Annotated in this window: 44 protein-coding genes and 7 pseudogenes (2 of these 51 cut by a window edge); 18 read left to right on the top strand and 33 right to left on the bottom strand. The window is 70.4% G+C overall.

Annotated elements, in window-relative coordinates:
- Positions 1 to 118 carry the 5' portion of a hypothetical protein gene (locus tag OG514_RS32595; protein ID WP_266901074.1) on the bottom strand. It extends 101 nt beyond the left edge of the window, so 118 of the gene's 219 nt are visible here — the first part of the coding sequence; its start codon is at positions 116 to 118; its stop codon lies off the left edge, out of view.
- A gap of 145 nt (positions 119 to 263) precedes the next feature.
- Here OG514_RS32595 and OG514_RS32600 point away from each other — a divergent pair, with 145 nt between their 5' ends.
- Positions 264 to 863 carry a hypothetical protein gene (locus OG514_RS32600; RefSeq protein WP_266901075.1) on the top strand — a complete coding sequence of 200 codons (600 nt, stop codon included), beginning with the start codon at positions 264 to 266 and terminating at the stop codon, positions 861 to 863.
- A gap of 71 nt (positions 864 to 934) precedes the next feature.
- Here the strand turns inward: OG514_RS32600 and OG514_RS32605 are convergent, their stop codons facing one another.
- The 14 genes from OG514_RS32605 to OG514_RS32670 form a co-directional block, all read right to left on the bottom strand.
- A complete protein-coding gene (locus tag OG514_RS32605; RefSeq protein WP_266901076.1) occupies positions 935 to 1,381 on the bottom strand; it encodes an immunity 26/phosphotriesterase HocA family protein in 447 nt (148 codons plus the stop codon).
- Entirely contained in the window at positions 1,378 to 9,744 is an 8,367-nt protein-coding gene (locus tag OG514_RS32610; RefSeq protein WP_266901077.1) for a SpvB/TcaC N-terminal domain-containing protein, read from the bottom strand. Before OG514_RS32610 ends, OG514_RS32605 begins: the two co-directional genes overlap by 4 nt.
- Positions 9,745 to 9,859: 115 nt before the next feature.
- Positions 9,860 to 11,026, bottom strand: coding sequence for a kelch motif-containing protein (locus OG514_RS32615; RefSeq protein WP_266901078.1), 1,167 nt, complete (start codon positions 11,024 to 11,026; stop codon positions 9,860 to 9,862).
- Positions 11,023 to 12,087 carry a kelch repeat-containing protein gene (locus OG514_RS32620; protein ID WP_266901079.1) on the bottom strand — a complete coding sequence of 355 codons (1,065 nt, stop codon included), beginning with the start codon at positions 12,085 to 12,087 and terminating at the stop codon, positions 11,023 to 11,025. The genes OG514_RS32615 and OG514_RS32620 overlap by 4 nt, the downstream gene beginning before the upstream one ends.
- Positions 12,088 to 12,566: 479 nt before the next feature.
- Positions 12,567 to 13,754 carry a kelch repeat-containing protein gene (locus tag OG514_RS32625; RefSeq protein ID WP_266901080.1) on the bottom strand — a complete coding sequence of 396 codons (1,188 nt, stop codon included), beginning with the start codon at positions 13,752 to 13,754 and terminating at the stop codon, positions 12,567 to 12,569.
- Between the two features lie 23 nt (positions 13,755 to 13,777).
- Positions 13,778 to 23,275 carry a neuraminidase-like domain-containing protein gene (locus OG514_RS32630; protein ID WP_266901081.1) on the bottom strand — a complete coding sequence of 3,166 codons (9,498 nt, stop codon included), beginning with the start codon at positions 23,273 to 23,275 and terminating at the stop codon, positions 13,778 to 13,780.
- A gap of 178 nt (positions 23,276 to 23,453) precedes the next feature.
- A complete protein-coding gene (locus tag OG514_RS32635) occupies positions 23,454 to 23,654 on the bottom strand; it encodes a hypothetical protein (RefSeq protein WP_266901082.1) in 201 nt (66 codons plus the stop codon).
- Positions 23,655 to 23,762: 108 nt separating this feature from the next.
- Positions 23,763 to 24,548 carry a hypothetical protein gene (locus OG514_RS32640; RefSeq protein WP_266901083.1) on the bottom strand — a complete coding sequence of 262 codons (786 nt, stop codon included), beginning with the start codon at positions 24,546 to 24,548 and terminating at the stop codon, positions 23,763 to 23,765.
- Positions 24,549 to 25,102: 554 nt separating this feature from the next.
- A complete protein-coding gene (locus tag OG514_RS32645) occupies positions 25,103 to 26,230 on the bottom strand; it encodes a hypothetical protein (RefSeq protein ID WP_266901084.1) in 1,128 nt (375 codons plus the stop codon).
- Between the two features lie 214 nt (positions 26,231 to 26,444).
- Positions 26,445 to 26,858: a hypothetical protein gene (locus tag OG514_RS32650; RefSeq protein ID WP_266901085.1), complete on the bottom strand. Its 414-nt coding sequence runs from the start codon at positions 26,856 to 26,858 to the stop codon at positions 26,445 to 26,447.
- 160 nt (positions 26,859 to 27,018) lie between these two features.
- Complete coding sequence (locus OG514_RS32655) at positions 27,019 to 27,231, bottom strand: hypothetical protein (protein WP_266901086.1); 213 nt, start codon at positions 27,229 to 27,231, stop codon at positions 27,019 to 27,021.
- Positions 27,215 to 27,634 carry a hypothetical protein gene (locus tag OG514_RS32660; RefSeq protein WP_266901087.1) on the bottom strand — a complete coding sequence of 140 codons (420 nt, stop codon included), beginning with the start codon at positions 27,632 to 27,634 and terminating at the stop codon, positions 27,215 to 27,217. Before OG514_RS32660 ends, OG514_RS32655 begins: the two co-directional genes overlap by 17 nt.
- A gap of 517 nt (positions 27,635 to 28,151) precedes the next feature.
- Positions 28,152 to 28,562, bottom strand: a complete 411-nt coding sequence (locus OG514_RS32665) for a hypothetical protein (protein WP_266901088.1) — start codon at positions 28,560 to 28,562, stop codon at positions 28,152 to 28,154.
- A gap of 229 nt (positions 28,563 to 28,791) precedes the next feature.
- Complete coding sequence (locus OG514_RS32670; protein WP_266901089.1) at positions 28,792 to 30,351, bottom strand: alkaline phosphatase family protein; 1,560 nt, start codon at positions 30,349 to 30,351, stop codon at positions 28,792 to 28,794.
- Between the two features lie 689 nt (positions 30,352 to 31,040).
- On the opposite strand from OG514_RS32670, the gene OG514_RS32675 reads away from it, so the two are divergent.
- Complete coding sequence (locus OG514_RS32675) at positions 31,041 to 31,172, top strand: hypothetical protein (protein WP_266901090.1); 132 nt, start codon at positions 31,041 to 31,043, stop codon at positions 31,170 to 31,172.
- Positions 31,173 to 31,415: 243 nt separating this feature from the next.
- On the opposite strand, the gene OG514_RS32680 is transcribed toward OG514_RS32675, so the two are convergent.
- Positions 31,416 to 32,087: a GntR family transcriptional regulator gene (locus OG514_RS32680; RefSeq protein ID WP_266901091.1), complete on the bottom strand. Its 672-nt coding sequence runs from the start codon at positions 32,085 to 32,087 to the stop codon at positions 31,416 to 31,418.
- Positions 32,088 to 32,401: 314 nt separating this feature from the next.
- On the opposite strand from OG514_RS32680, the gene OG514_RS32685 reads away from it, so the two are divergent.
- From OG514_RS32685 to OG514_RS39520, 3 genes are all read left to right on the top strand, one after another.
- Positions 32,402 to 32,824: a VOC family protein gene (locus tag OG514_RS32685; RefSeq protein WP_266901092.1), complete on the top strand. Its 423-nt coding sequence runs from the start codon at positions 32,402 to 32,404 to the stop codon at positions 32,822 to 32,824.
- Positions 32,821 to 33,582 carry an SDR family NAD(P)-dependent oxidoreductase gene (locus OG514_RS32690; RefSeq protein ID WP_266901093.1) on the top strand — a complete coding sequence of 254 codons (762 nt, stop codon included), beginning with the start codon at positions 32,821 to 32,823 and terminating at the stop codon, positions 33,580 to 33,582. The genes OG514_RS32685 and OG514_RS32690 overlap by 4 nt, the downstream gene beginning before the upstream one ends.
- Before the next feature lie 162 nt (positions 33,583 to 33,744).
- A complete protein-coding gene (locus tag OG514_RS39520) occupies positions 33,745 to 33,951 on the top strand; it encodes a hypothetical protein (protein ID WP_353962713.1) in 207 nt (68 codons plus the stop codon).
- Here OG514_RS39520 and OG514_RS32695 read toward each other — a convergent pair.
- Complete coding sequence (locus tag OG514_RS32695; RefSeq protein ID WP_266901094.1) at positions 33,920 to 34,600, bottom strand: response regulator transcription factor; 681 nt, start codon at positions 34,598 to 34,600, stop codon at positions 33,920 to 33,922. The genes OG514_RS39520 and OG514_RS32695 overlap by 32 nt on opposite strands.
- Entirely contained in the window at positions 34,597 to 35,793 is a 1,197-nt protein-coding gene (locus tag OG514_RS32700) for a sensor histidine kinase (RefSeq protein ID WP_266901095.1), read from the bottom strand. Before OG514_RS32700 ends, OG514_RS32695 begins: the two co-directional genes overlap by 4 nt.
- 155 nt (positions 35,794 to 35,948) lie before the next feature.
- Here OG514_RS32700 and OG514_RS32705 point away from each other — a divergent pair, with 155 nt between their 5' ends.
- From OG514_RS32705 to OG514_RS32720, 4 genes and pseudogenes are all read left to right on the top strand, one after another.
- A complete protein-coding gene (locus OG514_RS32705; RefSeq protein ID WP_266901096.1) occupies positions 35,949 to 36,899 on the top strand; it encodes an SDR family NAD(P)-dependent oxidoreductase in 951 nt (316 codons plus the stop codon).
- A gap of 28 nt (positions 36,900 to 36,927) precedes the next feature.
- Positions 36,928 to 37,011: pseudogene (locus OG514_RS32710) on the top strand (GntR family transcriptional regulator); the annotation flags it as partial.
- A gap of 347 nt (positions 37,012 to 37,358) precedes the next feature.
- Positions 37,359 to 37,760 carry a DUF5958 family protein gene (locus tag OG514_RS32715; RefSeq protein ID WP_266901097.1) on the top strand — a complete coding sequence of 134 codons (402 nt, stop codon included), beginning with the start codon at positions 37,359 to 37,361 and terminating at the stop codon, positions 37,758 to 37,760.
- Between the two features lie 196 nt (positions 37,761 to 37,956).
- Positions 37,957 to 38,119, top strand: a pseudogene (locus OG514_RS32720) (transposase); the annotation flags it as partial.
- Positions 38,120 to 38,221: 102 nt separating this feature from the next.
- Here the strand turns inward: OG514_RS32720 and OG514_RS32725 are convergent.
- The 5 genes and pseudogenes from OG514_RS32725 to OG514_RS32745 all read right to left on the bottom strand — a co-directional run.
- Positions 38,222 to 39,013 (bottom strand): class I SAM-dependent methyltransferase, encoded by a 792-nt coding sequence (locus OG514_RS32725; RefSeq protein ID WP_266901098.1) that lies wholly within the window; start codon positions 39,011 to 39,013, stop codon positions 38,222 to 38,224.
- A gap of 334 nt (positions 39,014 to 39,347) precedes the next feature.
- Positions 39,348 to 39,536, bottom strand: coding sequence for a ferredoxin (locus OG514_RS32730; protein ID WP_266901099.1), 189 nt, complete (start codon positions 39,534 to 39,536; stop codon positions 39,348 to 39,350).
- A 13-nt stretch (positions 39,537 to 39,549) separates the two neighbouring features.
- Positions 39,550 to 40,740: a cytochrome P450 gene (locus OG514_RS32735; protein WP_266901100.1), complete on the bottom strand. Its 1,191-nt coding sequence runs from the start codon at positions 40,738 to 40,740 to the stop codon at positions 39,550 to 39,552.
- A gap of 288 nt (positions 40,741 to 41,028) precedes the next feature.
- Entirely contained in the window at positions 41,029 to 41,457 is a 429-nt protein-coding gene (locus tag OG514_RS32740) for a VOC family protein (RefSeq protein ID WP_266901101.1), read from the bottom strand.
- A 57-nt stretch (positions 41,458 to 41,514) separates the two neighbouring features.
- A pseudogene (locus tag OG514_RS32745) lies at positions 41,515 to 41,658 on the bottom strand (IS5/IS1182 family transposase); the annotation flags it as partial.
- Positions 41,659 to 41,937: 279 nt separating this feature from the next.
- Between OG514_RS32745 and OG514_RS32750 the strand changes: the two are divergent.
- On the top strand, positions 41,938 to 43,899 hold the full coding sequence (locus OG514_RS32750) for an acyl-CoA dehydrogenase (RefSeq protein ID WP_266901102.1): 1,962 nt from the start codon (positions 41,938 to 41,940) through the stop codon (positions 43,897 to 43,899).
- A 170-nt stretch (positions 43,900 to 44,069) separates the two neighbouring features.
- On the opposite strand, the gene OG514_RS32755 is transcribed toward OG514_RS32750, so the two are convergent.
- A complete protein-coding gene (locus tag OG514_RS32755; RefSeq protein WP_266901103.1) occupies positions 44,070 to 45,014 on the bottom strand; it encodes a nucleoside hydrolase in 945 nt (314 codons plus the stop codon).
- Positions 45,015 to 45,262: 248 nt separating this feature from the next.
- On the opposite strand from OG514_RS32755, the gene OG514_RS32760 reads away from it, so the two are divergent.
- Positions 45,263 to 45,568 carry a hypothetical protein gene (locus OG514_RS32760; RefSeq protein WP_266901104.1) on the top strand — a complete coding sequence of 102 codons (306 nt, stop codon included), beginning with the start codon at positions 45,263 to 45,265 and terminating at the stop codon, positions 45,566 to 45,568.
- Here OG514_RS32760 and OG514_RS32765 read toward each other — a convergent pair.
- On the bottom strand, positions 45,530 to 46,462 hold the full coding sequence (locus OG514_RS32765; protein ID WP_266901105.1) for an NADP-dependent oxidoreductase: 933 nt from the start codon (positions 46,460 to 46,462) through the stop codon (positions 45,530 to 45,532). The genes OG514_RS32760 and OG514_RS32765 overlap by 39 nt on opposite strands.
- A gap of 90 nt (positions 46,463 to 46,552) precedes the next feature.
- Here OG514_RS32765 and OG514_RS32770 point away from each other — a divergent pair, with 90 nt between their 5' ends.
- The 3 genes and pseudogenes from OG514_RS32770 (at position 46,553) to OG514_RS32775 (ending at position 48,187) form a co-directional block, all read left to right on the top strand.
- A complete protein-coding gene (locus tag OG514_RS32770) occupies positions 46,553 to 47,506 on the top strand; it encodes an AraC family transcriptional regulator (protein WP_266901106.1) in 954 nt (317 codons plus the stop codon).
- A 178-nt stretch (positions 47,507 to 47,684) separates the two neighbouring features.
- Positions 47,685 to 47,804 (top strand): annotated as a pseudogene (locus tag OG514_RS39525) (transposase family protein); the annotation flags it as partial.
- A 230-nt stretch (positions 47,805 to 48,034) separates the two neighbouring features.
- On the top strand, positions 48,035 to 48,187 hold the full coding sequence (locus OG514_RS32775; protein ID WP_266901107.1) for a transposase: 153 nt from the start codon (positions 48,035 to 48,037) through the stop codon (positions 48,185 to 48,187).
- Between the two features lie 70 nt (positions 48,188 to 48,257).
- Here the strand turns inward: OG514_RS32775 and OG514_RS32780 are convergent, their stop codons facing one another.
- Positions 48,258 to 48,581 (bottom strand): hypothetical protein, encoded by a 324-nt coding sequence (locus OG514_RS32780; RefSeq protein ID WP_266901108.1) that lies wholly within the window; start codon positions 48,579 to 48,581, stop codon positions 48,258 to 48,260.
- 273 nt (positions 48,582 to 48,854) lie between these two features.
- Between OG514_RS32780 and OG514_RS32785 the strand changes: the two genes are divergently transcribed.
- Both OG514_RS32785 and OG514_RS32790 read left to right on the top strand, forming a co-directional pair.
- Positions 48,855 to 49,478 carry a hypothetical protein gene (locus OG514_RS32785; protein WP_266901109.1) on the top strand — a complete coding sequence of 208 codons (624 nt, stop codon included), beginning with the start codon at positions 48,855 to 48,857 and terminating at the stop codon, positions 49,476 to 49,478.
- A gap of 43 nt (positions 49,479 to 49,521) precedes the next feature.
- Positions 49,522 to 49,821 (top strand): annotated as a pseudogene (locus OG514_RS32790) (transposase family protein); the annotation flags it as partial.
- A gap of 13 nt (positions 49,822 to 49,834) precedes the next feature.
- Here OG514_RS32790 and OG514_RS32795 read toward each other — a convergent pair.
- The 4 genes from OG514_RS32795 to OG514_RS32810 form a co-directional block, all read right to left on the bottom strand.
- Positions 49,835 to 50,296: a DoxX family protein gene (locus tag OG514_RS32795; RefSeq protein ID WP_266901110.1), complete on the bottom strand. Its 462-nt coding sequence runs from the start codon at positions 50,294 to 50,296 to the stop codon at positions 49,835 to 49,837.
- Positions 50,297 to 50,378: 82 nt separating this feature from the next.
- Positions 50,379 to 50,813, bottom strand: coding sequence for a YdeI/OmpD-associated family protein (locus tag OG514_RS32800; protein ID WP_323181669.1), 435 nt, complete (start codon positions 50,811 to 50,813; stop codon positions 50,379 to 50,381).
- Between the two features lie 126 nt (positions 50,814 to 50,939).
- A complete protein-coding gene (locus OG514_RS32805; protein WP_266901111.1) occupies positions 50,940 to 51,353 on the bottom strand; it encodes a VOC family protein in 414 nt (137 codons plus the stop codon).
- A gap of 107 nt (positions 51,354 to 51,460) precedes the next feature.
- A complete protein-coding gene (locus OG514_RS32810; RefSeq protein WP_266901112.1) occupies positions 51,461 to 52,126 on the bottom strand; it encodes a glyoxalase in 666 nt (221 codons plus the stop codon).
- Between OG514_RS32810 and OG514_RS39530 the strand changes: the two genes are divergently transcribed.
- Positions 52,119 to 52,331, top strand: a complete 213-nt coding sequence (locus OG514_RS39530; protein WP_353962714.1) for a 2OG-Fe dioxygenase family protein — start codon at positions 52,119 to 52,121, stop codon at positions 52,329 to 52,331. The genes OG514_RS32810 and OG514_RS39530 overlap by 8 nt on opposite strands.
- Before the next feature lie 46 nt (positions 52,332 to 52,377).
- Here OG514_RS39530 and OG514_RS32815 read toward each other — a convergent pair whose 3' ends face one another.
- The 3 genes and pseudogenes from OG514_RS32815 to OG514_RS32825 all read right to left on the bottom strand — a co-directional run.
- Positions 52,378 to 54,291 (bottom strand): NAD-binding lipoprotein, encoded by a 1,914-nt coding sequence (locus OG514_RS32815; RefSeq protein ID WP_266901113.1) that lies wholly within the window; start codon positions 54,289 to 54,291, stop codon positions 52,378 to 52,380.
- A gap of 464 nt (positions 54,292 to 54,755) precedes the next feature.
- Positions 54,756 to 55,850 (bottom strand): annotated as a pseudogene (locus OG514_RS32820) (SpoIIE family protein phosphatase); the annotation flags it as partial.
- Between the two features lie 228 nt (positions 55,851 to 56,078).
- Positions 56,079 to 56,795 (bottom strand): annotated as a pseudogene (locus OG514_RS32825) (ATP-binding cassette domain-containing protein); the annotation flags it as partial.
- A gap of 546 nt (positions 56,796 to 57,341) precedes the next feature.
- Here OG514_RS32825 and OG514_RS32830 point away from each other — a divergent pair.
- On the top strand, positions 57,342 to 57,671 hold the 5' end (the start) of the coding sequence (locus tag OG514_RS32830) for an RICIN domain-containing protein (RefSeq protein ID WP_266901114.1). 1,743 nt of this gene lie beyond the right edge of the window; 330 of the gene's 2,073 nt are visible here — the first part of the coding sequence; it begins with the start codon at positions 57,342 to 57,344; its stop codon lies off the right edge, out of view.

The raw sequence follows: 57,671 nt of genomic DNA on the forward strand, positions 1-57,671 counted from the left end.
CCCTCGCCGCGGCCTTCTCCCGCTCGATGTGCCGCCTCAGCTCCTGGACACGAGCTTCTCTCTCCGCGCCGGTCAGGCCCGTCAGGCCCAGTCTGGCGTCACGTTCCTCCTGGGACACGACGTCCCTCCTTCCCGGAGTCGACCAGCAGGCCCTCAACGGGCCACTGATGACCGGTCGTTGCGTCATCATCACACCACAGGCGAGAAGCAGCGCACCTCCGTCTCTGAGCGACTGTCGTCCACCAGACGGGCAAGATGGGACCGTGATCGGCTACTGGAATCCGCTCCCTACAGCGCGACGGGTGATGGAGGACCTCGGGGAGTGTGCGGAGCAACTCTTCACGGGCGCGTGGGAACAACGGAACTGGCGCAACGTTCCGGGCCCCTTCTACGCCGGTGAAACCGACAGCATGGCTGTCGGGCGTCTGGCTGCTCCGGATCACATCGCCTATGACGATGATCTGGGCGGCGGTTTCGGCTCCGAGTTCGTCTATCGCCAGCCGGTCGGCGAGCACGAGACCACGGCGCTGATCCACGGTTGCCGGATGGAGTCGTACCGAGGCTACAACGGGGACGGTGACGACCATTGGACGGTGGAAGCCGTCCGCGACTGGTGGCGAGACCGAGCCCGCGTTCGGGAATGGGCTGTCGCCATCGCCGCCGACTGGGGCGCGGACGCCCACCCCCACTGGAGCTTCAACGCCGACCCGCGCTACCTCGGCCACTACCACGATGCAGCTCAGGGGCATCGGGATTTCGTCGCCTACATCGATGACGGACTGGAGAACTACCTGCGCGGCTACCTCTTCTGGCTCGAACAGCGCCGCGAGGCGCGCGATGACGAAGCCCTTCCCCACCTCTAGAAAGTCCGTCAGGACAATCTTGACAGGTGGATCAGGACTCCCGATGTGGGCGTGACACCTCGGCGGCATGCCTAGGACAGCCGCACCCGCGCCTCCCTCTCGTCCTGGTTGGGGAGGCCCAGGAAGGTGTCCAGGAGGCGGCGCTCGATGTGGTGCGCGTCCCAGACCTCGGCGCGTTCCAGGCCGACGCACTCCTCGGGGGTGGCCGGGTGCATTCCGCCCTCCGAGTCGAAGATCACGCACTTCCGGAAGTCGGCGAGGTCCTGGGTGAAGCGGACGACCGGGCGGGCCGCTTCACCTTCGAGCGGGCGGCTGCCGATCGGCTGCCACCTGTCGTCGTCCGGCAGCCGGACGGCCTGGGCGAACAGAAACGGTCCGGCGTCGAGGTCGGCCAGGTCGGCCGACGGCTGTGCCGTGCGGTAGTCGTAGAAACCCGTGTACTCCTCCGAGAGCACCCTTCCGTAGCCGTACGAGCCGTCGGGCAGTGGAATCCGTACGTACGTTCCCGGTTGTGTCACCGCTGCCTCACCGCGTCCTTGACCAGCTCCTGGAAGGGCGTCCCCGTGAAAGGTGCCAGTTCACCGAACTCGACGTCCGCCGCCAAATGGAAGATCTCTCCGAAGACGTTGTCCTTGCGGACCCCTCGCTCGTCGTTCTCCGTCAGCCGAGGACCCGGGTCCGTGTCCGACCACGCTCCGCCGCTGAAGCCCGTGATCCCCAGCTCGGACGCGCGCTCCGACCCGTGGTGGTCCATCAACTGCTGCTCCCTTCCCCTGATGGCGAGGTACCCCAGGTCGCGGTAGCGCTCCCGGTAGTTCACCGCGAAACCGACCGCGAACTTGTCCAGCCGCGCCGGGGTGAACTCCGCGCCGTCCGGCTCGTCGCGCTCGTCCACGTGGTGGTTCCGGTCACGCAGCTTCATCGCCGCCTCCGCCTGCGGATACCAGGGGCGGTTGAGATCGATGACCGCGCTCGTGCGGCCGGAGTAGACGCGCCCGGTCTTCGTGTTCGTCTTGGTGTACGTGACGTACACGCGTCCCATCCTCGGCTCACCCTGCTTCCGGTTCGGGGCCGACTCCGGAATCGGGAAAGGCGCGTGCACCAGTTTCTGGGCCTGGGTCAGAGCGGGGAACGCCGCACCTTGGGCCGGTACACCATAGGGATTGCCGAACCGCGCGATCGAGCCCGCGCGCTGCATGTGCATGCGCACCGCGAGCGCCATCGCCAGGCCCGCGACCGCCTGCGCGGCCGCCAGGACCCCCGCCGCCGGGGCGGGTGCTGCGGCGGCGGCCGGTGCCGCGGCCGGTGCGGCGGACGCACCGGCGCCTCCGCTCAGCAGGGCCGCACTCCCCCACCGCGCGGCCGCCCGTTCCAGCGCCGAGGCCGCCTGCCCGAGGACCTCGGCAGTGAGTGCCTCGGCCGGCTCGTGTCCGTCGCGGTCGGTCAGGGTGATCGGGTTGCCCCGGGCGTACCGGTAGAGGTTCGGACCGTCGACCAGGCCGGACGGGTCGGCTCCTGTCCATCTGCCGAGCCAGCAGGCGTAGTAGCGGGCGCCGTGCTGGGCGAGTCCCGTCTCCTCGTCCCGCTCCATGCCCGTGGAGCGGTAGCGCTTAGGCGCCTCCGTACGGCTGCGTACCGCTTGGTACGTCGTGCTGCCGTACGGTGCGTACTCCTCGTACGAGATGATCTGCGCCCGCTCGTCCAGTTCCACGCAGGCCGAGCCGAGGTGGTTTCCCCCCTGGTAGCGGATCAGCCGGGGCGGTGCCGGGTCCGAGCCCTCGGTGTCGCGGGTGCGCAGTTCGGTGAGGACGAAGCGCTCCTCGCCGGCGCCGGAACCCGCCCCCGACTCCGCCCCGGTGTGCACGGTCTCCCGCTCGAACACCGCGGTGTCCGTGCCGATCGGGCCCCGGTGCCGCCGGAAGACCTCGAAGTCCCCGAGGTAGATCCGTTCCTCGATCAGGCCCGGCGCCTTCTCCCACACCTTGCGGACCCGCCGGCCCTCGGCGTCGTACACACAGAAGACCGTGCCGCCTCCGCCCAGGTCCGAGCGCCGCAGCCGGTCCGTATGGTCCCAGTGCAGGTTGGGGCCGGGGTCGCCGCCGCCCAGGTGCGGCATCCGGGTCATGTTGCCGTGCCGGTCGTGGGCGTACGGCTCGACGAGCGGCGGGTTGGCGCCGCCGGGGTTCAGCGTCGTGTTGCTGAGCCGGTTGCCGGTCTTCGCGGCCGTCCCCGCCGTGCCGTCCTCCAGGAGGCTGGTCTCGGCGTACGTGTAGCCGCGCGTCCAGCCCGCCTGCGCCGGGTCGCTGCCGCGGTGCTGCATCCGCGTGATGTTGCCGACGAGGTCGTGAACGTAGCGCTCGACGTATGTCCCCATCGTCTGTTGCGTGTTGGGGTGGTCGAGCCGGGTGTGGAAGGCGTTGGACGCGTCGGGTGCGGTGGGCGCCCGACGGGTGCCGTCGGCCTGCTGACCGAGGTGTTCGCGGCCGGTGGCCTGGATCAGGCGGTAGAGAGCGTCGTGCACGTAGTCGTTGCTCGGCTCCACGCGCTGGTTGCGGAAGAACACCGTCTGCTGGGCGTCGTCGTGAATGTGGGTGACGTTCCCGGCCGGGTCGTAGGTGTAGTGCAGGTTCTGCAGGCCACAGTTTCCCGCGGGCGGTTGGGGGTTGTCCGGATTGTCGCAGTCCTCGGGGAACGACGGGCCGCGGCCCGTGACGAGGTGGACCAGCCGGAAGGTCAGCGGGTCGTGCCGGTAGCGGGTGGTGGCGCCGTTCTTGTACGCGACGCGGATCCGCCTACCGTGGGCGTCGTAGTCGATGTCCGCGACGCCGACCGGGGAGGGCGGTTCGCTGCTCGGGTCCAGCAGTCCGGCGGGTTCCGTGGCGTGTTCCAGCCAGACGTCGACGCGGTCGAGCAGGCCCGCCTCGTTGAAGACCGGCTGGACGATGTGGAGTCGGCCGGGACCCGGTGCGGAGGCGGCGGCGAGGTCGCTGTGCGGCAGGGTCGCCTGGACGGTCCGGTTCAGCGCGTCGTAACGGACGCTGTTCTCGAAGGACTCCGCCGCCATCAGTGGGGCCGCCGCCCAGTCGGGCAGGGCTTGGTAGTCGGCGGTCAGCGTACGGGTGTGGTGGAGCGCGTTGCCCTTGAAGTCGTACGCCTCCAGCGGTGCGCCGGTCGCGTCGAGGCGTGCGTTGACCGCGGCACCCGCGCCGTCGTAGTGCCGCAGGACGCGGGTGCGCAGGTTGAGCCGCTGCGCGCGTGCCTCGTCGGCGGGTGACGCGTCCGCGGCGGGCTCGCCGTACTCGATCCGTTCGATCCGCACCTCGTGGTCGAGGGTGCGCGGGTCGGAGGCGGCAGCCCCGTCCGCGACGGTGCCGCGCACGGTCCTGGCGACGCGACGCCGCAGCGCGTCGTAGGTGGTGGTGAAGGTGTGGCCCCTGCTGTCCCAGTCCCGGACCGGGTTGCCGAGGACGTCCGGCAGGGTCCAGCGTGCCCCGGCTTCCATGCCGCTCTGGTGGATCCGGTTGCCGAGCATGTCGTGGGCGTAGCGGACGACGACACGACCCAGCTGATCGCCCGCCTGGGTCACGGCGTCGCGCACCAGGCGCTGGTTGCCCTCGATGTCGAGCTCGGTGCGGGTGGCGACGGTGTCCTGGGTGCCGTCGAGCTCGTGGCCGGGGCAGACGACGCGGTTGCGTTCGACTGTGAGGAAGGGTCTGCCCAGCGCGTCGAGGTGGGTCGTGGTGGGGGTGTCCGCGTGCGCGGCGGCACGGACGGCCGCCGTCTGCTCGTACGGGCCGAGCGCGCCGTCGATCCGCTGGGCGTGCCAGGTCTCCCAGGCGGGCGGCGTGACCGATGGGGACGCGACGGCCGGGGACCTGACAGAGGTCGACGTGACGGCCGGGGACGAACCGACCTCGGACGGTACGGCCACGCTCTGTGCCGCGAAGTAGCGTGCGAGCAGGCCGCGGACGTCGACGTCGGTGCGCGGGTCGCCCGTCTCGGCCCCGCGGGGCGCGCACGTGTCATTGGCGTCGTAGGTCGCCCGTCCCCAGGGGCCGAACACAACCTTTTCGTACGTGTGGTGGGGATGCAGGGTGGCCACGACCCGTCCGACGGGGTCGTGGAACAGCACCGGGCTCACGCCGACCGCCACACCGAACTCGAACTCGGGCGTGGCGCCGAAGAACGGCTCGTACTGGCGGACCGGCTTGCCCTTGTTGTTGTGGACGACCCAGCCGCTGCACACCCATCGCGGGCTGACTGTCGGGCCGCCGTCTGTCAGGGGGACGGACTCGGCCAGCGTCTTGCGCTGGATCTCTCGGCCGAAGCCGTCCGAGTAGCCGTACGCGGTCTGGATCCTGAGGCCCTGCGGCGGGAGGGGGTCGTGGTGGTGCGTCTCGCGGGTCAGCGTCACCACCACGGCGGGACGGCGCAGTCGGCGGAACCGGTCGAGGTCGTACACGACGCGGCTGGTGGCGTCGGCGAGCAGGTCCGCCGCCGCGTCGGGATCGACCGCCGTCAGGAGGGCCTCGACGCGCTCCGGTACGGGGTCGGCGGTGAATCCGTCCAGGGTGTCGCCCTCGGCGGGCGCGGGCGCGGCCTTCCCCATGACGGCCGTGCCGGTGACCATGCCGAGGGCGTCGAAGGCCACCTCGGTCCGGTTGCGGTTGGCGTCGGCGACGAGGCGTGGCTGCAGGACCCGGTAGTCGTTGGACTCCACCGTGGTGCGGTTGCCGAACGGGTCGCGTACCTCGACGGTCAGCAGGTCGTCGCCGTCGAGGTCGACCACGGTGTCCTGGCCGAACGGGTCGCGCTGCCGCCGGACGACGAAGTGGTGCTGAACGGCCTCCGCCAGCTCGATGGCCGACGGGTCCGCGGGGACGGCGGAGAAGTACGACCGGCCCGACGGCAGCCACCAGTGGTCGTCGGGGTCGGTACCGGGGAACCGTCCGTCCGCCTTGAGGGTATGGCCGGCCAGGTAGCCGCCCCCGTCCCCCGCCGCCCCGGCGAGGACGCCCGCCGGGTCCGGCAGCAGCTCCTCCATGGAGCCGTCGGGGCGCGGTCTGCGGAGGACGGCGGCGAGGAGGCCCGGGGTGAGGGCGAGCGTGTACCTCTCGCCCGTGGTGGCTCGGGGCTCCAGCTGTCCCAGGGGGAGGATCCGCGTGAGGTCGTCGCTCCGGTGGTGGGTGCGGACGTGCTCGATCGGCCGGCGACAGGGTTCGGGCGTGGGCTGCTCCTCGTACGCCACCTCCCGCGCGTACCGGTGCCGCAGCCGTCCGACGGTGTCGGGGTCGCGCTCCACGAGGTCCTCCGCGAGGAAGCGGCCACGCGGCCCTGTGGGGGCGTACCCGGTCAGCTCGAAGGTGCGCGTCTCGCACGTCACGGGGTGGCGCCACGCGGCGGCGATGTCGATCGCGTTGGTGACGCGGCGCTCCGTGTACGTGACGAGGGACGTGGTCTGCCGTGCCTGGTCCGCCGGGTGAAGGGCGTCCAGGGCCGGGTTCGGGACGCTGGTGACGCTGCCGTCCGGGTCCACCGTCACCAGGTGGGTGCGCCGGCCGTAGCCGACGGTTGCCTCCTTGAGAACGGTGCCGTACGGGTCGACCTCAAGGGCGATCGTGTGCTGGGTGCGCGGGTCCGCGGCCTCCCGCTCGTACTGGTGGGTGAGCGTCTCGCGCGGCTGGACGTCGAACACGGCGTCCGCGTGCGCGCCGCGCCCCTGGAGGCGCCGGACGGTGAAGTTCTGCTCGGTGACCGTGTACGGGGTCCGGGCCCGCGTCAGCTCGGCCGGTGTGGACTCCGGTACGGCGTCGTCGGAGTAGATCTCACGCCGCAGCAGCGATCCCTTCAGAGCGTGGCAGGCCTGTCGTTCCTCCTCGTCGGCCAGGCCGGGGGGCAGCGGGGTGTCGTCGAGCAGCAGTTCCCGGGCGGCGGCCGGGGTCAGTCCGGGCTCGCGGTAGTACTCCCCCTCGTGGTGCCGCGAGACGCGCTCCCGGCCCAGCCGGTCCCCGGTGTGGAACCACGACTTGGTGTGCGCCGGCGGCACGTACGAAGCGGGGGCTTCATCGGTCGCTCCGCCACCCGTACCCGCGCCGCCGACGGCTTCGAGTTCCTCGGTGTCCCACTGCTCGACCATGCCGAATCCGCAGAACTCGCGCTCCACACCGTCGTAGCGGCCGTGGTGGTACCGGTAGCGCGTGGTGAAACGGTTGCGGCTCACGTGGTCGTACGTCTCCACGCGTTCGACCACGTGGACGGGGAAGGCAAGGCGGGCGATCCACGGCCTGCCCTCGTGCTTGTCCTGGAGGTAGAACTTCGTCGACGGCGCGTAGCTCAGCCGCGTCTCCGCGCCGAGGTTGTTCACCAGGCCGACCAGCAGATGCGGCTTGGCGCCTCCCATGAGGTTGACGAACCGCATGGGCCGGCCGGCGTCCGAGGCGAGCGGGGAGGACCAGACGAGGCAGGTCGTCCCGTCGCCCAGGAGGTCGGCCGTGGCGACGCTCGTGGCACTGTCGATCCGCGGGAAGGCAGCCAGCGCGCGGGGCGAACTCCAGGCGTTTCCCGACTGATTGAAGTAGAGCCGCACGCCGTCGCGGTGGAGGTAGAGGAGGTCGGTGGTGCCGGAGCCGTCGATGTCGGCGAGCCGGACGCGCTGCTGGTCGAAGGCGTCCGGGTGGTCGAACCACGGCGCGTTCTCCATCGTCACCTTCGCGCCGAAGCGCCCGTGGCCGAGGTTGGGCCAGTAGGAGACCTCGCCGTTGCGGACGCGGACGAGGTCGGGGAGACCGTCTCCGGACAGGTCGGCGAGATGGAGGGCGTGGGTGCCGTCGGAGAAGACGGCCCGGGGGCCTTGCTCCTCGTCGGCGGCGACGGCGAGTTGCCGGGCTGCCTCGAATCCCTCCTCCGCGAGCGACCGGTACCAGACGAGGGAGGTGTCCTCGGTGACCAGGACGTCGGCGTGGCCGTCTCCGTCCAGGTCGACGACGCGGGCGTTCGAGGCGTTCAGCGGCGCGCTCGGAAGGGAGGTGAACGGCCGGAACGGCTGCCAGCCCTCGGCCTCGTCGTGCTCGTAGAGGCCGGGAGCGGACCCGCTCGTGACGACGACGTCCACGAGTCCGTCCCCGGCGAGGTCCACGAACTCGGCGCCGCTGCCGGGCGGGAGCACCGGCATGGTGCCGACGTGCTCGACCGGAGCGAACCGGACACGGGGGGCCGTGCCGTCGCCGGAGGCGGCGCGCGAACCGCTGCCGTCCGCCGGCGCGGACCCCAGGGCAGATCCCGGGGCGGATCCCGAGGTAAACCCCGAGGGAAACCCCGGGGCGGATCCCGGGGCAGCCTCCGGCAGCGGGCTGATGTTGCGCTTGTAGAACCAGGCGCCCGACTGTTCGACGAGCGCGCCGGGGATGCCCTCGCCGTGCAGGTCGGTCCAGCGGTACGTCGTCCCGTCCATGCCGGCCGGAAGGTTCTCCATGGACCGGGCCTCGACGGTCTCGGCGATGTCCCGGATCGTCGGCACGGAGTAGGTGAACTCCACCGGCGGCATGCTCCGGCGGGCGTACCCTGTGCCGTCGCGGCGGTGGCCGTGCTGCGTCACGGCGCGCAGGAACGCGTACACGGGCCCGTCGGTCGCCACCGGGTCGCCCTCGCCTCCGTGGACGAGTTCGGTCGACCGCACGAGGCAGTCGACGCCGACTCCGGCCGCCTCCGTACCGGGGAAGTGGTGGAACATCAGCACCCGGCGGCAGAGCCGGCCGGTCCGCACCTCGAAGCCGGACCGGTACGACGAGAAGGCGTCCGGGCGGAGCGGCCACGGGAACCGCAGGGCACCGGTGGCGTCGACGGCCTCGTCGTCCCGGGGCCCGGGGGTGTCCGGATCGTGATCGCCGTAGTCGAGGACGGCCTCGAACATCCAGCCGCCCTCGACGACCCGGTCATCGAGGAAGTGGGGGCGCCCGCCCGACTCGTCCAGGGCGGGCCGCCGGTTGCCGTAGAGGACACGCTTCAGATAGCGGTTGGCGGTCCTGCGGACGTCGTCGCGGTCTCCCCTGTTCCGTTCCTGCGGCTTGCCGAGGTCGACGCCGGTGCCGTCCTCGGACTTGTAGCGGTAGAGGACGACCTCGCCCTTGTCGTCGCGGGTCTCGGAGATCAGCCAGCTGAAGACACGGCCCGGGTCGCTCGGGTCGGCGATGCGGTGTTCCGGGGCGAGCCCGTACACGGTGAGGACGTTGTCCTTCGACACCGAGCGCCAGTGCACGTCACCGACAAGCGACCCACCCGGCCCCGCGGGCACTCCCCCGGGTCCGGCAGGAGCTCCCCCGGGTGCGCCGACCGCCGTCCAGCGCTCGATCCGGGCGAAGGCGCCCTCGACGCGCGGCCGGTAGCGGCGGATCCGGTAGCCGTCGATCTCGTCCTCGTGTACGACGAGCTCACCCGCGGGGTCGCGAACCCAGTCGCCTTCGAGGTCCCGGGTGTGGCCGGGGTGGGCGGCGATCCAGTCGCCGGCGTGGTCCTGCCGGTGCGCGGGGACGAGGTCCTCCTCGCCGGAGAGGACGAACACGTCGGAGTCGACGGCGTCCAGGTAGTGCGGCAGCCCCTTGTCCGTCTTCCGCGTGACCGACGGGCCCGACATGCTCCAGCCGAAGCCGAAGGGGCCGTTGCCCGCTCCGGAGTCGTACGTCAGGGCCAGGCGCGGGCCGAATCCCGACCGGCCGGGGCTTGTGGCGACGGGCACGGAGACCGAGCCGGTGCCGGTCGCGGGGTGGGCGGTGAACGTCTCCCCGATGCCACGGATCGCTCCGCCGCCCTTCGGGAGCGTCACCTGCGGTGCGGCGACGACGAACTGCCGTGCACCGGAACCGGATCCGTCTCGTTGGTCAGTCACCACGCCCGGTCGCCTCCGCATCGAACCCGCTTGCTCACGGGCCTCTTGGTCATCCGACCGGAATGGTCCGGTCCGCTGATCGTCCGCCGCATCACCCGAACGGTGCCGTGCCCCGTCACAGAACGAACAGTTCGCTCGTGGCGGTCAGCAGATGCGGCGCGCCCGTGGGCGTGGCGGGTCCGGAGCGGACCGTGCCGCCGGCCACCAGGACCCTCCCGTCGGACAGGGCGATCGCCGCGAAGTCGGTGCGGCCGACCGTCATTCCGGGCACCTGCGTCCAGTGGCGCGTCTCGGGGTCGTACCGCGCGGCGCTGCGGTAACCCGCGTCGGCCAGCAGGTCGTTACCGCCGCCCATCACCAGGACCTCTCCCGTGCGCAGCCGTACGGCACGGTGCTGGGTCCGGCCGCAGGGCATGTCGTGCTCCCGGCTCCATCGGCCGCCCCCGTCCTCCGGGTACCAGCGCTCGGCCGTCGCCTTGCTGTACGGGTCGAGCCTGCCGTCGGCACCGCCTTCGCCGTCGCTGCCTCCCGTGGCCAGGACGGACCCGTCGGCGAGTACGGTCAGCTCGTGACCGGCGCGCGGAGCGGTGAGGCTGCCCGTGGGCGTCCAGGTGTCCGTCGCCGGGTCGTAGCACTCGCCGTACGCCAGCGCCGAACCGGCGCGCCCGTCGCGGCGGGTGGCCACCCAGCCTCCCGCGACCAGGACACGGCCGTCCGGGAGCGCCGCCGCGGGGTGGAAGGACCGGCCGTCGGTCATGTCCCAGGCCTTCGACCATCCCGGCAGCAGCGGGTCGAACAGCTCCGCCGAGTACAACGACCGCTCCGAGTCGGCCGAGCGCCGGCCGGTACCGCCGGCCACCAGCACCCGGCCGTCCGGCAGCAGGGTCGCCGAGTGTCCGCAGCGCGCCTCGCGGAGCTCACCCGCCGAGGCCCAGTCGCCGGAGGCCGGATCGTAGACCTCGGCGGTGGCCAGCGGCCGGACGGGATAGGCGTTGGGGCCGGTGAAGCCGCCGGTCACCAGGACCCGGCCGTCGGCCAGCATCGTGGTGGAGTGCATCCGTCGTGGGGTGGCCAGCGGCCGTCCCTGCGACCAGGAGCCGTCGCGGGGATCGAAGAACGCGGTTCCGTCCTGGGCGGTGAGCGCCGCGTCCGCCCCTCCGGCGAGCATGACGCGCCCGTCGGCCAGGCGTACGGCGCCGCTCGCCGCCCCGGAGAGGATGCGCTCCCAGGGAAGTGGCCCGGCGGGCGACCAGCGGCCCGTGCTGCGTCGGTCGTCCGTCACGGGGAGAACACCTCCGTCGTGGTCGCGGGGACGTGGGTGCCGAGGATCGGGGCCGCGGCACCGCTGCGGGCGAGTCCCCCGACCGCGAGGACCCTGCCGTCGTCGAGGAGGACCGCCCCGAAGGCCCAGCGGCCGGTGCCCATCGGCCCGGCCACGGACCAGTCCCGCGTGCGCGGGTCGTAGCGCAGCGCGGCAGCGTGGCCGACGTCCTGACAGGCTTGGTCGGCGCCGCCGCAGACGAGCACCTCGCCCGTGCCGAGGAGCAGGGCGCGGTGGTGGCCGCGGCCCCACGGCAGTGGTGGCTCCGGGCTCCACTCCTCGGCCACGGGGTCGTAGCGCTCGACCCCGGCCAGGCTGTACGGGTCGTAGCGCCCGTCGTCGGACGCGCGGGGCCCGAAGCCTCCGAGGGTCAGCACCGTGCCGTCGGCGAGGAGCACGGCCTGGTGGGCGTATCGGGGGTCGCGGAGGACTCCGGTGGGTGTCCAGGTGCCGGTCGTCGGGTCGTAGAGCTCGCACAGGCCGAGGGGCGCGGACGTGCTGCGGCCGGTGTCGGTGAGGCCGCCCACGACGAGGACCCGGCCGTCGTGGAGCAGGACGGCCTGGTGGTGCCAGCGGGCGTCGCCCATCTCCCCGGTCGGGGTCCAGGTGCCGGTGTCCGGGTCGAAGAGCTCGGCGGAGGCGAGGGTGCGTGGTGTGCGGGCGTCGCGGGGCCGCTGACCGCCCGCGACGAGCACCCGCCCGTCGGGCAGCCGGGTCGCCGTGTGGCTGTGCCGTGCTTCGTGGAGCGCGCCGGTGAGGGTCCAGGTCTCGGCGGCGGGGTCGTAGAGCTCCGCTGTGGACAGGGACGGGGGCGGATAGGCCTGCGGTCCGGTGATGCCGCCGGCCGCGAGGACCCGGCCGTCGGCGAGCGGGGTGAGACTGAGCATGCGCCGGGCCTTGCGGAGCGGGTCCGTGACGGTCCAGCGGGCTTCGACCGGGTCGAAGAGGGCGGCGCCGTCCAGGGTGAGCAGGTTCGGCCCGGCGCCGCCGGCGAACAGGACGCGCCCGTCCGGCAGTCGCACCGGTCCGTCTTCCTGGCCGTGCAGCATCACGAACCGGAAGGGCAGTTCGCCGGCCGGCGTCCACCGGCCGGACGGTGTTCCCCGGCGGGACAGCGTTCCTCGGCCGGTCGGTGCATCGAGTGCGAACCGTGACTCGTGGCCGGACCGTGACTCGTGGTCCCACCATGGCTCGTGCGCGGACGGTGTCCACGCGGCCGAGGACGTCCCTTGACCCGACGACGCCCGCCCACCCGACGCGGTCTCTCGGTTCTGCAACGTCTCTCGGCCCGACGCCGTCTGTCTGCTTGACGCCGTCTCCGTGGCCGACGACGTCTCCGTGTCCGACGACGTGTCTCGGTCCGAAGGCGTCTCTCGGTCCGAAGGCGCCCGCTCGCCCGAGGGCGTCGTTCGGGCGACGGACGAGGAGCCCGGCCGGGTGGTGAGTTCGCCGCCGTCGGCGAGCAGCGTGCGCATCGGTGTCCTTCCCTCCCTACGGCCTCTTACGGCGCGTAGATCTCCGCGGTGGCGGTGACCCGGTCCTCGCCGGGCAGCGGGGCCGCCGGGCCGGACTCGTCCAGGCCTCCCATGACGAGCACCCGGCCGTCGGCGAGGCCGATCGCGGCGGGGGCCCAGCGGCCCCGCACCATGGGGAGCTCCGCGGACCATGTGCGGGTGGCGGCGTCGTAGAGCGTGGCGTTCGGGTAGCCGACGGCCATCGAGGCGTCGTCGGTGCCCCCGAGGGCGAGGACGTCGCCGGTGGCGAGCCGGACGGCCCGGTGGTGGCTGCGGCCCCAGGGCAGCTGCCCGTCGGCGGTCCAGCGGTCCGTCGCGGGGTCGTAGCGTTCCGTGGCCCACTGGCTGTACGGGTCGTAGGTCCAGTCGTCGTTGTCGAACCCCGGCATGTCACCGCCGGTGACCAGGACCGCGTTCCCCGGGAGCAGGGTCGCCTGGTGGCTCTTGCGGGCGGTGCCGAGGCCGGCGGTGGGCGTCCAGGCGTCCGCCGCCGGGTCGTACAGCTCGCAGTGGGCGAGGGCGGTGTGGCTGCCGCGGCCCACGGAGAGGATCCCGCCGACCATGAGGATCCGGCCGTCGTCGAAGCGGACGGCGGGGTGTCCGAAGCGGGCGTCGGTCATCGGCCGGGCCAGGGTCCAGGTGCCGGCGACCGGGTCGTACGCCTCGGCCGACCGCAGGGTGCGGTGGGAGTCGGCCGAGCGGACGGCGGCGCCGCCGGCGACCAGCACCCGGCCGTCGGGCAGGAGGGTCGCGGAGTGGGAGAAGCGCGGCTCGCGCAGCGTCCCCGTGGTGGTCCAGGTGCCGGCGACCGGGTCGTACACCTCGCACGAGCCGAGGCCGGTGGCCGGGACGGGTCCCGGCGGCTCGCCGATTCCGCCGGCCACCAGGACCCGGCCGTCGGCCAGCAGGGTGGTGCTGTGCAGCCGGCGGCCGGTCCACAGGGCCCCGGAGGAGGACCAGGTGCCCTCGGTCGGGTCGAAGAGCGCGGTCACGTCGGTGGGGACCCGGCGCCCGTCCTCCCCGCCCGCGAGGAGGACGCGTCCGTCGGTCAGCTGGACGGCGGCGTCCGCCGGTTGGGCCCAGAAGCCGGCGAAGGGCATCTCCCCCGCCGCCGACCAGTGGCCGGGCGCCGCCGCCCGTCGCTCGCTGTCCGCGGCCAGGGTCGTGACGGGCACCGCTCGGCGGTGCGGCTTCCCGATCACGGGGTGACCGCCGGATCCGCGGCGGGCTCCACCCCGTACTGCCACACGAGGAGCAGATCCTCGTAGGCGTCCGGGTTGAGCCGGCCTTCGTGGAGCAGTTCGGGGGCGAGCGCCGCGATCCCGGCGGCGGGTACGGTGACCCGCCACTCCTGGTCGGTCTCCGTCACCGTGCCGTGCACTCCGTCCACGCCGGCCCGGGGCTGCCCGGCCAAGGCCGGATCCGCCGCCAGTGTCAGGTCGCCGTGTGCACCACCGGGCCCGCTCAGGGTGACGGTCAGCGGGCCACCGCTCGGGTAGCAGTCCCGGTAGCGCTTGGCGCCGGGCGCGAGGTCCGTGGAGAGGATCAGGACAAGTTCGGGCCGCTTGAGTGTAGTGGTCCGGTCGTGGAAGAGGTACGGGAAGTGCCTCTTGGAGAGAGAGAAGGAGAGCATGGCCGGGGAGCCGGCGGGGGTGGCGAGGAACCGGCTCCACTGGTCGGGGAACTCCCGGCGGGCGCTGAAGTGCCGGTACAAGCCCGTCCCGCCGCCCGTGTGCAGCCATGATCCGAGCGCCTTGTGGAGCTCCGAGACGGCGGCCGCGGCCAGGGTGGCCCCGCCGTCCCGCGCGGTGTAGCGGAGCTGCATGACGACGTCGCTGATGGTCTCGTAGTCGAACCGGCGGAAGGAGTCCGGCAGCGAGAGCTGCCACTCCCCGATGGCTCCCGCGCCTTCGAACGGCAGGAACCGCTCGTCGCGCAGCGTGCCGTCGAAGAGTCCGGCGTCGTCCTGTCCGGTGCTGGTCACCACCGACTCCACGGGGCCGATGTGGTCCCGGAAGCGGATGTCCCCGGGCTGGCGGCCGTGCTTGCCCCCGTTCAGCCTGGACACGAGCCGCACACTGCTCTTGAGCAGCGTGGCGGTGAGGTTCACCCCCGTGTACGGGCCCACGACACAGGGCACAGTGAAGCTGACCTGCTTCAGGCGGCGCATGTAGTGGCCCGGCGTGTCGAGGTCGAACAGCGCCTCGGGGAGGGAGACGTACGCCCTGCCGGTCTCCTTCAGGCTCCGCAGCGCACCGGGGTCGAGCTGGGCGAGCGAGATCCGCTTGGTCAGTTCCAGTTCACGGGCGTTGGCCTCGTAGTAGGCCGCGTCCATCCGGTGCAGGTCGGTGAGCAGGCGCTCACCGGCGAGCAGTCCCCTGTGCAGGCTGTCCCAGTGCCCGAAGGAGACGAAGTCGGTCTCCTCGGTGCCCAGTTCGTGGCGCAGGGCTCGTTCGGCACGCTTGGCCACGTCGTAGGCGAGCTGGTACGCCTGGAAGTAGCTGGTGCCGAGCTGGCCGGCCATCCAGTCGTAGAGCTCCTGGTTGGTGTACTTGCCGCGCAGCAGCACGTCGGCGTCGTGGGAGTTGGTCATCAGGCGTACGTGGCTGTCCACCTCCTTCTGCGCGGCGCTCCGGTGGGACTTGGCGGCCTTGATCTGGGCGGCGAACTGCTTGGCCTCCTTGTCGGCCTGCTTCTTCTGGAACTGCCATTCCTCCAGGCGGTGGTCGTATCCGCCGACGGTGGCGGACTGCTGGGCCTGCGAGGCATCGGCGCTGAGGTAGCCGATGATGCCGTGGGCCATGCCGATCATCGCGTCGGAGAGGTTGTTGCCGCCGAAGGTGGCGCCCACCGAGGTCGGGGCGCCGATCTTGAGCTCCGGGATCAGCGACAGGTAGCTCGCCAGGGTGTTGATGGTGGCGGAGACCTTCTGGAGCTCGACGGACTGCGCGCTCAGGTCGGCGGCCGTCTGCTCCTTGGGGTTCATCCGGTTCTTGGCCTTGCCGGCGTAGTAGAGCTCCTTGTCCTTGGCGATGGCCTGGGACGCCTCCAGCGCCTTGATGGCTCGCCTGGCTTCCTCCAGCTGCTTCTTGCGGACCTCGAGCGCCGCGTCGAGGGCGGTGTACTCGTGGGTGGACCGGAGCCGCGCGAGCTCCTCGGCGTCGCGCTTCTCCAGGGCCGAGAGCAGTGCCCCGCCGAAGCTCTGCACCTGCTGGGCGAACTCCTTGGCCTTGGCGAGCATGGTGGCGAACCGGTAATGCGGTACGGGGGCGTTCAGGTCCGCCAGGACGGTCGACAGGTCGAGTCCGGACGAGGCCGCGCGGGCGAGCAGCCCGGGGTCGATCTCCGCCCCGAACAGGGACGCGGGCCGGGCGACGCCGTCGATGTTCTGGCCGTGGCGGATCTTGTACAGCCGGTCGTCGACCGTGTCCCAGTACCCGAGGAGCTTCTCGTTGCGCGGGATGCCGAAGTAGTCGAGCCAGCGGATGCCGACTCCGGGCACGATGGACTGCGGCGCGTGCCGCGGTGCGGGGATCAGGCTCTCGGTGGCGGAGACCTCGGGGGCGGGAGGCTGCTTGTCCAGCTCCCGGAAGCTGAGCACGGGCACGGGCTGCTGCCGCGTGACCTCCTCCGGCCGTCGGCCGAGGAGTTCGGCGGCGAGGATGTACAGCTGGGTGGCCTCGTTGACCGACTCCAGGGTGTCCTGACGGAACAGCTGGTCGCCCCAGGCGATGAGGTTGTCCAGGTACTTCATCACCACGGCCTTCTGGTACGCGGTGGTCCGCAGCCGCGCGACGACGTCCGGCTGGAAGGGGTGCCGCAGCCAGGCGTCCACCTTGGCTGCCTCCTTGGCATTGCCTTCGGCGAGCCGCCGCAGGATCTCCTCGATGCGCTGGCTCTGGTAGCTGTCCGGGTCTGCGGGGTCCGTGGAGGTCTCGAAGAAGGGCTTGGTACGCCAGTAGCGCGCGGGGCTCGTCTCGGTGGAGCGGTCGGTCGGGTCGAAGATCCGGTGGAACCACCGCTGTGCCTCGGCGAAGCGCTGGTTGGTGGAGAGGCGTCCGGCCATGAGCAGGGGGGCGTGGAAGAAGAGCTCCCAGTTGTAGACGGCGTAGGGCTTGTCGGCCGCGAACTCGACGTTCTCGGTGGGGTAGTCCGGCCCGAGCGCACGCTCCGGGTCGGGTGAGTAGCGCTCCTCGAAGCTCTGGGTCGTGCCGGTCGGCGTGAACCGTTCGGGATGGAGCTGGAGGTCACGGTCGAAGAGTCCGTCGATGCCGAAGAGGCCCAACTGCGCCTTGAAGACGTCGGTGAACGGGTGGTAGAAGGTCGAGAACTGCTGGCAGTAGTAGTTGCCGTGCTGCCAGTCCGGGGTCACCAGATAGGACCGTTCACTGTCCGTGAAGAACAGGACGTCTCGCTGCCACAGGCGAGGGAAGGCCTGGTGGGGCGTCACCACGCGGAAGGGAAGCGACAGCGGGGTCTGCGTCAGGATCGCGCGGGCGTCGTGCAGGCAGAACTGCCGGCCGAACTCCCCGCCGATCTGGTCCTCGACCCAGGAGTTGTTGAGGACCTTCTGCCCGGGCGGCGGGATGAAGTACTGGTACTGGGCGGCCCCTTCGACGCCGGTCTGGCCGTCGGGGTCGGTCGGGGGGCGCTGGTCGACGCGGACGGCGGAGAAGCCCATCGGCTCGGCGAGCATCGTGCCACGGCGCCTGCTCAGCCTGAACCGGCCCCACACCGTGGAGGAGTGGGAGTTGTGGGTTTCCGTGTTCGTCACGTTGAAGAGGCGGCCGTAGTTGCACCAGACCACCGGTTCGCGGCTGTAGAAGTCCGACCCCGGCACGAACAGGTACGGATCCTTCTCGGCCGGGTCGAAGTAGGTCCAGTAGCGCTTGTCGGGCTCCCATCCCGACGGAAGTACGGGGTTGGTGTGCAGGGACTCGCCCGACACCCGCTTCGTGGTCCACTGCCCGTGGCGGTATTCGCTCCAGTTGAGCTGGATCTGCCAGTACTTCGGGCTGGGTACGAGCTTGTGCGCTTCTGTGTCGTCGGGCAGGGCCCTGATCTCCTGTGCCTCACCGGCCGGGATGAAGGTCGGCCAGAACGCGTACAGCTGCCTGTCCCACATCCCGAGCGACAGGGCCTCGCCGTCGATGTCGAGGTTGACCTTCTGCCACGGGGTCCAGTAGAGCCGGTTCACCCACGTACGGAAGTAGTGCGTCCGAGGCGCTGACTCGGTGCGGGCGAGCACGTAGACCGTCTCACCGCTGAAGTCGGTGGGCGGGCTGTTCAGGTCGTAGTCGACGTACACGCCGCTCGGCTGGAGCCGTGCGACGGCCGACAGTCCTTCGAGGTAGTTCTGCAGAGCTCCCCGCGCCGTCTCGTCGACCAGGTCCTTCTGCGTGAGGTCCGTCTCCAACTGTCCGAAGAACGACGACTTGTCGGCCCGCAGCTCCGGCTCGAAGTAGTTCTCCGGGTACAGGAAGATCTTCTGGTTGGCCTCCCACAGGCGGTAGCGCTTCATCCACTCCCACTGCTCCCACAGGTCGGAGTCGGAGGTGCTGACCTGCGGTTCGAGGTTCAGGAGGCAGCGCTGGACGAAGAGCTGGATGCTGTACGCCGCCTGCGCGACGCGGGTGGTCTGCTGGCCGGCGCCCATCTCCACGTCGAGCAGGAAGTGGTCGTGCAGCCCGTTCGCGTCCCGCCACAGCGGGGTGGTGCCGACGTGGGCCGGGTGCGCCACGAGGTACGCCACCAGGGCGGCGCGCCCGCGCTCGCGCAGGGCGTCCTGCATGGGGCCGGCGACCGCGAGCCAGTCGGTGGCGGTGTGGCGGGCCCTGGCCGCTCCCCAGGCCGCCTGCGCGGCCTCGGGGGTGAATTCGGCACGCAGCCACAGGTTGGCGCGCTCGGCGGAGACGCCGAGCCGGCGGTACATCGCGACGCCGCGCCGGAGCCGGTCGAGGTTGGTCAGGCTGAGGAACCGCTCGGCGATGTTGATCTGGTAGTTGCGGGCGACCATGTTGACGTCGAGGAAGGCCCAGCCGGTGAGGCGGCTCAGCTCCCGGATGATCTGGCTGTCGGAGGTTCCTGGGGTGGTGGCGAGCCGGAAGACCGCCGTCAGGGTGGCGATTCCACCGGGCACTGCGGTGCGGAGCCGGGCCAGGGCGATCAGCGCGGAGAGCCGCAGCACGGGCACGTGCGAGGGCGGGGTGGGCGGGGCGGCGGGCAGTGAGCCGAGGTCGAGCCACTGGCCGACGGCCGCGTACCGGAAGACGAAGGGCAGTTCGTCGGCGCTGAAGCGGAGGGTCTTCAGGACGAGGGCGATCCGGTGGACGAGTTCGAGTGCGATGAACTGGGGGCCGAATCCGGCGCGGCTGATCACGACGGCGGGATCGCTGCCGGTGAACGCCGTGTCGAGGAACTCCTCGAACACCGGCTTTCCGCCCGCGCCCGGCAGCCAGGTGCCGAGGAGCGCGTCGGAGAGAGCGGGGTCGAGGCCGGCTGCCCGGCCGATCTGCTGGACGACGGCGTCCTTGCTGAGCGTGCGGCGCAGATGCGGGGTCAGCCGCTCCAGTACGAGGCGGAACCGGTCTGCGGGGAGGGTGTCCTTCGCGTTGAACAGGGCGTCGGCGTCGGCCGCGCCGAGGAAGGCGTTGCCCTCCTCCGGAGCGGCCTTCTGGGCGGTGACGAGATTCTCGACCGCCGTCGCGAGGAAGGAGTCCGCTCCCGGCGCCTGCTTCAGCAGGCGCACCTCGGCCTCGCTGAGATAGCCACGCGACCGCAGGGCCTGGGCGGTCACGTCGTGGAAGACCTTCCCGGCCAGCGCCTGAGGGACGGCGTACCCGGGAGGCAGGGCGGCGAGCGTCGCCGCGAACACGGGGATACGCAGGGCCTTCATCCGGGCGGTGACGAACCGGCGCGGCCCCTGGTACAGCGCCTCGACGGCAGTCCGGAAGGCGTCACCCTCGGGGCCTGCGGGGGCCAGGGCGAGCAGGATGCGGTGCTGGTCGTCGTTCATCGGGCCGGTGAACGACAGCCGCCGGTCCTGGGCCGCCTCACTCGGCGGGGCAGATGGCGCGGGCCGCACCGGTTCTCCCTCGGCCGGCTCGGCCGGCTCGAAGCGCACCGGCAGATCGGTGGGCAGGGACACTCCGGCGGGCAGGGCCGCCAGAGGGGCCGTGTACACGACCGTGCCCAGAAGAGTCGCCACCGTCTCCTGCACCAGGGTGGCGTCCCAGCCCATGAGGGCCAGGTTCCTGCGGGTGAGTTCGCCCCGGTCGTCGGTCGTTCCCCGGGTCTGCTGCTGGATGGTCTGGAGCGCGGCACGGAGGGAGGTGAGCGCGGAGACGAGAGCCGCGTCGTCGGGGAGGGGCCCGTCGAGCGGGGGCCTGCGTGCGTCGAGGACGGCCTCGATGGCGTCCGCGTGGAAGCCGACTCGGACGAAGGTCTCCATGAGATCGACGAAGCGCCCGAGCACATCCATCTCGGAGGCGGCGGGCAGCAGCGGCGGTCCGGCCGCGGCCTCCGTCCCCGGTTGCCGCATCCGGTCGCCGCCGGCCGGCTCCGTCTCGGCGAACGGGGACGTGGATGCGGAAGGCGCTGAAAGGGCCGAAGGGGTTGGAGCGACGGCTGTGGAGGCGGCCGCGGAGGCCGAAGCGACCAGATGGGACCAAGGGTTGGCACTGCTGCGTGGCGCCAGCCTCAGCAGGTCGACGACGGGCAGCGAGAGGGTGCGGGCCAGCGTCACCACGCAGCTGAGGACCGTCAGGTTGACCAGGTTGAGGGACTTGTTCCGCAAGGGCGTGTTCGGCCCGGTCACCAGCTCGGCCAGCTCGGCGTCGCTGACCTGGAGGGCGGCGAGCAGGGCGGCCGATACGGCGGGGGTCTCCAGGCTGCCGATGACCTTCAGCTCGCTGCGGTCCGCGTTGAGCTCGAAGGGACTCGGGGTGCCGGGCTGTGGGCTGACCGCCGCCGGGTCCAGGAACAGCCGGTCGTACAGCGGCGGCTGGTCGTCGGAGGGGTACCGGTGGGTGTCCAGCGGCCGGCAGAAGCCGAGGACGCGCTCCGCCGGCAGGTCCAGCCTGGCGCACATTGCACGGACGGCGGCGATGGACCGCAGGGTGAGCACGTCCAGACGGCCGTCGTTGTTGGATCCCTGGATCAGACGGTCGAGCTCCCGCGGCTCCACGCCCAGGACGTGCTGGAGGCGGACGAAACGGTGGAGCCGTTCCAGTACGGAGGCGTCGAGCCCGGAGAGGGTCATCTTGTCGGTGTCGTTCGGGAACCGCGCGTCGGGGACGAACCGCACGACCCCGCCGGGGTCGACGAAGCGGGTCTCCAGGACGGCCGCGAGCTCCGTGAAACGCAGTCCGGCGGTGTCCAGGAGCGGGCGGACGTGGGTCATGGCCTCCGTCAGCGCCGCGTCGGTGGTCGCGGCGGGCCGTCCGTAGAACTCCGCGAGGGTACGCGGCGGGGTGAGCGTCTCCCCGGCGATGATCTGCTGCGACACCTTGGAGAGGCCGAGCCGGGCCGCCGTCAGCAGCCGGTCGAAGTCGGTGGGGTGCGTGGCGTCGTAACAGAGGTCGAGGACGAGGGCCTCGCGGGTGACTCCCAGCCGGCCGAGGTAGGTGGTGGTCTGCTCGCCCCAGAGGTCGAAGGGCAGCTGCCAGGGGTGGACGGCGGTGCGCAGCTTGTCGTACGCCCCGGTGTTGACGTGCTGGGGCTGCACGCGCAGTTCGTCCGAGCTCCCTCGGCTCTGGCGCTCGGCGGCCGGGACCGCGGTCTCCGGGGAGACGGCGGATTCGAGCAGCTCGTTGACGAGGTCGACATACGGGATGCTGAACTCGGTGTTCTCCTTGCTGAGTTCGATGTCCCACAGGTCGCGCCTGCGGCCGTGGAGCACTTCGGCCACCGGGCCGCAGCGGGACTCTCCGGTCTGCTCGCCCCCGCCGAGCCGGCGCAGGTAGTACAGCAGGTCCACGAGGTAGGCCGCCTGGCTGTACACCGAGCGGCTCTCCTCGACCGGCGCGTAGTCCGCCGAGCCGAACAGGTCCTCCCAGTCGGGAATCTGCGTGGTCTGCGGCTGGATCGCGGGGAGCCAGGGCACGTCGAACTGGCCCGCGGTCCGCAGGTCGGCGACGAGGTTGACCGCCTCGGCGTGCACCTGGGTGGCCCGGGCGTGGATGGCGCGGGCCTCGGCCTCGTCGACATCGCCGGACACCTTGCGGGCGAAGTCCGAGACTCCGATTCCCGCGACGGCGTACGACGAGTGGAAGCCGTTGTCCCGTAGCGCCTGCATCGCCTCGAAGCGGGGGGCGATCTTGAAGGTCCGCTGCACCACGGCCAGTTCGCGACGCTCCTCCGCGTCCGGGACCGTGGTGGCGTCGACGCGGGTGGCCGTGAGGTCGAAGTCGGGGTTGGCGGCCAGGAACCGGGTGGCGGGGGCCTCGGCGTGCTCGGGGTGCCCGGCGAGCCGGAAGGCGAGGTGGGCGGTGGGGTACGCCTCGGCCACCCGGGTGCGGATGCCGTCGGCGTACTCCCGTACGGTGTCGGGGGTTCGTACGGAGCGGGGGCCGGTCTCCGGCGCCGACCCGGGCCCGGTCTCCGGCGCCGACCCCGGCCCGGGCCTCGGCCCTGCCCCCGGCCCCGGCCCCGGCCCCGGCGAGGACTCCGGAACGCCACCCGCTTCCGTGACCAGTTCGGCCCAACGGCCGTCCAGGCGGACGAGGTCTCGGCGGTGGGTGAACTCCCCCGTGTCGAATCGCGCCAGAAGAGCCTTGACCAGCGGCGCGTTGTCACCGGTGAGCCGCCCGAGCTCCAGCGCCAGCTCCAGCCGCTCGGCGTGACCGTCGACCTCGCCGGCCAGGCTCGCGGACATGCCGGTGCGGTCCAGGTGGGCGGTGTACAGCCGGGCGCGAACGTCCGGTTCGGGTACCGCCACGGCGAAGATCCGCGCCAGCGGGGAAGGCACCACGCCGTCCGGCGCCGACCGTGTCACACCGTCCGGTGTGACACGGTCGGCCGCCTCGGCGGCCTGGAGTTCCCGGACGCGCAGAGCCGTCAAGAACTCCGCCGCCCCGTCGGCCGAGGAGATCACCCCTTCCGCAGCAGCGGCGGCCAGGGCGGCCGAGGCTTCCACGACGCTTCGCTGGGCAAGGGCGGCCAGGTCGGCGGGGAGTCCACGGGCGAGCAGCCCGAAGTACCGCTCGGCCGAGAGACCGGTGCTCCGCTCGTGCCTCGCGGCCTGCGCGGCATGTCCGATCTCCTGCGCGCTGTGGCCGGTGGCGCGGGAGAGGTAGGCCAGCTCGTGTCCGTCCGCTTCCTCGCCGACCTCCGCGAGGCCCACTCCGTCGAGGTGCGCGCCGACCGCGCTGAGCAGGGCCTCGTAACGGCTCGGACCGCTGCCCGGCAGCCGTAGATCGACCGTCTCTCCGGCCGCGGCGAAGGCCCGTACGGTCCGGGTGGTCCGGGTCGTCCGTCCGTCCGTGGTCGCCGCGATCACCAGCTCCGCGGCGGTGTCCGGTAGCTCACACTCCAACCGGTACGCACCCTCGTCGCCGGTACGGGTCTCTCCCACCGGCTCCGTGGAACGCAGCCGTCTCGCCGACACCAGGACTTCGGCCCCCACCACAGGCGTGCCGTCCTCGCGGAGCACTCGGCCCTGAACGGTCACGGAACGGGGGGCGGCTGCACTGGTCATGGCCTCACCTGATGACGGGGTTCGTCGCCTTCTGAGCTGGCGTTCTCCGCTCGGGAGCCTAGCGACGAACCATCGCAGATCACCTTGATCCAGATGTAAACCGCTCATCCAGCCGAATCAGGCGCACACCCTCCTTCGCCACCACCCCGAGTGCGCGCCCGCAGCCCGAACGAGCCGGTCAGAACGCGATCGAGCCGCTGATCACGCAGCGGTCTTCGGCGTCGATGGTGTCGAGGTCGTTGCCGTGGGCGGCGATCGGGTCGGGGAAGTGCCGCAGGGCGGAGCGGGTTCGGCGCAGGGCGTCGCGTACAGCGGGTGGGTAGATGCCCTGTCCGCAGGGGTGGACGGTCCAGCCGCGTGCGCGCAGAGCGGCTGCCACCCGCCGTTCGTGCGCATCGCCTACCGCCTTGCGGTCCTGCCAATGCCTCGCTGCGGTGCCCCCTCGACCCATCGCCGGGAATCAGCGTCGCCGGAACGAAGGGGCTGTCTACTTGCCCGCCCGTTCGGTGCAGACCGACCAGATCTCCTCCAGCAAGTCTGGGTAGTGCTCTCCGTACGTGTGCAGCGCATGCCACACCGCGTCCAGAGCCGCATGAAGCGGGGTGGGCTCGGCGGCGGCGAGGACGGCGGGCAGTGCGAAGTGCGGCTGCGAGATCTCGCCGGGGACGTACGGTGTGCTGGCGGGGTACGTCAGCAGCGCGGCGGCGACGCGGACGTGCCCGATGTCTGTGGGTGCTGCCGACAACTTGCCGTCGGACACGGCCGGTGGGGGGCTGCCCGGTAGCCGGCCGAGTTCGTACTGCTTCGACCCGTCGTCATCCTGCTGTGCGGCCGGGACCCATGCCCACCCGGCGGGCGTCGGGGGAAAATACGGCGATCGCTCGGGGGGCATCGCCCCTCGTACCGACGGCCCCGGCGCGAGCGGGGTGGAGCGAAGGGTCTCCCACATCCGGGCCTCGTCGTCGAAGGGTGGCGGCAGCGGATGCCCCTCCGCCAGCGCGGTGAGCGCCCTGGCGACCCACGGCACAGCGGTCAGGCCGGCCGTCTCGCATGCCCGGCGCACGGCCAGCAGCGCCACTGAACGCTGGACCTCCGCCCCCACGGCGTCGAGAGCGTGCACCAGGTCGCCGTCGAAGGTGAGCAGACCGAGGACGTTGCTCCCCCGGATACCGCGTAGCCTCGCGCTCGGCAGCCTTCCGCCCCACTGCCATTTCTCGTAGTGCCGTCGCCGTTCCTCGGCGGCCCTTTCCTCGTCCGTGACCGGATCGTGCACAGAGCGCCCCCCTTGTTTGGCCGGCCTCGCAAGTCCCCGTCGGACAGGCCGTCGCATGCGTCGCATCATGCCGCAGGGCACTGACATGACGGGGCCGAGGCCGCTGCGGGAGCGACGGTGACATCGGTGATACGGCGCTCGGCGAAAGCCGGACGGTGTACAGGTCAACGCACGTCCGCTTGGGGAATCCAGCTGAGCAGCTCCATCAACGCCTGGTCACGCCAGTTCTGACCACGAGGCTCCCGGCTCTCCGCATCCGGCTCCGCAGCTCCGGGTACGGCTCCGCCCCCGACGACACTCGTCGGGGGCGGAGCCGGTCGCATCCAGAGCCTCGCGACTCCTCGCCGAGGACCGTGCGACGTCGTCCGCCGTACAGGGTCACCGTCGGTCCCGGTCGTCGGGCCGCTCGCCCCGAGGACCGTGTTCCGCGGCGTCGCCGACGGCCCCGGTCAGGAGCCGTTCGGCCCCAGGACAGTCAGCACACGGCACCTCCGCACGCCGTCGCTGCCGTCCACGAGGCCGGAGCGGCTCCCCCGGCTCCCTGGTGTGTGGGGTCAGCGGCGGATGCCCGCGTACGCCGACGGGGAGATTCCGCCCTCCGCGCCCTGGGCGCCGCCGACCGTCCAGACCCGGCCCGCCTCGTCGGTCGCGGCGCCGTAGAGGTACCCGGCTCCGCGCGGGTTCTCCGTGCGCTTGAGCAGGCCGTCGGGTCCGAGCGTCAGGACGTAGTTCCCGGCCGGGTTGACGTCGGGGTTCATGGTCTCCCCCACGATCACCGGGCGGCCGGAGCCGTCGAAGGCGATGTCGAACAGCTGGCCCGTCTCCGCGGGCGTGCGGACGGTGGACCAGGCGCGGCCGTCGAAACGCACGACGACGGGACGGCGCCACAGGTTCTCGTCCCGCATGTGACCGACGGCCCAGATGTCGTTCGCCGACCGCCGCTCGATGCCGTCGTACATGGCGCCGTCGAGCTCGCTCGGCAGCTGCTGCTTCGTCCACGACGTGCCGTCGAACCGCGAGACGCCGTCGCCGATGGCGAAGACGACGCCGCCGGGTCCCACCTCCAGCTGGGAGACCCAGGCGAGCCCGGTGTCGGCCGGCAGCCGGGTCCAGCCGCCGCTGCCGTCCGCCTTGCCACGGAACAGGGCCGGCCGGTACTCGCCGGTCGCGTCGGTGTATCCGCCGTGCACCCAGACCGCACCGCGCGCGTCCACGTCGACGGCCGACAGCGACGTGCCGTCCGCCCCCTTCGGGAAGGGCAGCTCGACCGCGCTCCAGACCTTGCCGTTCCAGCGCTGGAGCAGCGCGCGCCCCTGGTCCCAGTCGTCCTCGCCGACGGCTTCGTGGCGGGTGCCCACGGCCCACACCTGATCGGGCGCGCCGACAGCGAGGTCCTCCAGGCGGCCGTGCTCGGCCGGCTGCGGGGGCGCCTGCCAGCGGGTGCCGGTCCAGCGCAGAGCGACCGGCGCGAAGGGCCGGGTGGTCGCGTCGTCGTGTTTGCCGACGGCCCAGGTCGCGCCGCCCGCGCTCTCGACGTCGAACAGCACGGTGCCGGTGCTGCCCGGCGGGCTGACGTTCCGCCAGTTCTGGGTCTCCGCGGCGGCGGGGGCCGCGGCGACGGCGACGAACGAGGCGAGGCCGGCGGCGACGGCGGTGGCCGCACGGGGCAGGGAAAGTTTCATGACGGGATTCCTCGCAAGGAGTCGGGTGTCGTACGTGCTCTCACCCCATTGACGCGCCGACCCACGGGAGACGTTTCAACATTCTTCGAAACAGCTCAGGGCAGGGCGCGAGCACGATGACCGCAAGTCCGTTTCACACCACCGCCCTGAGGGGGCGTCACCAAGGCGTACGCACTCCGCCCAGAGGGGTCCGGGCGCCCTGCGCTGCTTCGCTTCAGCGGCCGTACACACTGCGGCAGAGACCGGCGGCGCCCACGGGGCGTTCACGCGCCGGCTTCGTGGCAGAGCCGGCGCATGTCCGGTGTCGGCCCCCGCTCACGATCCCGGTCCATCGCTCCGCGCGGTCGCCCGAGCCGGACCTGGGGCCTCGGGTCCGGAGCCCGGACCAGCAAAGGACCTTGCGGGTGTGTCCCACGGCGGCGAGGGCCGTGGCGACAGCCGCCGCGCCCGGAGCGGCCCACCACCAGTCGTCCGTCATCCCGGCCAGCGTGAGGCTGACCACCGCGAACGCGCCTGTGGCCGGCACGGTGACGGCCAGGTGGGGCACGGCCTCACCCTGCGGGCGCGCCAGGTCCGCGTCGACCCGTTCGGTCGCCCGCGCCCGCGCCTCCCGGCGCATCGCATCCATCGCCCGGAGGGCCTCGGACTCGGGGCGCCTCTCGTCACGACGGACCTCGGCATCGTGGCCGCCGTCCTCCCGTGGCTCGTCACCCGACGGTGAGTGCCGTCTCCCTGTCGTCTGCTCCGCCTCCTCGTATGCGGCCGGACTCCCCCGGCCACGGCCCTGATCAGGGCGTGATCAGGGCGTGATCAGGAGCGGAGGTCGGTCGCAGGTGGCTGATCCTGCTCGCCGTCCCGTCCACCACCCCTACCTGGCCGACGTCCAGGATCTCCGTCCTGATGTGGGTGCCCCCGGTGCCGCCCCCGGGGATCGAGGAGCGCGGCGACGGGGCCTGCGGTGGGTAGAAGCCGGTGAGTCGGAGGTCACCGGCGGCGTCCAACTCGTCGTACGCGCTCCTCGCCAGCGCTGGGGACAGAGGCGTGAGGGGCGGCACCGTCAGGTTCACCGCGGCTTCCCAGCACCGAAGCAACCGGGACGGCGAACCCCGCCGCCCATGCCGGGTCCGAGGACGTGCCGGCGGGTGTCGGGTTCAGTTCCATCCGCCGGGAGGCCTGTGTCCGGAGGCTCTTGGCGATCGCCGGGAGCACCGTGGTACGCAGCAGGGCCAGTTCGGTCTCGGCCCTGATCGCCCGTTCTCGTGCCCGTACGCGGGCTCGCTCGGCCAGGTGGTTCTCCACGAAGGTCCCGAGCGCCGCCACCGCGGCCAGCGACATGCCGACCACTTGGATCGCGCTCTTGTCGTCTGTCCTGCCGAAGCCCTCTCCGTAGGTGCCTACGGCCATCAGCCCCGCACCGGCGAGCGCGGATATGGAGACGAAGAAGATGACCTTGCGCCAGTGCGTCCACCCCCGCGCCGAACTTCCCCGTGCTCGCCCCGCCCGTCCCCAGCGGGCCGAGCACTGTCCCAACACAACGGCCGCCGACAGCCGCACAGTTCCAGTGCGGGGCGATGCGGGTACTTGTCGGCCTCACCGGCGTACGGTCGGCTCCCCAGATCTCTGTCCGCTCCCTGCCCTGGACCGCGGGTGGGCGTGGGGATCGGCGCCTCAGGGGCCGATGTCCACGTGGTTCCCCAGAGCAGCGGGTTCATGGGGTGGGCCTCCCGCTTCCATGGGGGCGCCCGGAACTCTGCGTGTGGTTTGCCGCCGAGCTGGCAGCCCTCAAGTCGCCACCCGATCCCCATGGCGCACTCCGCCTGGCCGCCCGGCACCGCGCCCGCTCCACATACATGTGGGTCGACGGCAGACGGGATGGGAGTTGAGGGCGGGTGGTGGGTTGGTGAAGTAGGTCAGCTAACCGTCACTCGGGTCGAACACCGCCCGGCTCTCCTGGCGGTGCAACAACGATCTGGTTCTCGTCCTCGTAGATGATTCTGCCCGGGTTCGAAGACTCCAGGCGACAGCACTCCACACCATGCGCGGCAAGAAGGCCCAAGTACCCGTCAACACGTCTGATGAGGTCGACGGCGGACGATTTGAACCAGGCCACGGCCCCCGGATGCACCTGAGGGCTGTATACATCTGGGTCAACGTCAGTTGGATTGGTGTAATGGGTGTCGTACCAGTCGTTATTGGACCTCCAGAACCGGTACTGGTCCTCAGTCAGCTTGCCCCGTGCTGCAAGTTCGTTTGCAAGCACGAAGACGCCAGGAAAGTGTCCTCGCGGATGCCTCACTGTCCCCTGAAACCGGACGTACAACGCTTGGTCCACGAGTGCCCCTTCACACAGATCTGCACTGCCAACGGCGAATCCTAGTGACCGCCCCCAGTGCCCCTCACGCGTCCGAGCCATCGGGAAGCCTCAGGGAAGGGTGAGTGATGGCGTGCCCCAGGGCGAGTGTCTAACTGCGTGACAACGGCGACGAACAGCGGCGGACGAGCGCGGACGATCAGCACAGGTGAGGGGCATCCCGGCTCAGCGCCAGGGTCCCAGTAGTGGGTCAGCCCGACGCTGATCGGAGGCCCGGGAAGAGGGTGTGTGCGCTCTCGTGGACGATTGACATGGCTTCCCGGCCATTGAGCGGCGTCTTCTCGTCGATTGCGGGCACTATGGCGCCCAGTTGTCCGACGAGGGCGAGGTAGCCGTGGAACAAGGCGGTGGCCAGTGGGTTGAGTGGCGCGTCGGGCGGCACCAGGTCTTGGTCGAAAGCGGGGACCTGCTGGGCGGTAACGTCGGGCCAATCGTGCGGGTCACGCGGCTGGTCGAGACTCAGGAGAGCGGCCAGATCGGGGGCGTCTGCGTCTCGGGCCGTGAGGGGCGGGCCCAGGTTCCAGCGTTCACGGAGAGTGCGGACGACCGACGTGTGGTGGTGGACACCGGTGACGACGGTGCGGGCGGGCAGCCAGGCCGAGATGGCGATCGCGGGCAGCCGGACGCCGAGCCGGTCGAAGGCGAAGCCCATCTGCCCGGGCGGCGCGCCGGGGTCCGGGGCGACGGTGGCGGGCGGGGGCACGTGGTCGTACGTTCCGCCATGCTCGTCGAAGACGACCATCAGCAGCGTGTTGAGCGCGTTCGACCCTTCCGTCGAGGTCGACGAGCGGACGGCGTCGTAGATCTTCGCCAGCAATGCCTCGCCGCCCAGCAGGGACGAAGGGGCGTCGAAGGGAATCCCCTGGAGCAACGCCGATTCGGGCGGGTGCATGTCATTGTGGCCGTGCCACAGGTTGGGCTCGATGAAGGAGTAGGTGGGCAGCTCGCCGGCGGCGGCGTCCTCCAGGAAGCGGTCGGTGGTGACGAAGTGGGTGGCGAACCGATGACGCAGCCGCGGGCCGTGAATCAGCCCGGTGAACGGGATCGAGCTCGGCGCGTCCACGTAGACCCGCCAGGTCAGACCAGCGGCATCCAAACGCTCGAAGATCGTCTCGGCGTTGTTCTCCAGCGGAAAGGTGGGGTACGGAGCGTTGACGACGAAGCCTGACGCGCTCGCGGCGTGGAAGAAGGAACGGTTCGTGAATGTCTGAGACGGCACCTCGGCGAACCAGTGGTCGAAGGTGCCGAAGCCGCGTGCCAGCGCGGACATCACCGGCAGCTGGTCCGGGGTGTACCCCGCCATGATCTGCGCGTACTCGTGGTACTTGGGCTGTCGGCCCATCTCGGCCCAGAACGCACTGATGTAGTCGGTGACGAACCCGTCCATCGTCGGGGCTCGCCCGGCCGGCGGAGTGTTGAAGGGGGCGGCCATCTTCTCGGCCAGCACTCCGCGATTCCCCTCAGGGTCGATCACTCCGAAGAGCTGGGTGTTGACATGCTGGTACTCCTCGCCCGGATCCGGGTTCGGCGTGTCCATCGTCTCGGCGATCCCGTACGGCACGGTCTGCCCGCCCAAGCGGTCCTCGGCCCAGTCCGGGATCGGGTTCGACAGCTCCTTACCGAGCACACCCTCGAAGGCCGCGACCTCACCCGGCTCGTACAGTCGTCCGAGCAAGTTGTCGAACGATCGGTTCTCGAACATCACCACGACTACGTGGTCCAGTGCGCGACTACGGTCAGGGGTGGGCATCGGTGACCTCCGATCCGGGTCCGTCCCCCGCCCGCACACTCTCGACTCTTCTCCACACCCGCAGTGCTGTCAAAGCGGGGCACCGAACCGGCGCCCGGCGGGGCCCAGCCGCACCACGAAGCGTCCTCCCCGGCTACAGGTCCCCGTGCCACATCGATGCCAGATCGCATGGGGACTCACGAGGAACCAGGGGCGTCGAGAGACGCCTGCGCGGTGGATCAGCCAGCTCAACAACTGTGCAGGTCAAGCCCGGGGGCGCCCTCCCGCTCTCGCAAAGCGGAGGTCATCGGTTCGAACCAGACAGGGGCTCAACTCAATAGGCCGGCGCAGGGGCATGGATCCCCGACTCCGCCACCCGTGCCGTCACGCGCATCTTCACCCGGGCCGGGGTCCCGCTCGCCTGGACCGGGCACTCCCTGCGCGTCAGTCTGGCCTCCGTCGCCCACCGCCTTGCGTAGATCGTTCGGCGAGGGGTACGGCGAGGCCTTCGCTCGCCACCTCGACCCGGTGTATCCCGGGTGGCCCGACCTGGTGTACGCCTATCAGACTCATCAGATCTGCCTGGATCAGATGTACAACATTCTGCTCCTGGGCACGGGCGCGGTTCTCAAGCTGATCGCGCACGCCGATACCGTGAACGAGGCAAGCGGGAACGCCCCCTTCTGGCGGGCTACTCCGACCATCCGGCGGTGAGTGAACCCTCCGGCCCGAGCTGGGAGCCGATCCGCAGGGTGCTCGACTCCAGCCCCTTACTGCCCACGCCGGCGGAGTTCGTGGCCGTCCACCGGGCCATTCAGGGCGCCGGCAAGGAACATCGTTGACATGTGGGCCTCGCTGGGGAGTGACCGCCCGCCTGACGGACGATGGGCAACGCTCTACGTGTCGGTGGCTTGAACACACTGATCTGCCCCGGCATCTGCCATTGCTGGGGCAGGTTGGGGGCCGCGGTGGACTGCGCGAGAGTGACATGGCTCATCGTCACCCATGCCGGCGTCAGTCCCCCACGGCCTGTCAGCACCAAGTACCCGTTCGCTCGGCCATCCGGCCGCCGAGTACCCAGCTCGTCACTCCATGGTGGCCAGGAGTGCACGGCGTGCGATGTCAACGTGCTCCTGAACATATTCGGTCAAGGCCGGCTCATCGTCGCCGCGCAGGAGGTCGGCAATCTTCCGGTGTTCTTCGACGACGCGTGCACGGTAGTCAGTTGCGGCGTCAGCGATGCGGCAGAGGTGGAAGAGGCGAATCTGAGACCGGATGGTGTGCCACGCGGCTGTGAGGCGGGCATTGCCGGCCATGCGGTAGATCTGGTCGTGGAAGGCGAGGTCTGCTGCCGCCAGGTCGCTGTCGCTCGCGCCGCCGCGGGCCTTTTCCTCCATTGCTGCGATGAGACTGTCCAGCTCATCGAGGCCGGCTTCGGTACCTGCCCGACGTGCAGTGATCGCTGCGAGGCGATCGAGTGCCGCGCGCAGGTCATAGACCTCTTGCACGTCGTGAGGGGTGACATCGATGACAGTGGTGCTGCGGTGCCAGCCGCTGCGAACCAAGCCTTCCTTCTCCAATTGGGCCAGACCGTCACGGACGGAACCGCGACTGATGCCGAGTTCCTCGGCCAGACCGACCTCCCGCAACTGCGCACCAGGAGGGAAGCGGCCCGCGAAAATGGCATCGCGCACCAGGTCGGCTGCCTCGTCGGCAAGTCCCCGTCGTGTGACTTTGGGCAGTACGGAGGCACTCATGTCCCAATGTTGACATTTGGGGATCGCGCGCGGCAAGCCTGGCGCGGGGGCCGCCTCCAGCGCTCGGCGACCACTCGACCACCCCAATGTCGAATGTTGACATTCGCCTGTCGGGGTTCCACGCTTGAGGTACTCGGGCGCTGCGAGCCTGGGAAGAGAACGGTTCCTCGATTGTCTCCCCTACCGGACTCGCGGCAGGGCGGATCGTGGCAAGCCAGATCGCCACGAGAGGCGCGGGCCGCTCGATTCCTGGCATGCGTCCCCGCAACGCCCGGGCCCGCTGCCAGTAACTCCGCGAGAAAGGGATACCCATCGTGACCGATCGTCCTGCCGTCCATCTTGCAGTTCCTGTCGACAACCTGGCCGCCGCCCGCAGCTTCTACGGGCAGATCCTGGGGCTGCCCGAAGGCCGTTCAACCGGCCACTGGATCGACTGGGACTTCGACGGACATCAGCTGGTGACACACCTGGCTGCCCGGCCGTCGATCCCAGCTGCGCTCAGCTCTGTGGAACAGCACTCGGTTCCCGTGCCCCACTTCGGCCTGCTGCTGACCCATGGCCGATTCCGTGACCTGGCCGACAGGCTGCGTGCTGCCGGGGTGGTCTTCGATATCGAGCCCTATCTACGCTATGCCGGAGAGCCGGCGGAGCAGTGGACGATGTTTCTTCGCGACCCTGCGGGCAACGCCCTGGAATTCAAGGCGTTCACCGACGAGTCGGCGGTGTTCGCGCTGTGAGGGGCGTCCTGGTGACCGGGGCCTCGCGAGGCATCGGCCGTGCCGTGGCATGGGCGTTCGCGGCGGCAGGCGATCGTGTGGCCGTGCAGTATGCCAGCCGCCGCGAAGATGCTGAGGAGACCCTGCGCCTGCTTCCCGGCAGCGGCCATGTTCTCATTCGCAGCGACTTGAGCGAGGCCGGCGCAGCCGAGCAGGTAGTGGATGAGGCGGTGTCCGGACTGGGTCGGGTAGATGTCCTGGTGAACAACGCTGCCATGGCGCCGTCGCTCTCCAACCACCACCCTGTCGCTACGGTCTCTCTCGACGCATGGCGCACGGTGTGGCGCCAGATGATCGACGTCAACCTCCTGGCTGCCGCAGATCTGACGTGGGCAGTGGCCCGGCACCTGATCGACCGTGGGGACGCCGGTCACGTGGTGAACATCGGCTCACGGGGGGCCTTCCGGGGCGAACCGGAGTACCCCGCCTACGGAGCGAGCAAGGCTGCGCTGCATGCGTTCGGGCAGTCGATGGCTGTCGCCCTGGCCCCGTACAAGATCAGCGTCACCGCTGTGGCGCCGGGCTTCGTCGCCACCGAACGCCAGAGCCCCAAGCTGGCGGGTTCCCAGGGGGACGGACTGCGTAGCGAGAGCCCCTTCGGCCGGGTCGGCACCCCTGAGGAGATCGCCACCGCTGTGCACTATCTCGCCTCACCGGGAGCGACATGGGCCTCGGGGACGATCCTTGACCTCAACGGCGCCTCCCACCTGCGTACCTGACACCGGCCGAACCGGGAGAAGGCTGCCGCATGACCTCGACCGACCTGACCGCGCTGGCCCTGCACCACCTCGACTTCGAGGATCTCGGGCTCCTCCAACCCCTCCTGGCCGCTTAGGAAACTGGCCGCCCTACGGACGCGGATAGGGGCCCTGCACCCCACCATGGGTATCTGTCTGGGAGCCCAGCTCATGGCGCGAGCACTGGGCGCGGCCACCGTCCTTGGCCAGGTCACGGAAACCGGAAAGAAGCACCCCGGCGCGCGCCACGGCATTTACCACGCCCCTGGCGCGCACCGAAGGTGCGCTGGATCGCTGACCTGTCATGGTGGATACGTCATCACCCCTCCGCCGGACCCTGGTCCGCGGTGATGCCGGTGGCGACGGCGAGGACGGCGAGGCGGATGCGGTTGTCCCGGCCGGTCTTCGCCATCAGGTTCGCCACATGCGTCTTGACCGTGGAGACCCCCAGGTGCAGGCGGTCGGCGATCTCCTTGTTGGACAGACCACTACCGATCAGGCCGAGCACCTCCCGCTCGCGCGGGGTGACGGCGGGCGCCGCGGGGAGATCGGCGCGGGCGGCGGGAGACGCCCCGACGCGGGCGTCGACGGCGCGACTGACGAGCCGGTCGAGAGCGTCCCGACTGAACGGGGCCTCACCGTCCGCGGCCCGGCGTACGGCCTCGATCAGCTCGGCCGGCGGGGTGTCCTTGACCAGGAAGCCGCAGGCGCCGGCCGCGAGCGCCGGGTAGAGGTGGTCGTCGTCGTCGAAGGTGGTGAGGGCGACGACGCGGGTGGCGGGGCGGGCGGCCAGGATGCGGCGGGTGGCGGTGATGCCGTCCATGACGGGCATTCGCAGGTCCATGAGGACGACATCCGGAAGAAGGCTCTCGGCCAGCCGCACCGCCTCTGCGCCGTTTTCCGCCTCGCCCAGGATGTCGATGTCCGGGGCCTGCTCGAAGAGCATGCGCAGGCCCATGCGGACGAGCTGCTGGTCGTCGACCACGAGGATCTGGATCACGGCGTCTGCTCCAGGAATCGTACGGAGGCGGGCGGGGCGGGGAGTTCGGCCGTGAGCCGCCAGCCGCGGGGTGTCGGGCCCGCATCGAGGCGGCCGCCGAACAGGTCCACGCGTTCACGCATGCCGATCAGCCCGTGCCCCGAAGGGCCCGGGGCCTGGCCCTCCGGGGCCGATGGTCCGGCCCGGCCCGCGCCGTCGTCCTGGAGCGTCAGGTGCACGGCGTCGTCGTCGGCCAGCCGTACGGTCAACTCGGCCCGCGTACCGGGGCCGGCATGCTTGGCCGCGTTCGCCAGGCCCTCCTGGGTCAGACGGAGCACGGCGAGGCCGCGTACCGCGTCGAGATTCGCGAGGCCGGGATCCACGGCGGCGGTGACAGCAAGACCGGTGCGGCGGCTGCCCTCCAGCACCGACTCCAGCGCGGCCGGCAGCGCCCCGGGCGTGACCAGGGCGGAGGCCGTCCCAGCTCCCGCGACACTGTCCGGGTCGCGCAGTACGGCCACCAGGCGGCGCAGGTCGGCCAGGGCCTCGCTGCCGCTGGAGTGCAGGTCGTCGAAGACCTCGGTGACCCGTGCATCGGAAGTGGCGGGGATGACGTGCCGGGCGATACCGACGCGCAGCACCATCGACGAGACGTGGTGGGCCACCAGATCATGCAACTCGCGTGCGATGGCGGTCCGTTCCACCGCGCGGGCGGCCAACAGCCGCTGACCGGCGCGGGCCTCTTCCTGTTCCGCGTGCGCGCGTGCGGTGCGGGCGGCGTCGCGGGTGGCTCGTACATACGCGCCCATGAGCAGCGGCAGGCCGGCCACGATGCCCATCTTGTAGAGCACCGAGGGGATTTCGCCAGGTAGGTCGGCAAGGCGGTTCACGGCGACGGCGAGCGCCAGTGCCGCCGCTCCCGCCGCCGGGCGGCGGCCGTACTCCCGTACGGTCAGCTCGAAGAGGGTGACGGCGGCCAGCACCTTCAACGCGGGGACGATGTCCGAACCGAGCGCGTGCGCGGCGACGAGGAGGCCGGACAGCGCGAGCACCGCGCCGAACGCCCACCGGCCTGCGACCGCGCACAGCGCGAGCCCGGCCGCGGCGAGGCCCCAGTCCCGTGCCGCAGAGGGGCGGTGCAGCAGCAGGAGATCGCCGACGAGGACACCGGCGAGCACCAACATCCGTAAGAAGGCGAACCGTTGGTCGAACACGAGCTCAATCCTTGATCGATTCACGTCCCTCACGATAGGCGTGTGCCGGATGCCCCGGGTCCTGCCATGGGGGGAGGGCGTCTCCTCCCAGCGGCCGCGATGACCGGCCCGCGGGGGGAGCCGGACACCCGCCCCGCACTGCGAGTGTGATCGCCATGGACACGAACACGAACGACAACACGAAGACCGGTTCCCTGGGTCGGCGGTCCCTGCTCGGCGGCGCGGCCGCCCTCGGGGTGGCGGGCGCGGCCCTCGGTACGGGCGCGAGCACGGCGAGCGCCTCCGCTCAGGCCAGGTCGCACGCCGAGGGCGGGCGGTTCCGGGGGAAGTCGGTGCTCATCACGGGAGGTACCTCGGGCATCGGAAGGGCCGCCGCCCGCGCCTTCGCGGCGGCCGGGGCCCACGTCGGATTCTGCGGCAGGCGGGCCGAGTCGGGGCGCCAGGTGGAACGGGAGATCCGGGACGCGGGCGGCGAAGCCACGTACGTCCAGGCCGATGTGCGGGTGGCCGCCCAGGTGCAGAGCTTCGCGGACCGGGTCGCGAGCCGGTACGGCGGCATCGACGTGGCCTTCAACAACGCGGGCATCGGCAGCGGCAAGTCGCCGCACGAGCTCAGCGTCGAGGAGTGGGACGACGTCCAGGCCACCAACGCCCGGGGCGTTTTCCTCGCCATCAAGTACGAGATCCCCTACATGCTCAAGGCCGGGTCCGGAGTCATCATCTGCACCTCCTCCTCAGCGGCCGAACAGGCACGCCCGACCAGCGCCGCGTACACCGCGAGCAAGCGGGCCGTGCAGGGCATCGTGAAGGCAGCCGCGCTCGCCTACGGACCCCGGGGCATCAGGGTCAACGCCCTCCTGCCCGGCACCACCGACACGGCCTTCGTCCGCCCGCCCGGCATTCCGGACGCCGACTGGGCGGCGTACAAGAAGGCGTTCGGCCCGCTCAACATCGACGGCCTGGAGCGGATGGCGGAGGCCGAGGAGATCGCCCGCGCCGTGCTCGGGCTCGCGTCCGACGACTTCCCCTACATGACGGGCGCGTCGGTCGCGGTGGACGGAGGAAGCACCGCCGGCCGGAAGATGATCCAGCCGAGCCGCCCCTGAGGGCGATGCGGAACCGCCGGCGAGGGAACTCGTAGACGGACGGCCCGTGCAGCTGTCGACCAGTTGGGAGCCGTACGACCTCACCGGCGGGAGCTTTATTGTTCCGCCTGAGGTACGAACTCCCGGTCCGCGTCGCCAGGTAGTCGAGGGGCCGTGCGATCACGGGCCGGGTCCGCATAGCCTGAGGGCACGCCCAGGGGGCCTGGAGGAGCGCGCATGCCCCGTTCCCTGTGGGCCGGAGCCATCTCGTTCGGTCTGGTCAGTTCCCTCAACCACCAACTACGGTCCGTCGAGGTAGTCGGCAAACCTGTGGCACAGACGTGCCGTACAGGGCCAGGATGCGGCTATGCGTCATTTTCAGAGCGATCCCGATTTGCCGGATCTCGCTCGGCGGATCGTCACGCCTGATCGGCGCGAGACCGCTGAGGCGTTCACCTCGCCGGACTGCGAGAGCTGATCATGACCGAGCGAGACATCATCCTCAACGAACTCGCCCAAGGCCTGCGCTCGATGTCACAGGGAATCGAGTGGTTCGACACCCACGGCCCGGAGGAGCAGGCGGAGGTACTCCTGTTCCTGCGCCATCACTGCGTGCAGGCCCGCGCCGTCACGGAAGACGGGGCAGAGAGCATCCGGCGTGCCGGACTGCGCCCGACGCACACGCCTGCGGTTCTGATCACCCGCGGCCCGATAGACCAGCAACTGGGGAAAATCGCCGACCTCACCCCGGTCGATGAACGCCGCAAGGCGTTCCGGCTGCTGGTGGCGGTACTTGCGGTCGCCGACGAACGGCGCCGCGAACGCTTCTGCTCCGGCGGATGCGGTCACTGGTGGCACAACCTGTCCGTCGCCAACGAGTGATGACGAGTTCCTGCGCCGCTGTTCTCCAACCCGGACAGACCTCGGGGTCGTGATCCTTGACGAGATCCCGCCGCACAGGGACGGCTGCAGCCACGAAATCGCGTGCTGGGACGGCACACTCACCATCGTCTGCCGTGACCTTCAGGCGACCTGGACTGAGACCATCTGCTCAGGCAAGTCGTAGGCGAGACAGTCGGTGGGGATTGTTGAGCGGCTGGTGCCGGATGATCTGTGGGAACTGTTCCAGAGGGTGATGCCGGAGGCGCCGTCGCGGCTTCAGGAAGGGGGTCGGCGTCGGCATGGTGACCGGGAGGTTCTGGCGGCGATCGAATTCTGTGGCCACGTCGGGCTGCATGTGGTAGCAGCTTCCGACAGCGTCCTTCGGGCTGAGGGGCGGGCTTGCACAGCGCTCCACTTGGCCATTCGGAGACACGGCCGTCTCGGCCGGCCCCACGGCTGGGTCAGCCCGGCTTGACCGCCAGCGTCGCAAAATAGTGCGACATGTAGGGAGCGGATGCGTTGGATTGGTGCGGCGCTTCGGCGAAGCCGGTGAGGACGAACCCCGCGGCGATTTGCCCGCCGATCTGGTCGGTGAGGGTGTGGCTGTATTCAAGAGGGGCATCCGCGCCGAACTTCGTGGCGCGTTCCTCGGCGGAGTAGTGCGTGACATCGCTGTAGGGCAGCTTGTGCACGACGATCAGCTCGCCGCGCTCGTCGAGCGCCTCGTGGTCGAACAAGTACACATCAGGGTTGAGGAAGCCCACGAGCAGAGTTCCGCCCGGTCGCAGGGCGCGGAAGCACTCACGCCACACCGCCGCCACGTCTGGTACGAACAGGTTGGAGACCGGATGGAATACGACGTCGAATGTTGCGTCGCCGAAGGCGCTGAGGTCGCGCATGTCGCCCAGGACGGTGCGCAGTTCGAGTCCGTCGCGCGCCGCCACCATCTGGTCCTGGCCGAGCTGGCGGGGTGAGTTGTCGAACACGGTGACCCGCGCCCCTGCGGCGGCGAGGATCGGACCCTGCTGGCCACCGCCGGAGGCCAGGCACAACACGTCCTTGCCGGTCAGGTCCGTCGGCAGCCAGGAGCGGTCGACTGGCTCATGTCCGATGAGAACAATCGACCAGTCGCCCATGCGGGCGCGCTCGACATCCTCCGCACTCACCGGCCTCGACCACTCGTTGCCCTCTTGGACGCACTTGTCCCAGGCTGCCCGATTGTGGGCAACCGGGTCGACACCAATGTCCTGCACGTTTGACTCCCTGCTACAGCCGAGCGGACACCTGCGGTACTGACAGTTCGGTGCCACTAGCCAACACGATTGCAGGGTGCGGGCTCAACGAAATTAGCGGGCATCGAAGTGTCCGCGGGCTCGACGGGTGGTCGCACAGCGGGTGCGTAAGCGCTGGTTGCCGCGCCCGTGACCGCCGCAGCGGCTACCGTAACGGGATCGACAGACCCGGCCATGATGTAGACGTCATCTCCATTGGTGGGTCTGTGCAACGATTCGTCGGCGGTAGGCGGCGACCTCATCGAGAATCTCGTCGGCGGGCTTGGTTCAGACGAAAGGCCACCCCCTCCCCTGCCTACCCCTCGACGCTGATCGCCCGGACCGGACAGGCGCGGGCAGCCTCGCGGACCAGTGGGCCTCCGCCCCCATCCTGGCCCGGAACCACCGTCCCGAACCCGTCGTCGTCCTGGGTGAAGACGTCCGGGGAGGTCAGGGCGCACTGCCCGGCTCCGATACAGAGGTCCCCGTCGATGGAGATGCGCATCTGTGCGGTCCTTTCACCACGTGACGGGGAGCTCGAGCATCCCCTGGATCGTGTCGCCCGGCTTGAAGGGGATCTCATCGGCGGGGATGGCCAGCCGCAGCCCCGGCAGCCGGCGGAGCAGCGTCCCGAGCGCGATCTCCATCTCCGCGCGCGCCAGGTTCTGCCCCAGGCACTGGTGAATGCCGAAGCCGAAGGCCAGGTGGTGCCGTGCCGACCGCGACCAGTCCAGGCTGTCGGGATCGGCGTAGGCGGCGGCGTCCCTGTTGATGACGGAGGTCGAGAAGATCACGCCCTCGCCCGCGCGGATGACCGTTCCGTCGACCTCCACGTCCTCGCGCGCGACCCGCAGAAGCCCGTCCGCGATCGACAGGAACCTCAGCAGTTCCTCGACGGCTGCCGGTACGAGACCGGGGTCGGCCTGGAGTTCGGCCAGCCGCTCGGGGTGGCGCAGCAGTGTGTACGTACCGAGGGAAATCATGTTCGCGGTGGTCTCGTGCCCCGCGATCAACAGGATCGTGGCGAGCTGTACCAGCTCCTCACGGTCGGGCCCTCCGACCTCCAGCCGCCGCGCCACCAGGTCGTCGAGCACGCCCTCGCCGGGCTTGCGCCGTTTGCGTTCGACCAGGTCGCCCAGATACCCCTCGAGCTGGGCGAGCGCGTCCTCGGTGTCCCCGCCCGTCGGTCCGCGGAGCAGCCGACCTGACTGTTCCTCGAAGAAGTCGTGGTCCTCGTACGGTACGCCGAGCAGGTCGCAGATCACGATCGAGGGCACCGGCAGCGCGAACGCGCTCACCAGCTCGGCCGGCGGGCCCGCAGCCTCCATCGCGTCGAGGAGCCGGTCCACGGTCTCCTGGATGCGCGGGCGCAGCCGCTCGGCACGCTTGAGCGTGAAACTCGGGATCAGCATCCGGCGCTGGATGTTGTGCTCAGGGTCGTCCCAACCGAGCAGCGCGGCGCGTCGGCGTCGGCGCAGGGCTGAGGCCCGCTCGGTCGTGAGCGGGAAGTCGGGCCGGGTGGAGTCCGTGGACAGACGCGGGTCCGAGAGCAGCGCCCGGCCGGCTGAGTGTCCGCTGACGAGCCACACGGAGCGCCCGTCCCACAGGGTCACCCGCGAGAGCGGGCGCTCCTCGCGCAACGGGTCGTAGGCGGTGGGCGGGTGGTAGGGGCAGGTCCGGTTCTGGGGGAACGCCACGGCTTCCGTCATGGGGGCCTCGCAAGGGGCGAATCGGTGGCTTCGAGATTGACCTCGCCCCACTACATGCCTCAGGCACCTATCTGGTCTACGCACAGTTCGGCCAATCCACCGGAACGGGGTCATCCATTCGGCAGCAGCCCGGAAGGAGGTGGCCGGCGGGCGCCACTCGTGAGTTCGACAGCCCTCAATACCCTCCCTGCATGCAGGCGGAAGCCGAGTAAGCCGCTCGCGGGGGCCGAGCGGGGCCGCACAACCCATACGGGCAGCCGTTTTGAACGGCAGACGTCGTTCAAGGGGTCAGACGCGCCGCAGCGGCGGCCCGGAATGGGCGGGGGACATCGTGGTCAGGACGAAGGCGTGACCGCCGGGGTCGGTGTAGCGGCGCAAGTCCGTGCGCCGGTCGGTCCGAGTTCCGTCGCGCTCGGCGGCGATGGGCCGAGCCCCGAGCGACACCGCCTCACGCTCCGCCTCATCGAGGGCGTCCGGGGCAACGAAGATCTGCAGATGAGCCTGCTGGGAATCCTCGGGTCGCGGCCAACTCGGCGGCGCCTGCCCAGGGTCATGGCGGATCCCGAGTACCACTCCGGCATGGCCGGAGACGAGAAGCAGGCCGTGGTCGTCTCCCGCAGGGTGCACGGTGGCGCCGAGCAGGGTCGCGAAGAAGCGCGCGAGGGGTTCCGGATCGGTGGAGTCGAGGACGAGGACACTGGTCTTGGGAACAGGCATGCATCCCGTCTGCCCCGCGGGTCCGTGGCCATGCCCCAGCTCCTGTCCGGAAAGCCTCGGGAGGCAGAGGCAGGCGAGGTGCATGGCCTGGTAGTGGGTGGCTCGTTTGCCGTAGCGAGTGGCCAGGGCCCGGTTCTGCTTGAGCCAGCCGCAGCAGCGCTCGACGACGTTGCTCCGTCAGGAGGCCGTCCTTTCGATCCGTCGGGAGGCCGTCTTTTCGAGGCGGGGGGGGGGCGATACGGGTCCGGCTCCCTGCTGAGGGTTCCGGAGGCTCGGCGGGGACGGTGCCGGCGTCTTCTTCTGCGTTGCGGGCTTCTGGAGCGACGGCGTCCGCCTTCCCCGGTCTTGGGAGCGGCGATGAGTCCGGGGAGCGGATCTGTCACCACGGACTCACCAGATGAGATGAGTCAGGCTCCGCGACTCCCGTCGACCACCCGATCGCGCCCGGTTGATCCTTCCGCGGCGGGGTAGCCAAGCCGCATGCCCCTCGACAACACATCCACCAGTGCGACCGGCTACGTGCAGCCCGACGTCGATGTCCAGGCACTGTCCACCGTGCTCGACGGCGAGTACGCCGAGATCCGCAACCTCGTCCGGACCAACCTGTCGACGTATGCCTCCCTCCTTGAGGAGGCCGAGGAACTCGACGTCGAGGCGTTCCGCGAGCGGGTTCGTGAGGTTGTGGTCGAGATGGCTGCGACGGGCCAGACCGGCATGGGTTTCCCGGCCGCGTACGGCGGTGGCGGCGACGTCGGGGCCTCGATCGCCGCGTTCGAGACGCTGGCCTTCGGTGACCTGTCGGTCCTGGTGAAGGTCGGTGTGCAGTTCGGTCTGTTCGGCGGCGCGATCCTGCATCTCGGCACCGAACGCCATCATGACGCCTATCTGCCGGGCCTGATCACAGGTGAGCTGATGGGCTGCTTCGCGATGACCGAGACAGGGCACGGCTCCAACGTCCAAGCCCTCGGTACCGTCGCGCGGTACGACGCCACACGCCAGGAGTTCGTCGTCACCACCCCCGGTGATCAGGCGCGTAAGGACTACATCGGCAACGCGGCCCGCCACGCCGAACTGGCGGTCGTCTTCGCCCAGCTGGACGTGGCCGGCAAGTCCCACGGCGTCCACGCCTTCGTCGTGCCCGTCCGGGTCGGCGGCACGTCGGCGCCCGGCGTCCGTATCGAGGACGACGGCCGCAAGATGGGGCTCAACGGCGTGGACAACGGCCGCATCTGGTTCGACGATGTGCGGGTGCCGCGCGAGGCGCTCCTCAACAGGTTCGCCGACGTCAGCCCGGAAGGTGTCTACGAGAGCTCGATCGAGAACCCCCACCGGCGTTTCTTCACCATGCTCGGCACGCTTGTGCAGGGCCGGGTCAGCGTCGGCGGTGCCGGAATCAGCGTCGCCAAGGTCGCCCTGGCGGTCGCCACCAAGTACGCCGTTCGGCGTCGGCAGTTCGGTGCGGCCTCGGAGACCGAGGAGCAGCTACTGCTCGACTACGGCCTGCATCAGCGCCGCTTGCTGCCGCTGATTGCCCGGACGTACGCGCTGCATTTCGCTCAGGACGGCGTTCGCTCGCACCTGCACGACGTCTTCTCCGGCATCGCGGATGACGCGGAGGCGCGGCGTCGGCTCGAGTCACGGGCCGCGGGCCTGAAGGCTCTCGCCACGTGGCACGCTACTCGGGTCGTCCAGGAGTGCCGCGAGGCGTGCGGCGGCGCCGGATATCTCGCCGTCAATCGGTTCGCCGCGCTCAAGAGCGACAGCGATGTCTTCACCACCTTCGAGGGCGACAACCACGTCCTGCTGCAGCTCGTCGCCAAGGGATTGCTCACCGATCAGGCGAGCGCGTTCGAGGACCTCGACCAGGCCGGCATGGTCCGCTACGTCACCAGCCTCGCACTCGAGACGCTCCTGGAGCGGACCTCCGTCCACAAGATGCTCGAGCGAGTACGCGACCTGCTGCCCGGTGGCGACGAGTGGGACCGGGAAGCCGGTCTCCTCGACTCGGAGTACCAGCTCGCCATGGTCCGCTTCCGTGAGGAGCACATGCTGGCCGGCCTGGCCCGTCGGATCAAACGCGGGATCGACCAGAAGCGCGATCCCGGTGTGGTCTTCTCACAAGTGCAGGACCACGTCGTCGCTCTCGCCCGCGCCCACGTCGAGCGGCTCGTGACGGAGGCCTTCGTGGATAAGGTACGCGCGATGCCCGAGGGCGACGAGAAGGTCGCGCTGGCATTGCTGTGCGACCTGTTCGCCCTGTCGACGATCGAAGCGGACCGGGCATGGTTCATGGAACACGGTCGACTGACCGTACAACGTTCTAAATCGATCAGCCGTGAGGTGAACGACCTCTGCCGCAAGGTCCGCCCCCTCGCGGTCGACCTCGTTGACGCGTGGGGCATCCCGCCCGAGATGTTGCGCGCGCCCGATCTCGTGGGCTGAGCCGTGCAGCCTCCCGAAACCGCCTGTGCCGGCGGGGCTGCTCGTCGGTGACGATCCCAGGAGTTCGTGCGCTCGGCGGCAGCCGCGGGACTCGCTCCGGCGACCTGCTCGAAGGCGGGCGTAGAGCCGCCACGGCCGCCACGGCCATGCGCAACAAACAGGTCGTCGATTCACCTGCTGCCGAGTACTCGCACAGCCTCCACGATCAGCGCCCAGAACCCGTCAGTGTCCACCTCCATGCCGACCTCGGTGTCGGCGGGCCTGCCGGTCACACCGTGCAGGTCCACCACCGTCGCGCCCCGTGTGTGGGTGCCGGCCAGCTCCACCGTCACCGCTGCCCGCACCAGGCTGACGAGCGAGGGGTTGATCAGGTGGGCGACGGTGAGCGGGTCATGCAGTGGGGGCGCATCGAAGCCGTAGACCTCTCGGTAGGTGGACGCGAAGTAGGTGAGCAGGTCGACGCAGAGCCCACTCAGCGGGGTCCCGAGCCCGGCGATCCGGGCGACGACCTCGGGGGTGGCCCGCACCTGATGGGTGGCGTTGAGACCGAACATCGTCACCGGCAGCCCGCTGCGGAAGACGATGTCCGCGGCTTCCGGGTCGCAAAGGATGTTGAACTCGGCCGCGGGCGTGGTGTTGCCGCGCCCCGTCGAGCCGCCCATGAGCACGATCCGCTCGATCCGCGACGCGAGCTCGGGGTAGGCGAGCAGGAAGACCGCGATGTTGGTGAGCGGTCCGGTCGGCACCAGCGTCACCGGCGCCGGGTGCGCGAGCAGGGTCTCCCGGATGAGGGTGAGTGCGTCGCGCGGGTCCTGCCGGACCTCCGGTTCGCTCGCTCCGAAGCCGGGCCCGTCCAGGCCGGAGGGGCCGTGGATGTTCTCGGCGATCCGGCACGGTCCGTGGAGAGGTCGATCCCTTCCCGCCGCGATCGGTACACCCCGGATCCCGGCCACCGAACACACCCGGCGGGCGTTGAGTGTGGTCTTCTCCAGGGTCTGGTTACCCGCGACGGTGGTGATGGCGAGCAGCTCGATGGCGGGGTTCGCGGCGGCCAGCAGAATGTTGAAGGCGTCGTCATGACCGGGATCGCAGTCGAGGATCACGGGGATAGGCATGTCTTCACCGTCCCACATGGGGACCGTCGCGCGAAGGGGAGGCGACGCCGGTCGTGTGAGGCCCTCCGGATGGGCGAGTCGATCACCGCAACCGACCCGCCCGGGTTCCCAGCCGCCTCCGCAACGAGTTCAGGGGAGGCGACTGCAGGATGCGACGCCGCTCGGCCGGCATGTCCCCCATGCGAGCACTCCTTCGTCTGGTTCGTCCGAGGAGGTCAGCGCCGCCCCGCTGGGAGCAGCATATTTTCATGGCTTCCCCCTCCAAGATCGTCCCTCCTGAGACCGAGCTGACCGAGCTGACCGAGCTGACCGAGCTGACCGAGCTGACCGAGGACGATATCTACGGCGCGCTCGGGCTGATGGAGACGATGACCGTCGGTTCGATCACCGACCTGGACGTGACCGATCACTACACCGAGGCCCTGGGTCGGCGTACGCGTCCGGGGTGCTCAGTCAGGTACGGGGGAACGTGCCCAGCGACCGGCCGGCTCGGGGCTCGAAATCGCCGTCAGGGCTCAAGGGGTGATGATGACCTTGCCTCGGGTCCGTCCTGATTCGCCGAGGTGGTGCACATCCGCGAGGTCGGCCAGTGGACGTGACTCGCTGATGTCGATGCCGAGCGCGGCCGCGTCGACGAGTTCCACGAGCGCTGCGAGATGTGCGACATCGTTGCGGGCGACCATGTGGATTGCGCTCACCTCGGCATCGGCAGCCGGTTCCACCCGGGTTGCGATCGAGATGATCCTCCCGCCCGGGCGTACCAGAGCCGCCAGAGCTGCGGCGTCCGGCGGGCTCAGCGGGACCAGATTGAGCAGAGTGTCCACCGGACCGTCGAGCGCGGCGCCCACCGGCCCGGAGGTGTAGTCGATCACTTGGTCCGCCCCCTGCCTCAGGACCGCCTCGGTGCTCCGAGGACTGGCCGTGGCAATCACCTCAGCCCCTGCCTGCTTGGCAAGCTGTGTCACGAAGCCTCCGACGCCGCCGCCCGCGCCGTTGACGAGCACCCGGTGACCAGCGGCAACCTTCCCGTGCTCGAAAACCGCCTGCCAGGCCGTAAGACCGGCCACGGGAAGGGCCGCAGCGTTCGCGAGAGCGATCGACGTCGGCGCCGCGACGAGCAGGGCGGCGGGCGCCCTGACGTACTCGGCAGCCGCACCCCCGCTGTCGAGCCGCCCGATGACCCGGTCACCGACGGCGAAGCCCTCCGCCCCCGCGCCGATCTCGGCCACGGTGCCGGCGACGTCCCAGCCGAGCGCGTAAGGCAGGTCCACGGGGAGGTACGCCTGCAGCATCCCGGCGCGCAGAGCGGCCTCGCTGGGATTGAACGAAGTCGCGGCGACATGGACGACTACTTCGCCGAAGGCGGGCTGCGGACGGGGAACGGAATCGTGGCGGATCACGGAGGTATCGCCGAACTCGTGGATACGCGCGGTCTTCATCATCGTCATGCCGCAAACCTACGGACCACGCAAGGAGACGATCCATGCGTCAGGCTGCCCACTTCATGCGCGTACGTCTCGCGCCCCTAGTCTCAGCACATGGATGTACTCAGCGATGTGGTCGCGGTGACACGGACCGGTCGGCCCCGGTCGGCGCACGTGCGGTGGCATGCCCCGTGGGGACAGGAGTTCGCCTCCGTCCCCGGGTCGGCGGGCTTCCAGGTGATCCTGCAGGGTTCCTGCTGGCTGCTGCCCCCGGACGCTGAGCCCGTCCAACTGAGCCCGGGCGATGTGGTGTTCCTCCCCCACGGCAGCGGGCACACCCTGGCCGACAGCCCCGAAACCCTGGTGACAGCCCCTGCCTGCGACCCCGACGACCACGAGCTGTACGACGCCTACGCCTCGGACAGCATCGACCGGAGCGGAGACCTCGGTCCGGCCACCGTCGTGCTCTGCGGGGCCTACCGACTCGACCCGTCCCGCACTCACCCGCTGCTGCTGACCCTCCCCGATCTGATCCACTTGCCGGCGCAGTCGGACAGCCATCCCGAGTTGCGCTCGGCAGTGGCACTCCTGGCCGCCGAGTTGGAAACACCGCGCCTGGGCACGGACGCGGCCGTCCCCGCGCTCCTGGACGCACTCCTGCTGTACATCCTGCGCATCTGGTTCAAAGAGCAGCCTGCTCGGGAGAACACCACGGGATGGGCCGCCGCACTGAACGACCCGCCTGTCACCGCCGCCCTCCACGCCATCCACCGAGACCCGGCGGCACCCTGGACCGTGGCAAAACTCGCTGCGGACGCCGGGCTCTCCCGGGCACCCTTCGCCAGACGCTTTGCCAAGCTGGTCGGCCAACCGCCCCTCGGCTACCTGACCTGGTGGCGGATGACCACGGCGGCGCGCCTGCTACGGACTTCGGACGCACCGCTGAGATCCATCGCCACCCAAGTGGGCTACACATCCGAGTTCGCCTTCGCCAACGCGTTCAAACGCACGCACGGAACCCCACCCGGCATGTACCGGCGGAGACCTGATCCGGAACGGCAAACCTGAGCAAGTTTCAGTGGCTCTGTCGCTGATCTTGTGGTGCTGGGCGGCTGATCTGGGCATTCTCCGAGTGTGCGGTTCTGGGGGTTTGACGCGGTTGTTTCCGCATCTTTCGGGTGTGGTGGTGGAGTCGATCTCGCGGGACGCGGGTGTGGTCACGTTTCGTACGCGGGCCCGGGCAGACGTGGCGAGATGCCCGCGGTGCAGGTCGCTGTCGTGGCGGGTGCACGGCCGGTACGAGCGCCGCCTGGCGGACTCCGCCGTGGGCACGACGCCGGTGGTGATCCGGCTGATGGTCCGTCAGTTCACGTGCCCCAGCCCCGGATTCCCGACAGTGACTTCCGCCGACCAGACTCCGGGCCTGACCAGTCCTCATGCCCGACACACCCCAGTACTGCGCAAGCTGCCGGCGCGGGTCGCTGTGGTGCCGGCCGACCGGGCCGGAGCCCGCCCGGCCCGGTGGATGGGGATGCCGGTTGCGGAGGACACCCTGCTACGGCTTCTGCGTACTCCGACGGTGAGGAACCCGGGGCGGTGCGGGTTCTGGGGGTGGACGAGTTCGCACTGCTCAAGGGTCACAACTACGCGACGCTGCTGGTCGACCTCGAAGCCCGCCGCCCGATCGACGTCCTGCCCGGGCGGGAGGCCGAGACGGGCGCCCGGTGGCTCGAAGGCCCCCGGAGGTGAAGACCGTCTGTCGCGACCGGGAGCTTCGACCCTGACTACTACCGGCGCCGCAACGAGGTCGACCGGACCATCACCGCCTGAAGAACTCCCGTGCTGGCCACCACGGGGGCACGCCGCCAGGGCACGCAGGGGCGGCGGTGCCCTCCCAGAAGATCGAGATGGCGCACCAGGCAACACCGAGGAGCGTCACCGCGAGGGCAAGGGCACGGAGAAGCGGAAGGGTCCCGAGAATGGCGCCCACCGCGACCCAGACCAGCAGCAGGGTTGTCCAGAGACCCGGGATGAACAGCCAAAGCAGGAAGCCGCTGTTGGCCGCGTTGTTCACTCCCACGTCGCAGGCGTTCCACGACCTGCCCAGAAGCATGGCAGTGGACACCGTGAGCACCAGCGCCACCGCTGCCCCGAGGCGACCATGCAGCCGTCGACTTTCCACAGTTCCCCGTTCGCCGTCCGCTGCGGGAAGTACCCGACCCGCAACGCTCGTCACTGCCGCGTCCGCTCAGTCCGCTCAGTCCGCCAGCGCTGACCAACAGGGATCGGACACTCCGTGATCCTAGTAATCACATGATCCGCCTGGCAGTGCCTATAAGGGCTGTCCCATAACTGGGCGGCACCCCCTGCCGATACCGGATCGGACCGTGTCAGTGGCTGGTGACAGGATCGAGGGGTGCTGATCAAGGGATACGACGTCGGCCCGTTGGTGCCGGGCGAGTCACTGCTGGGCCACCCTGGCTTCTGGTCGAATTACCTCTTGGCGATGTGTAGCGACGGGGAGTGTGCCGAGCGCCCGGTTCCGGAGTGGTTCGGTGAGGACGGCGCCGATGCCGATGCCCTGTCCGAGGTCCTCTTCGATCCTGAACACTGGCCAGTGTTCAGAGTGCCGGCAGAGGACGGCCCCGGAGCCGTGGTGATCTACCGAAACGTGGATGGCGACTACGGCACCGACTACCTCCTCACCCATCCGGGCAGAAGCCACGTCGACCAGATCGCAAGGTGGGACGGAGACTTCTCGGGCACTGGGCTGGCATGGCACGAACTGATCCGGATCGCTGACAGCCCGTCCCTTGCGGCCGAAGGCGTCCAGGACACGGCCACCCGCTTCCTGCTGCTACTTCCCCTCCTCACCGACCCGGACGTGCCCGACACAGCATCGGCAAGGCTCATCGCCGCCCTGACCGTGGTCGGTGCGCCGCAGGACACTGCCTCCATCGCGGCGGAGCACCTGCTGGCCCACCTCACCAGGAGATCACGACACGACCCCACGTGGGCGTCTCCGCTGAGCGGCAGCTGAGAGGCGGACCGAGCCGCCGGTCACCCCATGGAACGATCTTGGTGTGACTGGTGTGATCACGGTGTCGGAGTCTTCCTGGACAGCCCCGATCTCCGGGCTGAGTCCTCGGGCCATCGGGCAGTTGGTGACCGTTCTGCGCCACCAGGGTGGGACGCGGTCCGCAAGGGCCGGCCGTGGAGCCTTCCGCTGGAGGATCGGGCCCTGCTGGTAGCTGCGCGCCGGCCCACGAACCTCACGATGCGGCAGCTCGCGCCCTGTTCGAGGTATCCACGTCGGCGGCAGACCGGGGCATCGATCGCCTTCCGCCGATCCTCGCCCTTCACCGCGCAAGCGGTTCGCAAAGCGGCCGGTGCAGGTCAAGAACCCGCTTCGAGGTACCGCGCCCTTGTCGTCTCTTGGGATCGACGTGGTGCTTGGGCTGCCGGCGTGGCAGGAGCCCGCAGGAGGTCTCGCCAGTCGGCTGGCCAATTGGCCAGCGCGAGGATGCCCATGATGACGAGGTGGGTCGGTGCGGCCCAGCTCTCCGCTGCCGGGTCGTGGTTGACGATGTGGGTGGTGGCCGCGCCGGTGAGCACGAACATCAGGGTCGTGACGCCCAGGAAGCGTGCTCGCCTGTTGGGGATGACGAGCAGGACCGCGGCGGCACCTTCCAGGGCGCCGACCACGAAGCGCATCCAGGCCGGGTAACCCCAATCGACGAATTTCACGGAGTACGCCGAGCTGAATACCGTGTCGCCTGGCCAGAACTTGGTCACGGCGCCCAGCGCGAACTCACAGGCCATGAGCCAGTACAGACCGGTCATGAGGCGTTTCGACATGCGTGTTCCTTCAGGAGGAAGTGGGCAGGGTCAGGCTTCCGTACGGCGATTGCAGTGCCGCCGGAGTCTTCGCTTTCGGGGGTCAGCCCCGCAGGGTGACGATGGCCTTCTCGATGCGCCGCCGGCGCGTCTCGGGCTTCTTCGCGCTCTCGATGGCGCGCACATGCTCGCGCTTGCGGCTGTACGCAAGGTTGTCGTACGCGGCGCGGGCGACGGGGTCGTCGTCCAGAGCGCGGGTGAAGTCCTCCGGCTCGACGACGACGCGCGGCTCGGTGTCGAGCTCCAGCTCGACCTCGACCTGCTCGCCGATCGCGACATCTGCGGCCTGCCGGTTGGCGTTGCTGAGGCCGAGCAGGTGGCGGCCTCGCAGGAGGGCGACCCGGCTCTTCCAGGAATGCCCGTTGACTGTGATCGTCACCGGAGGCCGTGGGCCCCCGCCGAGCGCTGCTACCACCTCGGACGGAACTTCCAGGCCCCGCATGGGCTCAGGTGGCTCGACGTAGGCCGAAAACTTCATGATCTTGCTCCTGTTTGTTCTGGCGGCTCACTGCGGATCCGGCCCACCCGGCTTCGATGGCCGCTCACCCTTCCCCACCGGGGCCCTTGGCGGTGCCCTGGACGGCGGTGAGGCAAGAAGTCGCGGCTACTCGGCGTAGGGCTGGTCGGTTCCCTGGGTGCTGTAGCCGAGACTCCAGACGTAGCCGTCCGGGTCGCCGAAGGTACCGCCGTACCCGCCCCACGGCAGAGCACCGGCGGGCTTGAGGACCGTGGCGCCGGCCTTCGCGGCCTCCGCCATGATCTCGTCGACCCGCCTCTCGCTGCGGACGACATACGTCAGAACCAGTCCGCTGAAGCCGCTGCCTTCCGGGTTCGTGCCCACCTGCTCGGCCAGGCCTTCGCGGCTGTAGAAGCCGACGGGCGAGGCGCCGTCCGGTTCGAAGAACACCGAGATGCCGTAGTCGTTCTTGATCTTCCAGCCGAGTCCCTCGGTGTAGAACTGCTTGGCCCGGTCCATGTCCCGGACGCCGAGAAGGATCGAGCTGACGTGTGCCTTCATGTCTTACTCCTCGCAGTGTGGATGGACAGGTGCCTGGCATCCGGGCCAGGTCTCGGATGTCACATCTGCGCGTGCTTGCCGTTCGATCGGTAGGAATGGGCCGGAGGTCAGGACGGCGTGGGGGCGAGCGACGCGGCGGCCTCCCAGGCGAACCCGTCCGGGTCGGTGAAGGCGTCGGCGGTGCCGCCCAGGACGACACGGTGCGAGCCGGTGCCGTCAGCGGGGACGCCGAGGTCCTTGGCAAGGGCACGGCGCTTGTACAGCGCCAGCTTGACGGGGCTGGACTGACCGGGGGCGAACTCGACGTACTTGCCACCGAAGCTCTTGGCCACGCTCAGGCCCCGGCCGGCGTAGAGCTGCTTGGTGGCCTTCACGTCCTCGACGCCGAGGAGCAGGACGACCTCGTCGATCTCTCGGGTGGCGGGGCCGGTGTCCTTCTTCTCCGAGGTCGCGATCTTCCAGATCGTCCCGTCCGGGGCCTGTACGACGCCGCCGTAGCCCCACAGCGACTTCACGGCGGGCTTCAGGACCGTGGCTCCGGCCTCCAGGGCGGCGCCGACGAAGTGGTCGACGGTGGCCGGCCCGGACACCGTGAGCGCCAGGGTGAAGCCGCGGAATCCGGTGGAGTGCGCGTCGGACGCCCGCAGGCGTATGTGCGTGTCCACGCCGAAGGCACTGTAGAAGCCGCGAGCGGCCTCAAGGTCGGCCACCTCAAGGATGACGGACGCGAGGGACGTGTGGGCTGCGGTGGAAGTGTTGGTTGCCATGACCATCACGCTAGGGGCCGGGCGCAGCCGGAGCTTCTCGATTCCTGACCGGTCGGTCGACGCCCACCTGATCCGGGTCACCGCGCGTGCCGGTGCCCACGGCAACCCGTCCCCCGCTGGGCGTCACCGCGACGGATTCGACTGCATGGCGTATCTGGACTGCGGCTTTCACCTAGGGCGTCGACGGCCCCCACTCCGCGGTCCTTCCTGATCCCGTCGGCGCCTTCTCAAGCGCCACCGCGCTTTTCCGTGCCGTCTCAGGGAAAGACCCGTGTATCGGCCGTCCTGGCAGGGCCCTCTTGGGGCTGGAGGGTTCCGGCCGTGGTGACGACGATCAGGGTGTCCTCGTGCGACCAGCGGCGCGTTCCGGTCTTCGGCGGGTTGAGGAGCGGGACCATGGAGTCGCCGGGGCGGTAGCCGAGGGCGGTGGCGTCCTGCCGGCCGGCCGCCTCGACGAGTGTGGCGAAGGGCGCCTCGGTCCCGGCGGGGACGTAGTCGGTGGCGGGGCGGAGGCGGACCGCGTTGCCCGCCGGGGAGAAGAGCTCGTCGAAGGCCGCCGCGAGTTCCGTGGTCTGCGAGACCTGGGCCATGAGCAGGCCGACGAGCCGCCCGCCGACCACGAGGTCCGTGTGCGGGCCGGCCGGGGCGAGGGGGCAGTGCTGGGCGTCCGTCAGTTCGGCGACGGTGGGGCTCCGGCGGCCCGACTCGCGTTCGGCGGCGCGGAGCCGGAGGAGGGTGACGAGGGTGTGCTCGTCGGGGTCGGGGTGGCCGTCGGGGCCGCCGAGGACGAGGACGTGGTGGGCTGGGTCAGGCGCGGGGAGGGTCGTCTCACGGACCGCCTCCCAGCCGTTGCGGGCGAGGCCGTCGACGATCTCCGCGCCGCGCCGGTTCCAGCCGAGGACGAGGACTCGGCGGGGGGCTGCGTGGACGTCGGCCGCTTCCGTTGCCTTCACGTACGGGGGCGGCGGGGGCGGTGTTGCCGGGGTCGCCGTCCAGGTCGGTGGGGTCTCGTCCTCGGCCAGGACGACGACGGCGTCGCCGGGGCCGAGGACTGTCTGCGGCGGCGGGTTGAGGAGCGGCGAGCCGTCCGGGCGTACGAGGCCCACCACACACGCGTCCGCGCACGCCGCCCGCAGGTCGGCGAAGGTCCGGCCGCCGAGCCCGGGAACACGGTGGACGTGCAGCTCGGCACCGGCGAAGTCGAGCAGGTCCTCCAGGACGCGCGACAGTCCGGGTTCGAGGACACACTGGACGAGGGTCCGGGCCGCGATGCCGTCGACGTCGAGGACGACCGCGCCGGGCCCGGCGGCGAGCCGAGCGGTGGCGACGTTCTGGGTCTGCCGGACCGCCGCCACGACGCGTACCGGGCTCGCGTCGCCGACCACGGCCCGCACCGCGAGCAGCGTCTTGACGACCTGGGTGTCGGCCTCGGGGGTGTCCGGCGGCAGCACCACGACCGCCCCGGCGGCGGCCGGGCTGACACGGGCGAGAGCCGCCGGGTCGGCGGGGCGGCCCCGGCGGCAGAGCAGCCGGACGTGTCGGCCGCCGACGGCGGTGAGAACCGCCCGTAACTCCCGTTCCATGTCGAGCTTGTCACGGTCGGCGAGGACCACGACCGCGCTGTTCCGCCGCTGGGCATGAGCGGCGAGCAGTTCGGCGACGAGCGTCGGGGTCTGCTCGGACCAACCGAGGACCAGTGAGTGGCCGCGCTCCACGACCGTCGACTGGCCACGCTGAAGCTCGGTCAGCCGGTCGGTGATCGCGGTGGTGACGAGGCCGACGAGGGTGGAGACGTAGAGCAGGGAGACGAGGGCCAGCAGGACGGAGAGGACCATCCGCAGCGGCGGGCCGACCTCGCCGCCGAGCCGGAGGGTCTGGCCGACGGTCCGCCAGACGGTCGCCACCTTGCCCTGGACGGTGTCGGGCGAGCGATTGTCGGTCCAGACGAGGAGGGCGCTCGCCGGCGCCACCACCGCCAGACAGACCACCGCGAGCCAGCCCGCGACCGTGGTCATGCCCTTCACCACGGTCCGGTCCACCCAGTACCGCGTCCGGTCCCTCAGCGAGGGCGCGGGCCGGTGACGGGGCGGGCCGGGGGCAGGCGGGGCCGGGACGGCGGCGGGACGGGACGGCCGCTGGGGCGGGACCGTGAATTCGAGCTCCTTGCGCACGTCAGCAGGGTGACGGCGACACCGGGGCGAAACGCCGTCGACGGGCGCCGTTCATCCTTTCGGGCAGGCGGCCGGGAGTCAGGCGTTCGACCCGCGGGCGCCGTTGTCGGGGTACTGGTGGCGGGAGGTCGTGGCGGTCGCGCCCCGACTCGCCCTACCGGCACCGTGCGCCGCAGCGTCGTCGCCCACCCGCGCAGAGGTCGCACGGGGACGCCGACCCTGTAGCCGCGCTCGTGACCGCGCCACCGGAAGACACGGGCAGCGATCCGATGCTGTGAGGGTCTCAGGGCGCCCGTCGCCCGGCGCCCGTCGCTCGGCGGACTGCGGACTGCGGACTGCGGACTGCGGACTGCGGACTGCGGACTCAGGATTTGGGCTTCGGGCTTCGGGCTTCGGGCTTCGGGCTTCGGGCTTCGGGCTTCGGGCTTCATCATGGCGAGCCTCCGACACGCGGCGCCTTGTCGTCAGGGCAACTGCTGTTCGGTCCAGATGATCTTCCCGGTCTCGGTGTACCGCGTCCCCCACCGCTGGGCGATCTGTCCGACCAGGAACAGACCTCGCCCGCCCTCATCCGTTTCCGCTGCCAGCCGCAGTCGCGGCGAGGTACTGCTGGCGTCGGCGACCTGGCAGATCAGCGTCCGCGCATACACCAGACGCACGCCGATCGGGCTGCCACCATGCCGGATGGCATTGGTGACCAGTTCACTCAGGATCAGCTCCGTACCGAGGACCAGTTCCTCCAGACCCCAGCGGCGCAGCTGGGCCGTGGCAGCGGCCCGGCCGACGGCCACCGCCGAAGGGTCGGGCGGGACGTTCCACTCGGCGATCCTGTCGCCGGGCAACGCGCGGGTACGCGCGACCAGCAGGGCAACGTCGTCGGCCGAATCTGCCGGAAGCATCCCCCTGAGCACGGCCTGGCAGGTCTCCTCCGGACTGCGCCCGGGGTGGGACAGGAGTGTGCGCAACCGCTCCAGGCCCACGTCGATGTCGTGGGTCCGTGACTCCACCAACCCGTCGGTGTAGAAGACCAGCTGACTGCCCTCGGGGACGTCGAACTCGACCGTGGTGAAAGGCAGCCCGCGCAGACCCAGAGGCGGTCCGACCGGCGTTTCGGGGATGTCCGTGGTGCCGTCGGGGCTCACCAGCATGGCCGGCAGGTGCCCGGCGCGGGCAAGCTGGCAGCGGCAGGCGACCGGGTCGTAGATCGCGTAGAGGCAGGTGGCGCCGACGACAGCGTCCTCGCGGCCGCCGGCCGACTGCTCATCGTCGATGCGGGCAACGACCTCGTCGAGGTGGGTGAGGAGTTCGTCAGGCGGCAGATCGAGCATGGCGAGGTTGTTCACGGCGGTGCGCAGTCGTCCCATGGTGGCGGCGGCGTGCAGGCCGTGTCCGACGACGTCACCGACCACGAGTGCGACGCGGGCACCGGACAGCGGGATCACGTCGAACCAGTCTCCGCCCACCCCCGAATGTGCGGGAAGGTACCGGTGGGCGGCCTCGACGGCGTCCTGCGCCGGCAGCCCACGCGGCAGCAGGCTCTGCTGGAGAGTCACCGCGAGCGGATGGCCGCCGCTGATGGCGCCCGCGAGCTGCTCTTGGCTGGTGTACCGGGATTCGAACTCGCCTCCGTTGCAGCCCAGCCGGAGCACGGTGATGCGATCAGCGACCGCTTGAACGTCGTCGAGGTTGTGGCTGACCATGATCACCGCGTGACCCTGGTCCCGCAGCCGGCGGATCAGGTCAAGCATGCGCGAGGTCTGTTCCACGGTGAGCGTGGCGGTCGGCTCGTCGAGAACGACCAGCTCAGGCCTGCCCAGCAGCGCCCGCGCGATGGCGACCGTTTGACGTTGGCTCAGGGTGAGAGCCTTCACGGGGGTTCGGATACCGGGAAGGCTGATGGCGAGTCGTTCGAACAGTGCAATGGACCGCTTCTCTATCTCGATCTGCCGCAGAACTCCGAACCTGCGCAGTTCGCGGCCGAGGTAGAGGTTGGCGACCACGTCCAGGCGGTCGACCAGCGACGGGTCTTGGTAGACGGTGGCGATGCCGAGCCGTTGGGCATCGGCGGGCCGGCGTAGCTCGACGGGAACGCCCTGCCACTCGATGGTCCCCCCATCCGGCGGGACCACCCCGGAAACCGCCTTGACCAGTGTGCTCTTGCCGGCTCCGCTGTCACCCACCAGACCGAGCACCTGCCCCCGGTCCACCTGGAGATCGACCGAGTCGAGAGCGACGACCCCGCCGAAGTGCTTGGTGATCCCGCGCAGGGACAAGAGCGGCCCCCTGGGCACTCCCCCACCTCCACCCTCTCCGCAGCCATCAGACGGCACCCGGCCGGCCGCCCGACCGGGCGAGCAAATCGAGGAGCCTGCAGCAAGGGTTGCCCACCCCCGCGCCTGCCTGGTGAACGGTGATGACGGGACACGCGAGAAGGCCCCGTTCGGCGGCACGTTCCATCCACCTCGTCCCACTCTCCAAGGGCGTCCTCGCTGTTCCTGTCGCACGTCCGGCTCATCACGCCGCTACCGCCGCGGTCGTCGCAAGCGCTCCGGCAGCCGGGTCAGGTGAACAACCGTCACCGCCTCCCCCATCGCGCCTGCGGGCGCACCACGTCGATGCCTTCGTCGTCGGCCGGGCCGGGAGCTGGGCAGGATCGAAAGCCGCGTGGGCCAGGTGATCACGGGTGGTGATCGAAGGGATTCGCGAGGTGAGAAATTAGGTGAATCCTTCACTGAATTCGCGTCAATAACCATCGGCGTTTATTTCAATTACATAACGTGATCACCGGAAAGGCCTGGACCAAGCCTCCCGAGCGAAGCCAACTACCCTTATTCTAAAGTTAATTGAGTGTTCATCAGATACGGAAGCGTAGGTAACGGAATGGATTCTTTGAGCACTCTCCCCTTTGTCCGAATTCTTCACCGGGAGGTTCTGACAGGCTTCCGCGCACCCAGTCTTCTGACCAAAGAGTTGAGGTGTGCATGTCTAGACATAGAAAGCCGAAGGAGAGTCAGGCACGCGGGGCACGGCCTCGCAGACCCTTCATAGGCGTGACCGCCGCGATGGCCATCGCGGCGGTCATAGCCGGGGGGATCGCCTACGGAGCGGGGCGCGCGGACTCGGGCAAGGCTCCGCTCGCCCGCCTAGAGACCCCCGTCACCGACATCGCGGAGATCGCCGACACCCCCGTTCCCGCCGCCGCGCCGGCCAGGAGCGTGGAGCCCGAGCCGATCCAGAAGAAGCCGACGAACCAGCCGGCCAAGGGCATGGTGTACGACGGGCTCAAGGTGGCCCCTGAGGGAGACCGCTGCGCGGGCGTCTACGCCACAGCCACCGGTTTGTGCACCCACGGCCCCGACGCGCCACCCAAGGGCGTCGAC

The organism is Streptomyces sp. NBC_00572, assembly GCF_026341815.1.
Classification (GTDB): Bacteria; Actinomycetota; Actinomycetes; order Streptomycetales; family Streptomycetaceae; genus Streptomyces.

Coding starts and splice junctions, on each gene's coding strand:
- OG514_RS32770 (WP_266901106.1), top strand. CDS start 46,553: ATGGATGTACTCAGCGATGTGGTCGCGGTGACACGGACCGGTCGGCCC.
- OG514_RS39520 (WP_353962713.1), top strand. CDS start 33,745: ATGGGTATCTGTCTGGGAGCCCAGCTCATGGCGCGAGCACTGGGCGCG.
- OG514_RS32765 (WP_266901105.1), bottom strand. CDS start 46,462: ATGACGATGATGAAGACCGCGCGTATCCACGAGTTCGGCGATACCTCC.
- OG514_RS32755 (WP_266901103.1), bottom strand. CDS start 45,014: ATGCCTATCCCCGTGATCCTCGACTGCGATCCCGGTCATGACGACGCC.
- OG514_RS32760 (WP_266901104.1), top strand. CDS start 45,263: ATGGCTTCCCCCTCCAAGATCGTCCCTCCTGAGACCGAGCTGACCGAG.
- OG514_RS32750 (WP_266901102.1), top strand. CDS start 41,938: ATGCCCCTCGACAACACATCCACCAGTGCGACCGGCTACGTGCAGCCC.
- OG514_RS32715 (WP_266901097.1), top strand. CDS start 37,359: ATGACCGAGCGAGACATCATCCTCAACGAACTCGCCCAAGGCCTGCGC.
- OG514_RS32805 (WP_266901111.1), bottom strand. CDS start 51,353: ATGAAGGCACACGTCAGCTCGATCCTTCTCGGCGTCCGGGACATGGAC.
- OG514_RS32740 (WP_266901101.1), bottom strand. CDS start 41,457: ATGCCTGTTCCCAAGACCAGTGTCCTCGTCCTCGACTCCACCGATCCG.
- OG514_RS32810 (WP_266901112.1), bottom strand. CDS start 52,126: ATGGTCATGGCAACCAACACTTCCACCGCAGCCCACACGTCCCTCGCG.
- OG514_RS32670 (WP_266901089.1), bottom strand. CDS start 30,351: ATGCCCACCCCTGACCGTAGTCGCGCACTGGACCACGTAGTCGTGGTG.
- OG514_RS32650 (WP_266901085.1), bottom strand. CDS start 26,858: ATGGATGCGATGCGCCGGGAGGCGCGGGCGCGGGCGACCGAACGGGTC.
- OG514_RS32800 (WP_323181669.1), bottom strand. CDS start 50,813: ATGAAGTTTTCGGCCTACGTCGAGCCACCTGAGCCCATGCGGGGCCTG.
- OG514_RS32735 (WP_266901100.1), bottom strand. CDS start 40,740: ATGACGGAAGCCGTGGCGTTCCCCCAGAACCGGACCTGCCCCTACCAC.
- OG514_RS32680 (WP_266901091.1), bottom strand. CDS start 32,087: ATGAGTGCCTCCGTACTGCCCAAAGTCACACGACGGGGACTTGCCGAC.
- OG514_RS32795 (WP_266901110.1), bottom strand. CDS start 50,296: ATGTCGAAACGCCTCATGACCGGTCTGTACTGGCTCATGGCCTGTGAG.
- OG514_RS32645 (WP_266901084.1), bottom strand. CDS start 26,230: ATGAAACTTTCCCTGCCCCGTGCGGCCACCGCCGTCGCCGCCGGCCTC.
- OG514_RS32730 (WP_266901099.1), bottom strand. CDS start 39,536: ATGCGCATCTCCATCGACGGGGACCTCTGTATCGGAGCCGGGCAGTGC.
- OG514_RS32660 (WP_266901087.1), bottom strand. CDS start 27,634: ATGGCCGTAGGCACCTACGGAGAGGGCTTCGGCAGGACAGACGACAAG.
- OG514_RS32705 (WP_266901096.1), top strand. CDS start 35,949: ATGGACACGAACACGAACGACAACACGAAGACCGGTTCCCTGGGTCGG.
- OG514_RS32630 (WP_266901081.1), bottom strand. CDS start 23,275: ATGACCAGTGCAGCCGCCCCCCGTTCCGTGACCGTTCAGGGCCGAGTG.
- OG514_RS39530 (WP_353962714.1), top strand. CDS start 52,119: ATGACCATCACGCTAGGGGCCGGGCGCAGCCGGAGCTTCTCGATTCCT.